Here is a 49900-nt window from a genome sequence, read left to right as displayed (position 1 = left end):
ATGTAATACATTAAAGATACATATTAAGAGGAGACACGATGATGAAACCACAAAAGCTTACTATCGTCGGGGGTGGAAGCACCTACACACTCGGCATGATTAATAGCTTGATCGCTGAGAAAGAGGCATTTCCACTACGCAAAATCACCTTCTATGACATTGACGAACAAAGACAGGCTTCAAACGCAAAAGCAACAGAAATCTTACTGCGCGAAGCTTATCCTGAGGTCGAGGAGTTCGTTTACACCACGGATAAAGAAACCGCATTTTCTGATGCTGATTTTTTCTTTATTCAGATCCGCACGGGTGGATTACCGATGCGTGAGCGTGATGAGCAGGTTCCACTTTCTTATGGTTGTGTCGGTCAAGAAACCTGTGGCGCGGGTGGAATGGCTTATGGGCTGCGTTCTATCGGTGACATGATTTCCTTGGTCAATGAAATCCGCGCGTTTGCTCCTGACGCGTGGATTCTAAACTACACCAATCCTGCTGCCATTGTAGCTGAAGCGCTACAGCGCCAGTTTCCTGATGACAACCGCATTCTAAACATCTGCGATATGCCTGCCGCCATTATGGTGAGTTATGCACAATTACTTGGTTGCGAGATCTGGGATTTGGTGCCGGAATACTTTGGGCTGAACCACTTTGGATGGTTTACCAAGGTACGAAATCGAGAAGGTGTCGACCTTACCGCTGAGATTAAACGCATCATTCTGGAAGAGGGGATCAGTGCTGTCGATCCAGAAATTGCTGATGACCCTTCATGGCAGGCAACGTTCAAAAACATGCAAACGATGCTACGGGATAATCCAGAGTACTTACCGAATACTTACCTACAGTACTACTTATATCCAGAAAAAATGGTGGAAAAAGAGGATATTGCTAATACGCGAGCGCGCCAAGTGATCAATGGGCGAGAAAAACGGGTGTTTAGCCTAAATGAGCGCATCATTGCCGCGGGCACCACCGCTAATGAGCACCTTCACGCAGACATTCATGGACGCTATATGGTTCGCGTGGCGGCCTCGTTGGCATATAACCGTGGTGAGACGTATCTGGTTATTGTGCCGAATGATGGCGCGATCCCAAATATTCAGAATGATGCCATGGTGGAAGTACCGGCAGCGTTAACCAATGACGGCCCGAAACGCTTTGCGGTCGGAACCATCCCTACGTTCCAAAAAGCACTGATCGAAGGCCAACTCGGCTACGAAAAGCTGGTCGTTGATGCCTGGTTTAGCGGAGATCGACAAACACTGGTCAACGCGCTCACGCTCAATCGAACCGTTGTGGATGTGCCAAAAGCGCAACAGATCGTCGATGAGCTTTTACGTGTTAACGCCGACTATCTACCGCAATTTCATTAATAATACGATGCCCCAGAGACCATCTGGGGCCAAAATCTGGGAGCGATCATCATGAAAGATATGATCCAGCGCTTTGGCGCAGCAATGTTTGTCCCTGTACTCCTCTTTCCTGCCGCCGGTATGTTATTAGGCTTATCGGTGATGTTGCTCAACCAAGATCTCTTTCCTTGGGCGGTGGAAGGTAGTGCATGGGTAAAAGTGTCAACGATCCTTCTCCAAGCCTCGTTGGCGGTGTTTAAAAATATGGCCCTGGTGTTTGCGGTAGGGTTACCGATAGCACTAGCAAAATCTGCATCCGGGCGTGCAGTACTTGCCACACTTGTGTCATACATCACCTTTAATTATGTGATTGGTGGCATTTTACAGTTCTGGGGACCTGAGCTTGGGGTGAATTATGTGGAGGGTGAGCGTGGACTGACTGATGTTGGCGGTATATTGACTTTGGATACTAACCTATTGGGCGCCATCGTCATTGCTAGCCTCTCTGTTTGGGTTCACAATCGTTTCTTCGACAAAAAACTGCCAAACTGGGCGGCAGTGTTTGGTGGCACCCCCTTGGTGGTTATTGTGAGTTTCCCGATCATGGTACTCATGGCGATCATCACCTGTTTTACTTGGCCAAGTATTCAGCACGGCATTAATAATCTACAAACCTTTTTGGTCGGTGCTGGTTCATTCGGGGTTTGGATGTTCACCTTCCTTGAGCGGATTATGATCCCAACGGGTCTGCATCATTTTGTCTATGGCCCCGTATTCTATGGACCCGTTGCGGTGGATGGCGGCACAGTGGCCCATTGGATTCAAAATATCCAAAACTTTGCCAGCAACCCTGCACCTTTAACCGAGCAATTTCCTCAAGGTGGCTTAATGTTGACCGGGATGGGGAAAGTCTTTGGCTGTACCGGTATTGCTATGGCACTTTACGCGACTGCGAAGCCAGAGAACAAAAAAATGGTGCTCGGTTTAGTACTCGGTGCGGCATTGACGGCTATTCTAACTGGGATTACCGAGCCGATTGAGTTTACCTTCTTGTTTATCGCGCCAGCATTGTTTGCACTCCACGCGGTATTGGCAGCGACCATGGCAACTATTGCCTATTGGTTTGGTGTCTCAGGTAACTTCCAGACTGGGATCATCGACTTTATTTTTCAAAATTGGTTACCGCTAGGCAGCTTGCATGGCGATACATATATAGTGCAAGTGCTCATCGGCCTGAGTTTCACCGCTATTTACTTTGTGGTATTCCGCGCGCTGATTTTGAAATTTGATATCCCCACGCCCGGCCGGGGCAGCGCAGAGGCGAAGCTTTATACCAAAGCCGACTATAAGGGTGCGCAGCAAAGCGATTCATCGAGCGGTGTGATTGATGGCGGGCAAGCGAGTGCGTTTATTGAAGGGCTAGGTGGCAAAGACAACATAGCCTTGCTCACCAATTGTGCAACACGGTTGCGTATCAAGGTGCATGAGCCAGAAAAAGTAGCGGAAACGCAATATTTTCAGGCGCATGGTGCAGTCAACATGGTACGTAATGGTGACAGCTTTCAAATTATTGTCGGCTTAACCGTACCTCAGGTTCGCGAAGAAATGACGCAATTGACACGGGCGTAATAGGCGTATGAAGTAAAACACAGGACGGCAACCCCAAGGGGTTGCCGTGTTGCGATCTAAGGGCAGGGGTTAGGGTAGCGGTTAGCGATCTCATCAATACCGGCAAGCACATCATCACTCAGTGTCAGATCCAAGCTGTCGAGATTGCTCTCTAGCTGTTTGAGTGTGGTGGCGCCAATAATGTTAGAGGCGACAAAGGGACGCGTATTCACAAACGCCAGCGCCATTTGCGCCGGATCAAGACCATGACGCTGAGCCAGATCGACGTATTCTTGTGTGGCCTTTTGCCCTGATTCAGTAAAATAACGGGCGAAGCGTTGATGCAGTGTACAGCGTGCGCCTTTTGGACGTGCACCTTGCAAATATTTACCGCTCAGTGCGCCAAAGGCAAGCGGTGAGTAAGCCAATAACTCCACCCCTTCTTGGTGGCTGATCTCAGAGAGCCCCACCTCAAACGTCCGGTTAAGCAGGTTATACGGATTCTGAATAGAGACAATACGTGTGAGGCTGTGCTTCTCTGCCAGATGCAAATAGCGCATCACGCCCCAAGGGGTTTCATTAGAAACGCCGATATAACGGATTTTTCCCGCTTGTACTAGCTCGTTCAGTGCATCCAAGGTATCCAAAATCGTCACCCCAGAATGCTCGTCTTGATAAGGATAATTGAGCTTACCAAAACAGTTATTATGCCGTTGCGGCCAATGGACTTGATACAAATCGATATAGTCGGTTTTCAGTCGCGTCAGACTATCTTCAACGGCTTGATGCACATGACGTCGGTTGAGCGACATGTTGTCACGGATGTAAGGAACATTGCGCGGGCCAGCCACTTTAGTGGCGAGAATCACTCGATCGCGCTTTCCCGACTTTTCCAGCCAGTTACCGATATATTGCTCGGTTAAACCTTGTGTCGGTTGGCTTGGGGGGACGGGGTACATCTCTGCGGTGTCGATAAAATTAACACCGCGCTCAAAAGCAAGATCGAGCTGAGCATGCGCGTCGGCTTCACTATTTTGCTCACCAAATGTCATTGTGCCAAGACACACTTTACTCACGTCTAGCGAGGAATGGGGCAAACGGTGGTATTGCATCCTGTCTCCTTGTCTGCAATCGACCTATGGCAGTCCATAGTAGAGAATTTTGCCTTTAATCGAAAGCGGTTTAACCGCACCGCTCGGCTTGACAGGTGTGCAAACTTTAACCATTACTTGTATGGGTGACGCCATGAATTGCCGGGCGATGGGGTGTATTGGGTCAGGTAGCAACAGGCGCCAAAGAAAGCGACAAGAGGAAAGTCAAATGAACTATGCACAACTCAAGGCGTGGATGCGCGCGGATCCCCAGTCATGTCCGCAATGCTACATCATGGCTCATGCGGGAGGCGCCAAGTATTCGGTAGAAGTCGAAATCAAGAAGCAGCTCGAGCCTTTACGTTCCGATCAAACCGGCGAGGTGATGCAGTTTGATCATGTGGGACAAGTGGGGGATAAGCTCAAGGCGCTTGGCATTGAACAGGGCGTGTTACGCTTAATGGATCCCTATGATGAGTTCGCGACCGGTGGGGAGCCTGGGTGTCGCGAAGACATGCCGATTCGATTTTAAGGCGCTATTATTGTGGATCGAGGAAGTAACGGGTCAGGATCTGGTGGGTAAATTGTGTCCGTAAATAAAACCCACGTGGTAGCGTTCGAATTGGCTCGCCATGAGGCCCAAAGGCGTCGGTGAGTACGCTGCCATTAGCAGCCTTGGGCCGCAATTGTAAGTATTGGCCTTGACGTGCCGTGATTTCGGTCACGCGTCCCAATGCCACCCAATCCATTAATTCTTCCCAGTCGGCGCGTAAGCATGCGTCTTCTTCTGAGCTAGGAGACCACAGCAGGGGAGTCCCTATCCGTCGCTTCGCCACGGGAATATCACGCTCGCCTTCCACGGGGACCCATAACACGCGTGATAGTTTTTGTCTTACATGGCTGGTTTCCCAACGCACCCCCGCAATCCCAGTGAGTGGTGCGACACAGACAAAGGTTGTTTCTAGAGGCTTACCGTTTTGGTTGACGGGAATGGTTTTTAGCTCAATCCCCAAATGTGCGAAGTCTTGTTCAGGCTTACTCCCCGCATTGGCACCTAAACAGGTCTCGAGTAACATACCGATCCAGCCTTTTTCCCGAGAGAGTGTTTCCGGACAGCTTATCGCTAGTGATTGGCTCACTTCACCCAGCGTCAGACCTGCAAGCTCTAGTGCTCGGTCCATCAGTATCTGTTCAGACTCAGGAGGATGTATCACAGTGGCTCGATCCTGTTTATGGGCATAACGGTCGTGCATTATCGAGAACTGTCATCAGTGCTGCAAGTGGATCCTTGGGGAGAGAATGTCATGACTGTCCTTTAGTTATCCACATGGGTATCATTTTATGCGTGTAAAATAAGGCGCATGATCATATATACAGTAATAAAAATCAGAGAAAAATGGATAAAAGAGCTGATCTGTCGTTTTTTTGAGCTATCGATGTGGATAATTCACTAACTGGTGGATCTTTGAGCGATCTGTGCGTATTTAATGATCGTCGGATCTTATCAAGGATCCTCTCTTAACGAATTACTTTTAAGTTTATGAATTTAAGGTCTTATTTTATTTGTATGACAATATTTCCTTCCGTTAGATGATCGATACCTGAAGCTTTAATGCACTTTTTCTAGGCTTCTTCACAAATCTATCCACAGAAAGCGTGAATAAATGTGCGCAAACTCTCATTGCTATGTTTATAACTTCCTGTTAGAGGGTGAGTTATCCTCAGATGACGACGAGAGCGCAAAAAAGAAGGTCAATCCACAATGTTTGTTTACCCTCAGCCGCTTTTTGTGAAAAAATCAGGTTCAGTAGAGATTTATCATTGAGGTTGTCCAGTGATTGATGGCGATGGCTATCGTCCCAATGTGGGGATAGTAATTTGTAACGGCCACGGTCAAGTACTCTGGGCTCGTCGATATGGTCAGCATTCATGGCAGTTTCCACAAGGTGGTATTGATGAAGGAGAAAGTCCTGAGCAAGCCATGTATCGTGAGTTGTATGAAGAAGTTGGGCTGACCAAAAAAGATGTGCGCATCTTGGGGACTAGTCGACATTGGTTACGTTATAAATTACCGAAACGCTTGGTGCGGTGGGATTCTAAACCCGTATGTATTGGGCAAAAGCAAAAATGGTTTTTGCTTAAGCTTGAGTGTGATGAGTCACACGTGAACGTTTTGCGTGGCGGGACACCGGAATTTGATGGCTGGCGTTGGGTCAGTTATTGGTATCCTGTGCGTCAAGTCGTGGCATTTAAGCGTGAAGTCTATCGGCGTGCAATGAAAGAGTTTGCGCCGCTTGCGATGCCTTTTAAAGAACGCAAACCTCGACGTAAAAATAAGCGAGGGTAAAGGAGAAACTCGGTGCTCACGCAGTTAAGGAATATTGTGCAAAGCGTTGCAGTGTCAGCCGATCTCGATCAGGCGCTGCATACGTTGGTGCAACAAACCTGCTTGGCAATGCGTACCGAGTGCTGCTCTGTCTATCTCGCCAACCTTGAGCAACAAAGCTTTGATTTGATGGCAACGCAGGGGCTCGATCCGTCGGCGCAAGTGTCGATGTCGTTTGGTGACGGGTTAGTTGGCGTGGTTGGTCAACGGGCTGAGCCTTTAAACCTCGCTTATGCACGACGACATCCTGCGTTTAAACCTTTTCCAGCGACCGGAGAAGATGCGTTTCAATCTTTTTTGGGTACGCCCATTATTTATCGCAAAAAGGTGCTGGGCGTATTAGTCGTTCAGCAACACCAACCGCGTCAATTTGATGAAAGTGAAGAGTCGTTTCTTGTCACCTTAGCCGCGCAGTTGGCGGTGGTATTTGCCCATGCGGATGCGCAAGGGGGGTGGCAAGGTACCCGATCGCCTATTTTACTTGAAGGGATGCCGGCGTCACCGGGGATCGGTATTGCTCAAGCTTGGTGCGACGAGTCGCAACCAAGGTTAGAAGACGTTGCTCCGGCAAGCAGTCTCGATGTGTCGCGAGAGCTCGACCGCTTGGACGCCGCGATTGATGAGGCAAGTACCGAGTTCCGGCGTTTGCGTAAGCGCTTTGATAAGGAGCTACAAAAAGACGCATTAGCGATTTTTGATCTGTTTGTACATCTGCTCAATGATCCCATGTTGCGAGAAGACATAACGGTCAGGATCCAGCAAGGCGATGAAGCGACGTGGGCCGTGCGACAAACTGTGGAGGCCTTTTCCGCACGCTTTTCCCTAATGGACGATCCTTATCTCAAAGCGCGCGCAGACGATGTAAAAGAACTGGGTCAGCGATTACTCTATTTTTTGATGGCCCCGGCAGGCAGTGCTCCAGCGATTTCATCACCGGTTGTGTTACTGGCTCACGAGCTGACAGCCGGTATGCTGGCTTCGATTCCTCGTACCTTACTGGCAGGCGTTGTCGCCGAACAGGGAGCGGCTAATTCTCATGCTGCCATTCTCGCGCGGGCATTGGGGATCCCTGCGATCATGGGAGTCAGCTTTTCTCCCTCACGCTTGCACCACAAAACCGTTATCCTCGATGGACACAAAGGGATATTAATGATCGAGCCTGCCGAGGCCTTGATCAACGAATACCAGCAATTGGTTCAAGAAGAAGCCAGCTTACAATCGACCTTTGAGACAGCACTGGCCAGCCCGGGACAAACCCAAGACGGCACCCGGGTTGAGGTCCATTTAAATGCCGGTCTTAGTGCCGATAGTCAAATTGCGATTAATCAAGGGGTGGATGGGGTAGGACTTTTTCGCACTGAAGTCCCTTTTTTAATGTTACGCCGGTTCCCCTCTGAAGACGAACAAGTGAAACAGTATCGCGCCATTCTTGCCAGTTACCCTGATAAGCCTGTGGTGATGCGTACGTTGGATATCGGTGGAGATAAGCCGCTTCCTTACCTAAGTGTGGAAGAAGATAATCCTTTTCTGGGGTGGCGCGGTATTCGCTTCAGCTTGGATCATCCGGATATCTTTTTGATCCAAGTCCGTGCCATGTTACGCGCGAGCATAGGTTTAAATAACCTTAAGTTACTACTGCCAATGATCTCTGGCCGCAATGAGTTATTGGAAGCGAAAACCTTGGTCAGCCGCGCGTATCAAGAGGTCAGCCAAGAGGCCGAGAGCACGGGTGAGAGCGTTAATATCCCTATGCTCGGGATCATGGTCGAAGTTCCCTCTATTTTGTATCAGTTGGATAATATCGCGCGTGATATCGATTTTTTATCGGTAGGGACCAATGACTTGACCCAATATTTACTCGCCGTTGATCGCAATAATGCGCGGGTCGCAGATATTTTTGATGCCCTGCATCCTTCAGTACTCCATGCCTTATCATCCATTGCAACCATGGGTGCGCGCCATCAATTACCGGTAAGTGTCTGCGGTGAGTTGGCCGGCGATCCTGTGGGTGCAGCATTATTAGTGGGATTGGGTTACCAGCAACTGAGTATGAATACTCGGAATGTCGCCAAAATCAAATATCTGTTAAGTCGATTACCGCATGAGGCGCTAGTGGTGCAGGCGAATACTATGCTGACATTAGACGACCCTGATGCGATTCGGGCATCGACCGAAGCCTTTCTGGCCGAACATGGGCTTGATGCGCTAGTCAAAATCGGACAAATGCGATGATCACTGGCCTAACACTGTTGTTGTTTGTGGTCTGCATGCTAGTCGGTGCGTGCGTAGGTACCTTATCAGGGCTGCTTGGCATTGGCGGTGGACTGGTGGTGGTACCCGCTTTAACGTTTCTATTGCCGGTTTTTGGCATTTCACCGACGGTGGTGATGCCCATTGCTCTGGCGACGTCGTTAGCAACGATCGTTTTGACCTCAAGTGCGTCGGCATGGCGGCATTTTCGCTTAGGTAATGTGCATGTCGAGGCGGTCAAAGCGCTTGTTCCTGGCATGCTGTTAGGCGGTAGTCTTGGGGCCGGATTTGCTGACTTGCTGCCTCCTGATTGGCTACCCCGTTTATTTGGTGTGATTGTGCTTGCGATGGCACTGCAAATGTTACTTAATCGCCGCGTCTATCAAGCGCGCCCATTGCCGCATTGGTGGCGGCTTTCTGCGGCTGGAACCTTGATTGGGACACTTTCTAGCTTGGCAGGCATTGGTGGCGGATCCTTTACTGTTCCATATTTACACTGGCGTGGGGTCAGCATGCATCAAGCGATCGGTAGTGCCTCAGCGGGGGGAGCGGTATTAGCGTTCGGTGGCATGATTAGCTTTGTGTGGTTGGGCTGGCGACAGACGGAACCCTTACCGCCACTCAGTGTCGGATACTTGTATTTACCCGCGTTGCTCGGGGTGGTTTCCACGTCTGTGTGGATGACACGGGTAGGCGCGCAGCTTGCGGTGAAGTTACCTACTGAGCAAATAAAACGTATTTTTGCCGTCTTTCTTGTTATTGTCGGCGCTAGCATGTTGTTGAAATAAAGGATCAAATTCATGGCTGAAGGTTATTTCACCTTTCCGTCAATCGACCCGGTATTAATCGAGTTAGGCCCCATAGCGGTACGCTGGTACGGGTTAATGTATTTGTTAGGGTTTGTGTTTGCTCTTTGGCTGGCAAACCATCGTGCGACAAAACCCAACAGTGGTTGGAACAAAGAAGAAGTCAGCGATCTGCTGTTTGCCGGCTTTCTTGGCGTGGTATTGGGTGGACGCATTGGCTATGTGCTTTTTTACCAATTGGATGCTTTTATCGCCGACCCCTTGTTTTTGTTCAAAGTATGGACAGGAGGCATGTCCTTCCATGGTGGTCTGTTGGGTGTGATCACCGCCATGGCATGGTATGCACGTAAAACGCAGCGTCACTTTTTTACCGTGGCTGACTTTATTGCGCCGTTAGTACCATTTGGCCTTGGCGCTGGCCGGTTGGGCAACTTTATGAACGGTGAGCTATGGGGGCGCGTCACGGATGTGCCTTGGGCAATGGTCTTTCCAACCGGGGGCCCGTGGCCACGCCATCCCTCGCAGCTTTATGAGTTTGCATTAGAAGGCGTCGCGTTATTTGTGATCCTCAATATGTACATTAAAAAGCCACGCCCAATGGGGGCGGTCTCGGGGCTTTTCTTGGCCGGTTACGGCACATTCCGCTTTACCGTGGAGTATTTCCGCGAGCCAGATGCACATCTTGGACTGTTTGGTGATTTGTTAAGCATGGGGCAGCTACTCTCGTTGCCAATGATTGTGGCAGGCGCATTGATGATTCTATGGGCTTACAAGCGCAGGCCTGCACCATGATTAATGTCGCGTAATCAGATATACTGTTTATCACACCAAGGCACCCTATGCGGTGCCTTTTGTTTGTTCGGTCAATGATAGGAAACACTATGAAGCAGTATCAGGCGTTGATGCAGGATATTCTCGATAATGGGACAGATAGGGGAGATCGCACTGGTGTCGGAACGCGATCGATATTTGGACGCCAACTACGGTTCGACCTTGCTGAAGGCTTTCCACTGTTAACGACCAAAAAACTCTATACCCGAGCGATTATCCACGAGCTTTTGTGGTTTCTTAACGGCGAGACTAACATCCAGTACTTACAAGACAACAAGGTACGTATTTGGGATGAATGGGCCACCGAGCAAGGTGATCTCGGTCCCGTCTATGGCGCTCAGTGGCGCTCTTGGGCGTGTCCAGATGGCTCAACCGTGGATCAGATTGCGCAATTGATCGAGCAAATTAAAACCAAACCCAATTCGCGTCGCCATATTATCACTGCGTGGAACCCTGCCGATTTGCCGGATGAGTCCATCAGCCCATCAGAGAACGCGGAGCAAGGCAAAATGGCCTTGGCCCCTTGCCATTGTTTGTTTCAGTTCTACGTGGCGGATGGCAAGCTCTCATGCCAGCTTTATCAGCGTAGTGCAGACTACTTCTTGGGTGTGCCGTTTAATATTGCCAGCTATGCGCTGTTCACCCATATGATGGCGCAACAGTGCGACCTAGCGGTCGGTGATTTTGTCCATACTTTCGGTGATGTTCACCTTTATCATAACCATCTGACCGATGATATTGTCCATGAACAGCTAAAGCGTGAACCGCGTGCGTTGCCGACATTGACCATTAAACGCAAGCCTGCCTCTATCTTTGAATATAAAATCGATGACTTTGAAATTGCAGGCTACGATCCGCATCCGACCATTAAAGCGCCGATTGCGGTTTAACACATAGCTGTTTAATAGGCAGTAACGTTAACGAGGCGATACGACTTGGTCGTCATCTTGAGCCAATTTTCAATAAAAAAACGCAGCCAGCTGGCTGCGTTTTTTGTGTGTGACCTAAATCTCAGGCTTATTGGGATAAGAAGACAATGCTGCCTGGAATCACAACAAAGACTAAACTGATATAAACGAGGACGGCCATTTTTGATTTGGCGGCCATTTTGCCCAACAAGTCTGCACCTTTAAGCGGTAATTCGCGTAAAAACGGCACACCAAAGATAAGCGCGGTGGCTAGGATATTAAAGCTAAGGTGTACTAATGCAATTTGCAGCGCAAAGACGGCGAACTCGCCCGTGACGGCTGTGGCGGCAAGTAACGCGGTAATGCAGGTACCAATGTTTGCGCCCAATGTGAATGGATAAATATCACGCACCTTTAACACGCCTGAGCCGACCAATGGCACCATCAAGCTAGTGGTCGTTGATGAAGATTGCACCAACACAGTGACGATTGAGCCTGAGAAAATACCGTGCAATGGACCGCGACCGATAGCATTTTTAAGCATGTCTTTTGCCCGACCCACCATCAGTTTTTTCATCACGCGACCCATCACGGTGATGGCAATGACAATAGTAACAATCCCCATGGCAATCATCACGAAGCCACCAATGTTACCCGGGAAGATGGCATCCAAGGGCGATTGCACAGCATTAACGACGGGTTTGGTCAATGGCTTAATAAAGTTTAACCCCTTGATACTCATATCGTTCGCTTGTGCCAGTGGCGACACCAACCAGCCAGAAATTTTATTCAGTATTCCAAATGCCATTTCGAGTGGGAGAAAAATAGCCACGGCAAAGAGATTAAAGAAGTCATGAACAGTGGCACAACTAAAGGCACGACTAAACTCTACTTTACAGCGGGCATGGCCTAAACTGACGATAGTATTAGTCACTGAGGTACCCACGTTGGCTCCCATTACCATGGGAATCGCCGCTTCAACCGGCAAGCCACCCGCGACCAGGCCGACGATGATAGACGTCACGGTACTTGAAGACTGAATCAATGCAGTGGCAACAATACCAATCATTAAGCCAGCTACGGGATGAGACGCAAACGCAAAGAGCGTCTTCGCTTCGTCGCCTATGGCCCATTTGAAGCCGCTTCCTACCATGGCAACGGCCACGAGCAGGAGGTAAAGCATGACGGCAAGCTTGGTCCAACGGAACCAATTTGAGGAGCTCTGAGTTGCCTCTACTGCTGTAGCATGGGGAGTCATAAGATATCTCCGTGACAATTCGATGTCAGTTTAGTGTCAAAGCAAAATCTGAGGCGATAGTAAAAAGGGAATATTTCAGAAATATGACATAAATACTGCAGTGAGTTGAAAATACGATCTTGGCACGGATATGCCGCAGCAAAAGCGCTGTTAGCCCCCTGATTCCTAGTGTTATTTGTCCCTAAAGACACGGCTGGAAAAAAACAGAGATAAAAATGTAACAACAAGGTTGAAATCGACACTATGCTAGAGAGAAAGCGTTAAGCTATAAATCGGTAAACAGGATATAAAAGCGTTAGACTACGAATAAATCAATGGTAAGTTAGTTTTAACATCGGTTTTCCCGATGTTTACTATCAGAACAAACGATTTTTCTAAAAGTGGTCTGACTGTCTAGACTACTGAAATCCACTTTTATTGTATGGAGTGCTCTAAATGACTGATGTCATTCGTCAGTTTCTGAAAATGGAATCCGCAGGAGGTATTGTGCTGATTGTAGCGGCGGTATTAGCGATGTTCGTAGCGAACTCGGATTTACAGCCTTTATATGACAGCACGCTTCATACCTATGTAGCAGGCTTATCCGTTGGTCATTGGATCAACGATGGTCTGATGGTGATTTTTTTCCTGCTGATTGGTTTGGAAGTCAAACGTGAGTTGGTTCAAGGTGCCCTAAACTCAAAAGACAAAGCCACATTCCCTGCGGTTGCAGCGATCGGAGGTATGCTTGCTCCCGCACTGGTTTACTTGGCGTTCAACTGGGGCGACCCACTGGCCGTGTCTGGTTGGGCTATCCCAGCTGCTACGGATATCGCGTTTGCGCTCGGTGTGTTGGCGTTGTTGGGTAATCGTGTCCCGCTTGCGTTAAAAGTATTCTTACTGGCATTGGCGATCATTGATGATCTTGGGGTGATTGTGATCATTGCCCTGTTTTACAGTAGCGATCTATCGCTGGTTGCCCTAGCGTCAGCCTTTATAGCCACTGTGGTACTAGTGGCGATGAATATGCGCAAAGTGACCAGTATTCCTGCGTACGTCGTGGTTGGACTGATTTTATGGTTCAGCGTGTTGCAATCGGGCGTTCATGCGACGCTTGCCGGTGTGGTGCTTGGTTTTGCCATCCCGCTTAAAGGTAAAACGGATGATGCACCCTCGCCATTGAAAAAAATGGAACATGCGCTGCATCCATACGTGTCGTATCTGATTCTGCCGATTTTTGCGTTCGCGAACGCTGGGGTATCGCTTGACGGGGTATCACTGGCTAACTTGACGGAAATGTTGCCGCTAGGTATTGCCTTAGGCTTGCTTCTGGGTAAACCACTTGGGATCTTTACCTTTAGTTGGGCCGCAGTGAAATTAGGTATTGCCAAACTGCCAGCACGCGTGAATTTCACCCATATCTTTGCCGTGTCAGTGCTCTGTGGTATTGGTTTCACCATGTCTATCTTTATCTCATCACTGGCCTTTGTTGGTGTGAATGGCGAGTTCGTCACACTCTCTCGTCTTGGTATCTTGATAGGATCGACCTTGGCGGCCGTGATTGGCTACGTAGTGTTGCACTTTGCACTGCCACCAGCCAGCGCGCTTGCAGATGAACAAGGAGACGAGTATGAAGAAGGTAATACTGGCGTTGATTACTAGCCTGGTTACCGTCTCTGGCTCTGCCATGGCGGTAAACCAAGATATGTATTGCAACGGAAAGCAAGACCAAAGCGATGTTTGCCAAGCCTATCGCGCAGGTGTCGCGGCCGGAAAGGCGATGGTGACATCGAACGTTGATAAGGTTGATAGAGAAGAACAGGATAAATCCTCAAGCTTCTCAGAGCGTGCTTTAGAGCATCGAGCGGGTGAGCGGGTAAGAAAGCCGCTTGATAAAGACGATGTGAAAAACTAAAACGCGTATGCCACTTGAAGGCGCCAGAGAGGCAGCGTAAGCTGCTTCGTCTGGCGTTTTTTTATCTATCAGCATGGCTCACCTAAATTACAACCACCTGTACTACTTCTGGATGGTCTGCAAGCAAGGTTCAATCACCCAAGGGGCGGATAAGCTTTGTTTAACACCACAAACCGTTACTGGGCAAATTCGGGCTCTGGAACAGCGCTTAAATGGTAAGCTCACTAAACGCAATGGGCGCTACGTGGAGCCCACTGAGCTCGGCCAGCTGGTTTTTAAATATGCTGATCGTATGTTTGGTCTGAGCTACGAAATGCTAGATATTGTCAATTATAGCCAGCAAGAGAATATCTTATTCGATGTTGGGGTTGCTGATGCATTATCGAAGCGGCTGATTAGCCAAATTCTCTTGCATGCGATACCTCACGATAACGCCATCCACCTGCGCTGTTTTGAATCCACGCATGAAATGCTACTTGAGCAACTCGCAGAGCATAAATTAGATATGATCCTTTCAGACTGCCCGATAGATTCGACCCAACAGGCCGGCTTATTTAGCGTCAAGTTAGGTGAAAGTAGCATGAGCTTATATTCCTCAAACCCTGCAGAAGACCCCGATGTGCCGTTACCCATACGTTTAGCGACACAGAAAGTCTTAATTCCTAGCAAATCGACCGCAATGGGACGTAAGTTAACGCAGTGGTTTGATCAACAAGGCATCGTACCTAATATTCTGGGAGAATTTGACGATTCCGCCTTAATGAAAGCGTTTGGGATTAGTCATCAAGCGTTATTTATTGCACCTACGACCTATGCTGAGGAAGTCACCCGTTTGGGTCAAGCGATACAAATTGCTGAGCTGAGTGTGGTAAAAGAGGAATATTTCGTTATCTTTGCGGAACGTATGATTCAGCACCCAGCGGTCAAAAGGATTTGTGAAGCAGATTACAGTCACTTGTTTGTTTAGTTACAAGCTAGCATAAAGATCGTGCTAGACTCGTGCCATTGAGTATTAACTGATGATGGAAGTTGAATGGATTTAGCCCGCATGCAGCAGAATGGGCCTAAGGCAGTGAGCCTGCTAAAAGCCATGGCCAATGAAAAACGCCTTTTTATTCTGTGTTATTTACTACAAGGTGAATTGTCGGTGGGGCAGTTAGTGGAGCGGGTTCCTCTGAGCCAGTCAGCCTTATCGCAGCATCTCGCTTGGTTACGAAAAGACGGTCTGGTGACAACGCGCAAAGAGGCGCAGACGGTATATTATTCGCTAAAAAGTGATGAAGTCGTCGCTGTCATTCAGCTTTTACATGATCTCTACTGCAGCGAAACCGTGAGTTAGCACCTGGGTAAGCAACAAGTGATAAGCAAAAAAAAACCGGCCAAGGCCGGTTTTTTTTATCTCTATGCAAAGAGCAATCTTACAGCGCTTTAATTTGTGCTGAGAATGCTGCTTTGTAACGAGCTGCTTTATTCTTGTGGATCAGGCCTTTAGTGGCTGAACGATCAAGAATAGGCTGAACTTGTGCAAAAGCAGCAGTTGCCGCTTCTTTGTCGCCTGCAGCAATTGCTGAAGCAGTTTTCTTCATATAGGTGCGCATCATAGAGCGACGGCTTGCGTTGTGCTGGCGACGCTTTTCAGACTGGATCGCACGCTTCTTAGCAGATTTGATATTCGCCAAGGGTCTAACTCCCAAATCTTTTTGTTCGGTGACATTTCAAGGCGGAGGACTATGCCTCTTTTTGCCTCTATTGTCAATTCATTTGTGCAAAGATCCGCCGCTCCAAGGTAGTATTGGCGCTGCGGGGTTATCACAGTTAATATGGCGGCTGATTCTATCAGCATTTCAGCCCCGACGTCACCTATATTTCGATTTGTTCTCCCTTTCGGCGTATCGCCAGGGGCGAAAAAGTAGAAGCAACGCGCGCATCGGGTACGTGTTTTCAAGAGGTAACCGTGAGTAAGCGACTTTTACGCTCTGGGCTCATCGTGAGCACCATGACATTAGTGTCCCGTGTTTTAGGATTGGTGCGCGATGTTGTCATTGCCAACTTAATGGGCGCGGGTGCGGCCGCCGATGTCTTTTTCTTTGCCAATAAAATCCCTAATTTTTTGCGTCGTCTATTTGCCGAAGGGGCATTTTCACAAGCGTTTGTGCCGGTATTAACCGAATACCAGGCGCTTGATAAAGATGATACCACCCGAGCCCACTCACGTGAGTTGGTGGCTAATGTGGTCGGCACGCTTGGCGGGTTGGTCACTGTTGTGACATTGCTAGGTGTGGTCGGTTCGCCCGTTTTAGCCGCGTTGTTTGGTACCGGTTGGTTTGTCGATTGGCTAGACGGCGGGCCTGATGGTGCAAAATTTGAGTTGGCCAGCTTGATGTTGAAAATCACTTTCCCCTATTTGTGGTTTATTACCTTTGTTGCGCTATCGGGGGCTATCCTTAACACGCTGAATAAATTTGCAGTTTCCAGCTTTACGCCGGTGTTTTTAAACGTAGCGATTATTGCTGCGGCGATCGGTCTATCCCCGCATTTGGCACAACCTGAAATAGGCCTTGCGATCGGTGTGTTTGCAGGCGGTGTGATTCAACTTTTGTTCCAACTGCCTTTTTTAGCGCAAGAGGGGATGCTCGTGCGGCCTAAATGGGGATGGCATCATCCCGGCGTTGTCAAAATTCGACAGTTAATGATCCCAGCATTGTTTGGGGTATCCGTCAGTCAGATTAATCTGTTATTCGATACCTTTATTGCTAGCTTCTTAATGACGGGTTCTATCAGTTGGCTGTATTACTCCGATCGTTTATTAGAGTTCCCACTGGGGTTATTTGGCATTGCGATTGCGACGGTGATCTTGCCCGCGTTATCCAAAAAACATGTCGATAAATCGGCGGATCAGTTTGCTGCGACCATGGATTGGGGCGTACGTATGGTTCTGCTACTCGGGATCCCCGCCATGGCTGGATTAATTGTGCTCGCCAAGCCCATGTTGATGGTGTTGTTTATGCGGGGTGAATTTGGTGTACCTGACGTGGAGGCGGCCAGTCTATCTCTGGTGGCTTATGCCTGTGGTTTGGTCAATTTTATGGTGATCAAAGTCCTGGCGCCTGGTTATTATGCTCGCCAAGATACTAAAACACCGGTCAAATATGGTGTCATCGCAATGGTCAGCAATATGGTCTTTAACGCGATTTTTGCCTATTTCTTCAGCTACGTGGGGTTAGCAATGGCCACGGCCTTATCGGCGCTGATTAATGCAGGCCTGTTGTATCAAGGGCTACACCGTCGTCATATTTATCGCCTTTCTCGAGAAACAGTGATGTTTATTGTTAAGTTACTGGTGGCTGTTTGTGCCATGGTTATTGGGCTTTATGTTTTAATGCCAAGTTTGTCACAATGGGTGGCTATGCCATTATTCTCTCGCAGCATTAGCTTGGCTGGTTGTATTCTTGGCGGGGGGAGTCTCTATCTGATCACGGCAGTGATGTTTGGTGTGAGATTAGGCGATATCCGCCACCGAGGATGATGGTAAGCGCGGAATATCAATCCAGGGCTGATTGCCAGCGCTGACTAGTATATAATCCGCCAGTTTTTATAGTTCAAATAGTCAGCAGGCGATGGAATTAATTCGAGGCATTCACAATATCCGGGCCAAACACCGAGGCTGTGTACTCACCATCGGTAACTTTGATGGTGTCCACCTTGGGCACCAAGCGGTCTTGCGCCAAGTGGTCGAGAAGGCCAGGGCCCTCGATTTGCCTGCGACTGTCATGCTGTTTGAGCCTCAACCGCTCGAATTGTTTCAAGGCGATCAGGCTCCTGCACGTTTATCCCGGCTGCGCGACAAATATAGTCAACTGGCTAAGTTAGGCGTGGATAGGCTTTTGTGTGTCAGCTTTACACCAGCATTTGCCGCCATGAGCCCGGATGCCTTTGTTGATCGCTTGTTGGTCAATCAATTGGGTGTTAAGTTTCTTGTAGTGGGTGACGACTTTCGCTTTGGCCTCAAGCGTGCCGGTGACTTCGCTCGATTAGAGCAAGCCGGGAAAGAGCATCACTTTGCGGTGGTGAGTACCGAAAGCTTTTGTGTCAGCGACCGACGGGTGAGTAGCACCGCTATCCGAGATGCGCTTCTCGCGGGCCAGTTAGAGGCGGCAGCCGATATGTTGGGGCGACCCTACAGTATTTGCGGGCGGGTCGCGCATGGGCGAAAGCTTGGACGCACGATCGGCTTTCCTACCGCGAATGTGCTGCTTAAGCGGCGAGTCTCTCCTGTATCGGGTGTGTACGCGGTAACCGTGTCCGGTGCGCGTGCAGGGCAATCTTTGCCGGGCGTTGCCAACGTGGGTAATCGACCGACGGTCAATGGCACCCATCAGCAGTTAGAAGTGCATCTATTCGATCAAACGCTCGATTTATACGGCAAACAATTAGAAGTTAGCCTACTGCACAAATTGCGTGATGAAACCAAGTTCGCGTCAGTAGACGCATTAAAAATGCAAATTCAACGAGATGCATCGGCAGCGCGTGCGTGGCTGGCTGATGGCAATAATGTCTAGAGTAACCTCCATACGGAATCAATAATCAATGAGTGACTACAAAGATACCTTAAACCTGCCGGAAACTGCGTTTCCGATGCGAGGTAATCTTGCTAAGCGCGAGCCTGATATGCTCAAGCGTTGGTATGATGAAGATCTTTACGGTGCAATCCGTCAAGCGAAGCACGGCAAAAAAACATTTATTTTGCACGACGGCCCTCCGTACGCGAACGGCAATATTCATATTGGTCACTCTGTTAATAAAATTCTCAAAGACATTATTATTAAATCGAAAACGCTGGCGGACTATGACGCACCGTATGTCCCTGGCTGGGACTGCCACGGCCTACCTATCGAATTGATGGTAGAGAAAAAAGTGGGCAAGCCGGGTCAGAAAATCTCCACCGCCGAGTTCCGTGAAAAATGTCGTGAATACGCGGCCAAGCAAGTGGAAGGTCAAAAAGCCGACTTTAAACGTCTTGGCGTGTTAGGTGAGTGGGATAAACCCTATCTCACCATGGACTTTAAGACTGAGGCCAGCATCATTCGTGCCTTGGGTAAGATTGCTGGGAATGGCCACTTGCACAAAGGGTTTAAACCGGTTCACTGGTGTACGGATTGTGGTTCAGCCCTTGCCGAAGCCGAAGTCGAGTATCAAGACAAGACGTCCCCATCGATTGACGTCATGTTCCGTGCGGTCGATGAGCAGGCGCTCGTGAACACCTTTACCCTTGCTGGTGAGCATCAAGGCGAAGGGCCTGTTTCGGCGGTGATCTGGACGACGACGCCTTGGACTCTGCCGGCTAACCGCGCCGTTGCTGTGTCCGCGGATCTGGAATATGTGCTGGTGCAAGTCGAAGGCGAGCAGCCACAGCGCTTAATTCTGGCGGCAGAGTTGGCCAAAGACGTCATGGATCGTGCTGGTATCGAGCACTATCACAACCTTGGTTTTTGTAAAGGTGAAGCGTTAGAGCTGCAACGTGTTCAACACCCATTTTATGATTTTGACGTGCCGGTGATCCTTGGCGATCACGTGACAACTGAGTCCGGTACGGGGGTTGTCCACACTGCGCCTGGACACGGCCAAGAAGACTTCGTGGTGGGGAAAAAATACGACCTAGAAGTGGCCAATCCTGTGGGGAGCAATGGTGTGTATTTACCTGATACACCACTGTTTGCCGGTCAGCACGTGTTTAAAGCCAATGATAATGTCATTGAGACGCTTAAAACGCATGGCGCGCTGCTGCATCATCATGCCTATGAACACAGCTATCCGCACTGCTGGCGCCACAAAACGCCGATTATTTTCCGAGCGACGCCACAGTGGTTTATCGGCATGGATAAAGCCGGTCTGCGAGATAAAGCCTTACAAGAGATCAAAAACGTTGAATGGATCCCTGACTGGGGGCAAAGCCGCATTGAATCCATGGTTGAAGGCCGTCCAGACTGGTGTATTTCTCGTCAGCGTACCTGGGGCGTACCCATTGCCTTGTTCGTTCACAAAGAAACGTCAGAGCTTCACCCCGATACGATTAACCTGATTGAGCAGGTTGCACAGCGGGTAGAGCAATCGGGCATTCAAGCGTGGTGGGATTTGGATCTTAACGAACTGCTTGGCGATGAAGCAGATCAGTACGAGAAAGTGCTGGATACGCTCGATGTATGGTTTGATTCAGGTGCGACGCACTATGCGGTGGTTAACCAGCGTGACGAGTTCAACGGCCAAGAAGCTGACATGTACCTCGAAGGGTCGGATCAGCACCGTGGTTGGTTCCAATCATCGTTAATGACCTCGGTCGCCATCAAAGAGAAAGCCCCGTATCGAAAAGTGCTGACTCATGGTTTCACCGTTGACGGCAAAGGCCGCAAGATGTCGAAATCTTTGGGGAACACCATCGCGCCGCAAGACGTGATGAACAAGCTGGGTGCCGATATTTTGCGTTTATGGGTGGCATCAACCGATTACACCGGTGAGATCACCGTTTCGGATGAGATCCTAAAACGCAGCGCCGATGCGTATCGTCGTATCCGCAACACCTCGCGTTTCTTGCTGGCGAACCTACATGGCTTTGATCCTAAAACCGACTTGGTTGCCCCAGACGATTTGGTCGCGGTTGATCGTTGGGCGGTGGGACGTGCGTTGGCGGCACAGCAAGAAATTACAGAAGCATTTGAAGCCTGTAATTTCCACCAAGTCACGCAACGCTTGATGCAGTTCTGCTCGATTGAGATGGGCTCTTTTTATCTCGATATTATTAAAGATCGCCAATACACCGCGAAAGCCGGCAGCCATGCGCACCGAAGCTGCCAAACGGCACTGTTCCACATTGTCGAAGCCTTGGTCCGTTGGATGGCTCCTATTATGTCGTTCACGGCGGATGAAATTTGGAATGAAATGCCGGGTGAGCGTAGCAAGTTTGTCTTTACCGATGTCTGGTATGACGGCCTGTTTGATCTTGAAGACAGTGCTGCCCTTAATCAGGCGTTCTGGGCGAAATTGTTAAACGTACGCGATGCGGTCAATAAAACGCTTGAACAGGCCCGTAACGAAAAAGTCATTGGTGGCTCACTAGAAGCCGAAGTGACCCTGTATGCGCCCGCCGATTTTGCCGAAAAACTGCGCTTAATGGGCGATGAACTTCGCTTTGTGCTGTTAACGTCAAAAGCAACTGTGGTCGCCGGTGAAGCCCCAATATCTGCGACGAAAACGGATGTTGAAGGCCTTGCTGTTGAGGTGACGGCTTCAAGTGCGGCGAAGTGCGAACGCTGCTGGCATCACGTCGCCGACGTGGGCACCATTGCTGGCCATGAAGAGATCTGTGGCCGTTGTGTGACCAACATTGCAGGAGAAGGCGAAACTCGCCAATTTGCGTGATGCAGACTCTTTCCCTCTCGCAATCAGGATGGCGCTGGCTTTGGCTGGCGCCTCTGGTGTTTGCGCTTGATATTGGTAGTAAGTGGCTAGTGATGCAAACCATGGAATACGGGTTTGCTAACCGCATTGAACTGTTGCCTTTTTTTAATCTTACCTACGTGCACAACCATGGCGCAGCCTTTAGTTTTTTGAGTGATGCTGGAGGCTGGCAGCGTTGGCTATTTAGCGTGATTGCACTAGGAGTCAGTGGCTTACTGGCTTATTGGATGCGGACCACCCCGGCAAGCCAACGGCTGATCAATATTGCCTATGCGATGATCATCGGCGGCGCATTGGGTAATTTATTTGATCGGCTTGTCCATGGCTATGTCATCGACTTTTTAGATTTTTACATTGGCACGTCGCATTGGCCGGCGTTTAACTTGGCGGATTCCGCGATTTGTTTGGGGGCGGCGTTGGTGATTCTGGAAAGTTTTCGTCAGGACGCGTCATCGACCAAGCAGGGATAATGCGTATCTATCTGCACACTCCGACTTTCAAAAAGGATGAATCATGAAAGCGATCAGCGCCGCTAGCGAAGTGATTATGCATTTTACCATCAAGCTTGAAGATGGCTCGGTGGCCGATACCACCCATAATGCGGGGAAGCCTGCGAAATTGGTGATGGGAGACGGCAGTCTGACCGAAAACTTTGAAAACTGCTTACTGGGCTTAAAAGAAGGCGCCTCGAGTAGCTTTACCTTAGCGCCTGAAGATGCCTTTGGGCAGCCAAACCCTGATAATATTCATCATATGGATCGCCGCCATTTCGGAGGAGAAACACCCGCCGAAGAAGGTGCGATCATTGCGTTTAGTGGTCCTCAAGGGCAAGAAATTCCGGGGATTATTACCGCGGTCTCTGGCGACTCAGTCACCGTTGACTTTAATCATCCTTTGGCGGGTAAAACCGTCATTTTTGACGTTGAAATTATAAGTGTGCAATAAGGCGTAGTCATGAAGATCCTACTTGCCAATCCCCGTGGCTTTTGTGCGGGCGTCGATCGTGCAATCAGTATTGTTGAACGAGCGTTAGAAATCTATCAACCGCCGATTTATGTGCGTCATGAAGTGGTGCACAACCGCTTCGTCGTGGAAGGGTTGAAGCAGCGTGGGGCGATTTTTGTTGAGCAGATCAGCGAAGTGCCTGACGACAGTATTGTGATCTTCTCTGCACACGGTGTATCACAAGCGGTGCGGAACGAGGCGAAATCGCGTCAATTGACCGTGTTTGATGCCACCTGTCCATTGGTGACCAAGGTCCATATGGAAGTGGCGCGCGCAAGCCGCAAAAACATGGAAGTGGTGCTGATAGGCCATGCGGGCCACCCAGAAGTGGAAGGCACCATGGGTCAATACGCCAGCGAAACGGGTGGCATGTATTTGGTCGAAACCCCAGACGATGTCTATACCCTCAAGGTCAACGATCCAGATAACCTACACTATGTCAGTCAAACTACACTGTCTGTGGATGAAACGGCAGATGTGATTGATACCTTGCGGCAGGTATTTCCCAATATCCAAGGCCCGCGCAAAGATGATATTTGTTATGCTACACAGAACCGCCAAGATGCAGTACGCGATCTTGCGCAAAGCTGTGATGTGATGATTGTCGTTGGATCGAAAAATAGCTCAAATTCAAATCGTCTCCGTGAGCTTTCTGAAAAGCTAGGTACGCCTGGGTATTTGGTCGATACAGCACAAGACATCGCCCCCGCTTGGTTAGACGGCAAGCATACCGTTGGGATCACGGCAGGAGCATCGGCACCTGAAGAGCTGGTGAATCATATTATCGAGCGCATCAAGCAGCTTGGTGCCACAGAGGTTGAAAATCTCTCTGGACGAGAAGAAAACATGTTCTTTGAAGTGCCGAAGGAATTACAAATTCGTGAGGTCACTTAACCGTGATGATCCAGACCAAAAAGGGAAGCGAAAGCTTCCCTTTTTTTCGCCAATATACAAGTGCCAGGGAACGCGCTAGAGTGGTCAGTTACGATCAAGGAGCCAATTTGCTGGCAAAGTGACAAAGGGGAAAATCATGGTACGTATTGCCATTGCAGGCGCGGCTGGACGAATGGGCCGCAACCTTATTCAAGCGGTTGCACAATACTCGGGCGCAACATTGGGCGCGGCGAGTGAGCGCCCTGAATCTAGCCTAGTAGGCACAGATGCGGGTGAGTTGGCAGGAATTGGCCGTTTAGGGGTTAACGTGGTAGACGACCTTGCTAATGTCAGTGATGACTTCGACGTGATTATCGACTTTACCGCACCATCGGCCACGATGGCGCATTTGGCGTTATGCCAACAACAAGGTAAACAATTAGTCATTGGCACCACCGGGTTTGACGAGGCGCAAAAACAAGTCATTCATGAGGCTGCTGAGTCAACTGCCTTAGTCATGGCGCCCAACTACAGTGTGGGGGTGAACCTAGTGTTTAAGTTGCTCGAGCAAGCCGCCAAAGTGATGGGGGAGGAATGCGATATTGAAATTGTTGAAGCCCACCACCGCCATAAAGTGGATGCCCCTTCAGGCACAGCGCTAGGTATGGGCGAAGCGATTGCGGGGGCAATGGGTAACAACCTCAGCGATGTGGCTGTCTATGCGCGAGAAGGGAATACGGGCGAGCGCAGCAAAGACGAGATTGGTTTTGCCACCCTTCGTGCCGGTGACATTGTTGGCGAACATACTGCGATGTTTGCCGATATCGGTGAGCGTGTTGAGATCACGCACAAGGCCTCAAACCGTAATACCTTTGCCAAAGGCGCGGTCCGTGCAGCGGTTTGGCTCAATCAGCACCCGTCGGGTTTTTATACCATGCAAGATGTCCTCGATTTAAAATAACTATTCATCGCGCTTCGGCGCGATGTTTTTTGCTTATACGTAAAACGCCCTCTCTGTTTGTGTTAATCCTCCAGCTTTATCTATTTTTTACTGAGCTCATATCGCCATTTTTGCACGAGACTGTATTTATCAGGTATTAAAAGCACAGGTAAACGTTTGCTAATGAGCTTTTATTTTTTTAGACAGATATTGTGTCTTACGTAATGATGCTGGCAGTGATTTGGGTGTTTTTTGTACCGTAAAGTCGATTTAAGCTGTGTTTTATGGCGGTTTAGATGAAGAAAGCTATTGAGTGGTGAATAAAGAAAACAAAAAAATGCGGGTTTGATTGACAGCTTCTCCATGCATCCCTAGAATGCGCGCAATTTGTCAAAATTCAGCTTGACGCGGGTTTTGATCTTAGATGGAATACGTGAATGCAACGTTAGTCGTTAAAAGTGCATTTTTATATAAACTGGAGGTTGTCTTGAGCAAGTTTGCGCTCTTAGTCCTAGAAGATGGGACAGTGTTCCACGGTACCCCGATCGGCGCGGATGGCTCCGCGGTGGGAGAAGTGGTTTTCAATACCTCGATGACGGGGTATCAAGAAATTGTCACCGACCCCTCTTATTCCCGTCAAATAGTCACTCTTACTTATCCCCACATTGGCAACACCGGCACCAATACCGAAGACGAAGAATCCTCCCAAGTTCACGCTCAAGGCCTCGTGATTCGTGATCTCCCTCTCTTAGCTAGCAACTTCCGCAATCAACAATCCCTTTCTGATTACCTCAAGCAACACAACGTTGTTGGCATTGCCGACATTGATACGCGCAAGCTCACCCGTTTGTTGCGTGAAAAAGGGGCGCAAAATGGTTGCATTGTCGCTGGCGACAGCGTGGATGAAGCATTGGCTTTGGCTAACGCGCAAGATTTTCCTGGCCTCAAGGGCATGGATCTCGCCAAAGAAGTGACCACTCAGGAAAGCTATAGCTGGACACAAGGCTCTTGGCAACTTCATCAAGGCTTACCCGATGCTTTACCTGATAGTGAATTGCCTTATCACGTAGTGGCGTATGACTTTGGTGCCAAACGTAACATTTTACGTATGCTGGTTGACCGTGGCTGTCGTTTGACGGTGGTGCCTGCCACCACACCCGCAGACGAGGTGCTGGCGATGAATCCGGATGGAGTTTTCCTATCCAACGGTCCTGGCGATCCAGCCCCGTGTGACTACGCGATTGCGGCGACGCAAACCTTCTTAGCGAAAGGCGTGCCTTTATTTGGTATTTGCTTGGGCCACCAAATTTTAGCACTGGCGAGCGGTGCTAAGACGGTGAAAATGAAATTTGGCCATCATGGTGCCAATCACCCGGTGAAAGATTTAGACCGAGACGTGGTGATGATCACCAGCCAAAACCATGGCTTTGCGGCCGATAAAGATAGCTTGCCAGACACATTGCGGGCGACCCATGTGTCTTTGTTCGATGGCAGCTTACAAGGCATTCATCATATTGAAAAACCCGCCTTTAGCTTCCAAGGCCACCCAGAGGCAAGTCCAGGACCGCATGATGCGGCGCCTCTTTTTGACCATTTTATCGACCTTATCAAACAACATCGCGCCTAATCGGAGTCGTTGAGCATGCCAAAACGCACAGACATAAAAAGCATTCTAATCCTGGGCGCAGGCCCGATTGTCATCGGCCAAGCCTGTGAATTTGACTACTCAGGGGCACAAGCGTGTAAAGCGCTACGCGAAGAGGGGTACCGGGTTATTCTCGTGAACTCGAACCCAGCGACCATCATGACTGATCCCGAAATGGCCGATGCGACCTATATCGAGCCGATTCAGTGGCAGGTAGTGAAACATATTATTGAGAAAGAGCGCCCCGATGCGGTGTTACCGACCATGGGCGGTCAAACGGGATTAAACTGTGCACTTGATCTCGAGCGTCATGGCGTACTGGCGGAATTTGGCGTAGAGATGATTGGTGCAACAGCCGACGCCATTGATAAAGCGGAAGACCGACACCGTTTTGATGAAGCGATGCGCAGCATTAACCTTGAGTGTCCGCGTGCGGGCATTGCCCACAGCATGGATGAGGCTCACAAGGTACTCGACGAAGTGGGTTTCCCTTGTATTATCCGTCCTTCATTTACCATGGGCGGCACCGGTGGCGGTATTGCCTACAACCAAGAAGAATTTAAAGACATTTGCGAGCGGGGCTTGGATTTGTCGCCAACCAACGAGCTGTTGATTGATGAATCCTTGATTGGTTGGAAAGAGTACGAAATGGAAGTGGTGCGGGATAAAAACGATAACTGCATCATTGTCTGCTCGATTGAAAACGTCGATGCGATGGGTGTCCACACTGGTGATTCGATCACCGTCGCGCCCGCTCAAACATTGACCGATAAAGAATACCAACTGATGCGCAATGCCTCTGTGGCTGTGCTGCGTGAAATCGGTGTCGAAACCGGTGGGTCAAACGTTCAGTTTGGGATCAACCCTAATAATGGGCGCATGGTGATCATTGAAATGAACCCGCGTGTCTCCCGTTCATCAGCCTTAGCATCAAAAGCAACCGGTTTCCCGATTGCCAAAGTAGCGGCCAAATTAGCGGTTGGCTTTACCCTTGATGAGCTGATGAATGATATTACCGGCGGCGCCACACCGGCTTCATTTGAGCCGACCATTGATTACGTGGTCACGAAAATCCCACGCTTTAATTTTGAAAAATTTGCTGGCGCCAATGATCGACTGACGACCCAGATGAAATCCGTGGGCGAGGTGATGGCCATTGGCCGTAACCAACAAGAATCGTTACAGAAAGCATTACGCGGTCTAGAAACCGGCGCGTCTGGTTTTGATGAGATGGTCAACCTGGATGATGATACCGCATTGACGCGTATTCGCCATGAGCTGAAAGAGCCGGGCGCCGAGCGGATTTGGTATGTCGCGGATGCCTTCCGTGCAGGCATGTCGGTCGATGGGGTTTTCAACCTCACCAATATTGATCGCTGGTTCTTGGTGCAAATCGAAGACATCGTCAAACATGAACAACAAGTCCGAGATAATGGGTTTGCTGGTCTTAATGCGGTCGCGCTGCGCCAATTAAAACGTAAAGGTTTTTCCGATGTGCGCTTGGCGAATCTTCTCGGGGTGTCTGAAATTGAAGTGCGCAAACTACGGGATAAATTCAACATCCATCCGGTCTACAAACGCGTTGATACGTGCGCAGCTGAGTTTTCCTCTGATACCGCGTACATGTACTCAAGCTATGATGATGAATGTGAATCGCAACCAACCGATAAAAAGAAAATCATGGTTATCGGTGGTGGGCCGAACCGTATCGGACAGGGCATCGAGTTTGATTATTGCTGCGTCCATGCTTCGTTAGCGCTGCGCGAAGACGGCTATGAGACCATCATGGTGAACTGTAACCCTGAAACCGTCTCTACCGACTATGATACTTCCGATCGCCTCTACTTTGAGCCGGTGACCTTGGAAGATGTGTTGGCGATTGTTCGGGTCGAAAACCCTGAAGGGGTAATTGTTCAGTATGGTGGCCAAACCCCACTTAAACTGGCTCGAGCGCTAGAAGCGGCTGGGGTGCCGATCATTGGTACCAGTCCTGATGCAATTGACCGCGCGGAAGACCGTGAACGTTTCCAAGATGCGGTAGAGCGCCTAGGGCTGAAACAACCTGCCAACGCCACCGTGACGGCATTAGAGCAGGCGGTGGAAAAAGCGAAAGAGATTGGCTACCCGCTAGTGGTGCGTCCGTCTTATGTGCTTGGGGGACGGGCGATGGAAATCGTGTATGACGAAACGGATTTGCGTCGCTACTTTAATGAGGCCGTGAGTGTGTCGCATGAATCTCCCGTCTTGCTCGATCACTTCCTTGATGACGCGACCGAAGTAGATATTGATGCCGTGTGTGACGGTGACATCGTTGTCATTGGTGGCATTATGGAGCACATTGAGCAAGCGGGAGTGCACTCGGGCGATTCGGCGTGTTCACTACCAGCGTATACGTTGAGCGATGACGTTCAAGACCGGATGCGTGAACAAGTACGTAAATTAGCCTTAGAGCTTGGTGTACGCGGCTTGGTGAATACCCAGTTTGCGGTGAAAGATGATGAAATTTATCTGATTGAAGTAAACCCGCGGGCTGCACGAACGGTTCCATTTGTGTCTAAAGCGACAGGGGTGCCGCTGGCGAAAATTGCTGCTCGCGTCATGGCAGGACAATCACTTGCCGAGCAAGGGTTCGTGAACGAAGTGATTCCACCTTACTATTCCGTGAAAGAGGTGGTACTCCCGTTTAATAAGTTCCCAGGTGTGGATCCTTTGCTTGGGCCAGAAATGCGCTCAACCGGTGAAGTGATGGGCGTGGGCGATACCTTTGCTGAAGCGTTTGCTAAAGCGGATTTAGCCTGTGGCAAAGCCTATAGCGAAAGCGGGCGAGCCTTGTTGTCGGTTCGCAATAATGATAAGCAGCGCGTGGTCGACCTGGCCGCGAAGTTGCTGAAACTTGGCTTTGAGCTTGATGCCACCCACGGCACTGCCGTTATTCTGGGAGAAGCGGGGATCAATCCGCGCCTTGTCAACAAAGTGCACGAAGGACGCCCGCACATTCTTGACCGCATCAAAAACGGTGAGTATAGCTATATTGTCAATACCACCGAGGGGCGCCAAGCGATTGAAGATTCAAAAGTCTTACGTCGTGGTGCACTGGCCGCCAAGGTCAATTATACCACCACACTGAATGCGGCCTTCGCCACGTGCATGGCGTTAACGGCGGCCGATACCACCAAAGTGAATCCGGTGCAATCGCTGCACGCACGAGTACTGACCAAGTCTTAACCCCGATGAGACGTCAATGAGCAGCCATCAGACCCGCCTTTTTGGCGGGTCTTTCTTATCGCGCGTTTATGGCTGAGCGCGAGCGAAAGCAGGTACGAGCTGGCCACGGATCAATGCGTGATAAAACTCACGTTCAAATTGGGTGATCGGTGCGGGGACATTGTCAGGTAACGCGTCTTCATCCGGGTGATAATGACTGACTAACTGCACCACAATATGCGCCTGCCCGGTGTCATCCTCTAGTAAACCGGCCAAGTTATAACTGCCATAAAGCGAGCCACTCTTGGCTTTTAATCGCCCTTTAATCGGTGCGTGTCGGACACTTTGCCGATACTTAAGTGTGCCATCCATGCCTGCCGTGGGGAGCATATCAATCAGTCCCAGCTTAGGATGCGTCGAGATATAGTGAAGAACACTGGCCAACTGGCGCGCGCTTAAACGGTTGTTTCGGGATAAACCAGATCCGTCCACTAAGATCGCGCGGGATAGATCGATCCCTGCCTTTTGCAAGATGGCTTTAACTGCCGCGACGCCATTGCGGTAAGATCCCGGCTGCTGAAAATAGCGCCGCCCGAGCGCTTTCAAAAGGTTATCCGCAATCAAGTTGTCTGAGTCTCGCAACATGGTGGTCAGCAGTGACGGTAACGGGACAGAGTGATGGCGGGCAAGTTCACGATGTTGGCTGGGAGCCGGTGCGACCAGAATTTGACCGTTGAGGTGCACATTCAATCGTGCGAGCTCATCGGCAACAATGGCTTTCACATAGGCGGAAGGGGTTTGAACCGCAAAATTTAATGGCAGCGGCCTGTCCCGGTGGGCAAGACAGCCAGAAAAGTGATACTGATTATCCGCGGTGGCGGTTAAATCAAGCCCGCAGTGACGCGCTGTTTGCTGTTCTTCTGTCACCGTAAGGGCGTCGCTAGTCACTGAAATTGGCTGATGACGAGGAACATGAACGCGTGTTTGTACTTGATCGGGCTGGCTGTATATTGCCCCCTGCACACAATTATGATCCAGTGTTATTGCGGTTGAGGGAGCGCTGTAACAGACGGCGAGAATATCCCAAGGCCATCCGGGGGCACGAGAGCGACCGGCGAAGGCTTGGCCGTCCAGGTAAAGATGATTGATATTATCCAGCCCTCGACGAGGCAGTTGACTAAGTAGCTGACGAATATCTTTGCGAGTTAATAAGGGATCGCCATTAAAAATAAGCGCGATATCATCGCCAGCTTGTACCAGCCGTGTCGAAAAACGGAAGGTACTCGGTAAATAAAGGCGAGCGGCGAGCCCGGTGAGTAGCTTTTGTGTACTCGCTGGGGGAAGCAATGCATCCACTTGCTGACTAAGCTGCGGTTGTGTGTGTTGGGGATCGCTGACCCACAAGGCGGCCTGACTGCCTTTGGGCAATAAAGGGGTCAGCTGTTCAATCGTCAGCTGATTCGATGCATAAGCTAGTGATGTTGTGAACAATACGCTAAGTGCGAGGCAGAAAATAACCGCTAGGCAACGTATCGGTGCTAGGCAGCGAAAAAGAGCGCGAATCATGAGTGAGAGCCTTTGTGTTATTGCATCGTGTTTATCCTACCCTGTCCAGCCTTGAAGACAAGCCGCACGCATGGCCTGATACACCTCATCTGCTGGACAATCACCGGTTGGTCGGTCACGCTATTGCCGGATCAGAGATGATTTTGCGCCAATTCTTGTTTACAATCGAAAAAAAGCGTTGAATTCCGCCGCGCCCAAATTTTTGTTTGGGCGTGGCTTTGTTTTGCCAAAATCCCTTTGCTGTGGATTGAAAGAGGTAATGTCATTTATGGATAAAGTGCCAATGACCGTACGCGGCGAGCAGCTGCTACGAGAAGAGCTGGACAAGTTGACCAAACGTCGCCCAGAGATCTCTAACGCCATTGCAGAGGCGCGTGAGCTGGGTGATTTAAAAGAAAACGCGGAATATCATGCTGCGCGAGAAGAGCAGGGGATTTGTGAAGCGCAAATCCGCGATATTGAATACAAACTATCGGTCGCTCAAGTGATTGATGTCACCAAAATGCCGAATAATGGCAAAGTGATTTTTGGTGCTACCGTGACTGTGATTGACATCAATACCGACGAAGAACTGACCTATCGTATCGTGGGTGATGATGAGGCGGACATTAAAGCCAACCTTATTTCAGTGAACTCACCGATTGCCCGAGGCTTAATTGGTAAAGAAGAAGGCGAAGAAGTGAGTATCACCACACCGGGTGGTGTGAAAGAATTTGAGATTGGTAGCGTCGATTACGTCTAAGTAAAGTGTTACGAGATGTAACTTTTCGCTGAGTTTTCAACAGTAAAAAGGCCGCGACGCGGCCTTTTTTGTTATGCTTCAGCGCAAGTGCGGCAAACCACTAAGGCCACCCAAACTATTTGCGTGGTAATGTGATTTTACGCTCTTCGCTTTGACGGTAAATCACCAGTGTTTTGCCGATAACCTGGACTTTTTCGGCGCCAGTTTCACGAATGATAGCGTCGACAATCAGGTTTTTGGTCTCGCGGTCTTCTGATGCGACTTTCACTTTGATCAATTCATGGTGGTCAAGCGCAAGCTCAATTTCAGCGACCACGGCTTCGGTTAAGCCATTGGCGCCCATTAAGACTACAGGCTTAAGCTGGTGAGCCAGTCCTTTGAGATACTGTTTTTGTTTGGTGCTGAGTTTCATGTTGGCTCGATTTCTATTTGCTAGGGGTTGAAAACATGCCATTCTAACGCCATCTCATCACAAACTGAAACAGTATAAAGACGCTCCATGGCAACCGAATTATCTAGATAGCCGCTTTTGAGCTACCTTTAATAATAACATTCAGTGCGCAATCGATTGAATTTTATGATAATGCGTTGCCAACAATAGGGTTTGGTTAGGAACAACATGGCGAACAAAAAGCATTCAGCTAGCTCAGGACGTTGGTTGAAAGAACACTTTGACGATAAGTATGTGCACGAAGCGCAAAAAAAAGGTTATCGCTCACGCGCTATCTTTAAACTGGAAGAAATCCAGCAAAAAGATCGCATCTTAAAACCCGGTATGACAGTGGTCGATTTAGGGGCCGCGCCTGGCGGATGGTCGCAGTATGCGGCGACGCAAGTGGGCGATGAAGGCCAAGTGATTGCGTGCGACATCTTACCGATGGATTCGATGCCAGGCGTCAGCTTTCTCCAAGGCGATTTTCGTGAACAAACTGTTCTTGATGCCCTTCTTGATCGTATACAACCTGACACGGTTGACGTGGTGATGTCTGACATGGCGCCGAACATGAGTGGCAACCAGGCGGCAGACCAACCGCGTGCGATGTATTTGGTGGAGCTGGCGTTGGATATGTGCCGGGAAGTGTTAGGCCCCAAAGGCTGCTTCGTGGTAAAAGTATTTCAAGGAGAAGGCTTTGATCATTATCTGGCCGAAGTCCGTAAAATGTTTACAGCGGTCAAAATTCGTAAACCCGACTCATCCCGCGCACGGTCGCGAGAGGTCTACATTGTGGCTACAGGTTATAAACTGTAGTACCCTTACATTTATCTATCTCAGTTATGCGAGGCTAACACCTTGAGTGACATGGCAAAAAACTTGATTCTGTGGCTGGTTATCGCCGTTGTCTTAATGTCTGTGTTCCAAAGTTTTGGACCAGGTGACAACGCCGGTCGTCAAGTCGACTATACCTCTTTCGTACGCGAAATCGGCAACGATCAAATACAGGAAGTAAAATTTGACGATCGCGAGCTGAGTGTCACCCGACGTGACGGCTCGAATTATGTCACCTACATGCCTGTTATGAACGATCCAAAGTTGTTAGATGACTTGCTTAACAAAAATGTCAGTGTAAAAGGGACACCACCAGAAGAGCCAAGCATGTTGGCGTCTATCTTCATCTCGTGGTTCCCGATGCTGTTGCTTATCGGGGTATGGATATTCTTCATGCGTCAGATGCAAGGCGGGGGCGGCAAAGGCGCTATGTCATTTGGTAAATCAAAAGCCAAAATGATGAGCGAAGAGCAGGTCAAAACATCGTTCACCGATGTCGCTGGTTGTGACGAAGCAAAAGAAGACGTCAAAGAGCTGGTAGATTACCTGCGTGATCCAAGCCGTTTCCAAAAACTGGGCGGTAAAATTCCAACCGGTGTATTGATGGTGGGGCCTCCGGGTACGGGTAAAACCTTGCTGGCGAAAGCCATTGCAGGTGAAGCGAAAGTGCCTTTCTTCACCATTTCCGGCTCTGATTTCGTCGAAATGTTCGTGGGTGTGGGTGCATCACGTGTCCGTGATATGTTTGAGCAAGCCAAGAAAGCGGCACCGTGTATTATCTTTATCGATGAGATCGATGCAGTGGGTCGTCAACGTGGCGCTGGCTTAGGCGGCGGTCACGATGAGCGTGAACAAACCCTTAACCAAATGCTGGTCGAAATGGACGGCTTTGAAGGGAACGAAGGGGTGATTGTTATCGCCGCGACGAACCGTCCTGATGTCTTGGATCCTGCGTTATTACGTCCGGGGCGTTTTGACCGCCAAGTCGTGGTGAGCTTGCCTGATGTCCGCGGCCGTGAGCATATTCTAAAAGTGCACATGCGCAAAGTCCCCCTCGGCAATGATGTCGATGCATCGCTTATTGCACGTGGTACCCCAGGGTTCTCAGGGGCCGATTTAGCTAACTTGGTCAACGAGGCAGCATTGTTCTCGGCTCGCGGTAACAAGCGTGTGGTCTCCATGGTCGAGTTTGAACTGGCTAAAGACAAAATCATGATGGGTGCAGAGCGCCGTTCGATGGTGATGTCAGAAGAAATCAAAGAGTCGACTGCCTATCACGAAGCAGGCCATGCCATTGTTGGACGTTTAGTGCCGGAACATGATCCTGTCTACAAAGTCTCGATCATCCCACGTGGACGCGCATTGGGTGTGACCATGTACCTGCCTGAGCAGGACCGCATCAGCATGTCGCGTCAGCACCTGAACTCGATGATCTCAAGCCTTTATGGCGGTCGTTTAGCCGAAGAGCTGATTTACGGAAAAGACAAAGTCTCGACCGGGGCATCCAATGACATTGAACGTGCAACAGAAATTGCTCGCAAAATGGTCACGCAATGGGGCTTTTCAGAGAAACTAGGTCCATTGCTCTATGCGGAAGAGGAAGGCGAAGTTTTCCTTGGCCGTTCAATGGCACAGACCAAACATATTTCGGACGAAACGGCGCGCTTGATTGATGGAGAAATCCGTCAAATCATTGACAGTAATTACGACCGTGCAAAACAAATCTTGGCAGACAATCTCGATATCATGCATTCCATGAAAGATGCGTTGATGAAATACGAGACCATCGATGCGGCACAAATCGATGACTTGATGGCCCGTCGTGATGTTCGCGAGCCTGCAGGTTGGGAAGGCGGTGACGGGGGGTCTTCATCGGATGACACGCCCAAAAAACCGGATGAATCAGCGACGAAAGCATCTGATGAACAATCAGATGATAAAAAACAAAAGCCGTTAGATTCAGAAAACCAATCTGAAGCGTAAACCAACAGTAATACAAACCCCGATACGTCGGGGTTTTTTTGATCGTGCTTGGAAGTAAACGCATGGAAATAACACACCAGAATAAAACCCTGTCTCTTGATAGCCCCGTCGTTATGGGGATCCTCAATGTCACGCCGGACTCTTTCTCTGATGGCGGATTGTTTCAACAACAAAGCAAAGCCGTTGAGCGGGCACGACAGATGCTGGCTGATGGCGCGACGATTATCGATATTGGGGGCGAGTCGACCCGTCCTGGTGCCGCTGATGTGGCAGAGCAAGACGAAATTAATCGTGTTGTACCAGTGATAAAAGCTATCCGCGAGCGATCGGATTGCTGGATCTCGATTGATACCAGCAAAGCTGCGGTCATGCGCGCCGCTGTCGAAGCTGGCGCGAACCTGATCAATGATGTTCGCGCGCTCAGAGAGCCTGGCGCATTGACTGCCGCTGCCGATCTCCAGGTACCCGTGTGCATCATGCACATGCAGGGTCAGCCAAGAACCATGCAAGCGGCACCCGACTACACGGATGTTATCCAAGACGTAATGCAGTTTCTAAACCAGCGAATAGATGCTTGCCTAGATGCTGGCGTTATCAGGCAAAATATCATTTTGGATCCGGGCTATGGGTTTGGTAAAACCCTGGCACACAACTATCAGTTGCTCGCACAATTAGATCATTTCCATCACTTTGGTCTGCCGATCTTGGCGGGGATGTCGCGCAAATCTATGATTTACAAAGCGCTAGATAAAACACCTCACGACGTGCTAGGTGGCAGCATCGCTTGTGCCACGTTAGCGGCAGTGAAAGGCGCACAGATTATCCGTGTTCACGATGTTAAAGAGACGGCCGATGCGCTCAAGGTCGTGGCGTTGACGATGCAAGAAAATGAAGCACCAGGAGAATAAAAACAATGGCAGAACGTAAATACTTTGGCACAGATGGTGTGCGCGGTAAGGTGGGTGAATTTCCGATCACCCCAGAGTTTATGCTCAAACTAGGTTGGGCCGCCGGGCGCGTCTTGTCGCAACAAGGCACCCGCAAAGTGCTGATTGGTAAAGATACGCGAATATCGGGCTACATGCTTGAGTCTGCACTCGAATCAGGCTTATCCGCAGCAGGCTTAGAAGCTGCCTTCACTGGCCCTATGCCAACGCCGGCGATTGCGTATCTGACTCAAACGTTTCGCGCTGAAGCAGGGATCGTTATTTCTGCCTCACATAACCCGCATTACGACAACGGCATTAAATTCTTCTCCTCAGAGGGCACCAAACTTCCCGATGATGTTGAGCTAGCGATCGAAGCGGAACTCGAAAAAACACTCACTTGTGTCGAATCTGCCGAATTGGGCAAAGCAAGCCGCATCAACGATGCGGCCGGACGTTACATCGAATTCTGTAAAGGTACCTTCCCCAGTGCGTTAAGCCTGAGTGGCTTAAAAATTGTCCTTGATTGCGCCCATGGTGCGACGTATCACATTGCCCCCTCTGTTTTTCGTGAATTAGGGGCAGACGTGCTGACCATTGGCTGTGCGCCAAACGGGACCAATATCAATGATGAAGTGGGAGCTACCGATGTACGCGCGCTGCAGCAACGCGTGTTGGAAGAAAAAGCAGACCTTGGGGTAGCCTTTGATGGTGACGGTGATCGTGTGATCATGGTTGATCATCTTGGCAATAAAATTGATGGCGACCAAATTGCCTACATCATCGCGCGCGAAAGTTTGCGCCGTGGTGAGCTGAAAGGCGGCGTGGTTGGCACTTTGATGACCAACATGGGCATGGAGTTGGCATTACAATCGCTCGGGATCCCATTCGCACGTGCCAAAGTCGGTGATCGCTATGTGATGGAGCTACTCCAAGAAAAAGGCTGGCGAATTGGTGCGGAAAATTCAGGCCATGTGATTGTCTTGGATAAAGTCACCACCGGAGACGGCATTGTGGCGGCATTGCAGGTACTGGCCAGTGTTGCCGCCACGGGAATGGATTTAAAAGCGTTAAGCGATGGTATGACGTTATTGCCACAAGTACTAGAAAACGTGCGCTTTAGTGGCAGTGTCGACCCACTCCAAAGTGAGCCCGTACTGGCTGCCAAAGCCGCAGTGGAAAATAAACTGGGTGAGCAGGGGCGCGTGTTGCTGCGCAAATCAGGCACTGAGCCTTTGATTCGGGTGATGGTCGAAGGACCGGATGCCGATAACGTGAACGCCTACGCACTCGAAATCGCAGAGGCGGTGAAGGCGAACTGTTAATAATAAAGGGCGGGTGGTCATAGATTGCGCAAACGACGTCGAAATCAAGGTTTTTTGTAAATTTCTCTTGTTTCATCACCGCGCTTTCGCTAGTATTCACCCGCTCCCAACAAAGGGGGCTGCGCTGGCTGAGAAGTAACACTGCCGGCTCAACAACCTGGAGCATAGGTGGAACCATGTACGAAATTCTACTTGTGATTTATCTGTTGGCCGCAATCGGTGTAATTGGCCTGGTTCTGGTTCAGCAAGGTAAAGGCGCAGATATGGGAGCCTCATTCGGGGCTGGGGCATCAAACACCGTGTTTGGCTCTGGCGGCTCTGGAAACTTTTTAACCCGAATGACAACCGGTTTTGCAATCGCGTTCTTCGCACTGAGTCTTGTGCTCGGTAACTTGACAGCGCATGACCCTAAAGCAAAAAGCGGTTTTGAAGATTTAAGCGAGCCTGCTACACAACAGCAAGCTGCGCCAAAAGAGGATGAAATCCCTGTTGATAACAGTGAGATCCCTCAGTAAAAATTGAGCCGAGGTGGTGGAATTGGTAGACACGCTATCTTGAGGGGGTAGTGCCTTTATAGGCGTGCGGGTTCAAGTCCCGCTCTCGGCACCAAGTTCACAAAGGGCAATCACTTGCACCTTTGTTGTAAAAAGCGATATAATTATCGCGAATCGGACGCGGGATGGAGCAGTTTGGTAGCTCGTCGGGCTCATAACCCGAAGGTCGGCGGTTCAAATCCGTCTCCCGCAACCAATTTTAAGTTTGTTGTTTAAATAACGGCTAAACTGAATAACGCGTCAGCGTTTGTTGTCAAAGCCACGCTGACCGGGCTAGCCACGTGCTAGCCTTTTTGCCCTCGGGGCAGCACGAAGCGGACCAATAAGCCTTTGTGTAGAGAGTTACTCTCTCGTTATTGTTGCGATGATTCCGACACCAGCAATAACGGCTATGCTAACGACTTATGTTGATGGCATAGCATCAGGGTCCAGTTACATTAAACCCCGATTTTCGGGGTTTTTTGTTATCTGAAGAAGACCATTCGGATAGTAACTGGGCTTTTAAGCCCTTTTTTTATTTCTGGGGTTTGGAATGACAGGATTAGAGAAACAACTGGCTGAACTTTTAACCGCGCCTGTTGAGGCGTTGGATTATGAGTTGGTTGGGCTTGAATTTGTTCGAGCTGGCCAGCATTCAACACTGCGTATCTTTATTGACCATGAAAATGGTATCACGGTGGACGATTGTGCCGATGTGAGCCGTCAAGTGAGCGCGGTAATGGATGTGGAAGACCCAATCACAGTGGCGTACAACCTAGAGGTGTCATCTCCAGGTGTTGATCGTCCACTGTTCACCGCTGATCACTATCAGCAATTCATCGGGCATGAAGTGAACATCGTGCTGAAAATGGCTATGCAAAACCGCCGTAAGTGGAAAGGCGAAATCCTTTCTGTCGATGGCGATACCATCACGGTTCGCGTGGACGGCCAAGATGAGGCGTTTGCCTTGAGTAACATCGCCAAAGCAAACCTGGTTCCTTCATTTTAAGAGTAAATGAGGCATTAGTAGATGAATAAAGAAATCTTGGCTGTTGTCGAAGCGGTCTCAAACGAAAAAGCCGTTCCACGAGAGCGTATTTTCGAAGCACTGGAAACCGCGCTGGCAACGGCAACCAAAAAGAAGTACGAGGCCGAAATCGATGTGCGTGTCGCCATTGATCGCAAATCCGGTGAATTCGACACCTTCCGTCGTTGGCTTGTCGTCGATGAAGTCACCCAGCCAACGCGTGAAATCACGTTGGAAGCGGCCCAATATGATGATGAAACCCTCGAACTAGGCGGGTTTGTAGAAGATCAAATTGAATCGGTTGTTTTCGACCGCATTACCACCCAAACCGCTAAGCAAGTGATCGTACAAAAAGTGCGTGAAGCTGAGCGTGCACAAGTGGTTGAGCAGTTCATGGACAACGAAGGTGAGCTTGTCACCGGTGTGGTCAAAAAAGTCAATCGCGATGTTATCATTGTCGACTTAGGAAACAACGCGGAAGCGGTTATCCAACGTGATGATCAACTCCCTCGTGAAAACTTCCGTCCTGGCGACCGAGTACGTGGTCTGTTGTATGCTGTGCGTCCTGAAGCGCGAGGCTTCCAATTGTTCATGACGCGCTCCAAGCCAGAAATGCTCAGTGAGCTATTCCGCATCGAAGTGCCAGAAATTGGCGAAGAGATGATTGAGCTGATGGGCGCTGCCCGCGATCCTGCTTCACGCGCTAAAATTGCCGTGAAAACCAACGACAAACGTATCGATCCCGTCGGTGCGTGTGTGGGGATGCGTGGTGCACGTGTACAAGCGGTATCAACTGAACTGGGTGGCGAGCGTATTGACATCGTGCTTTGGGACGATAATCCTGCCCAATTTGTGATCAATGCCATGGCGCCTGCAGACGTCGCCTCTATCATCGTCGATGAAGATACTCACTCCATGGATATTGCCGTAGAGGCTGATAACCTGGCGCAAGCGATTGGGCGTAACGGACAAAACGTGCGTTTGGCCTCTCAACTGACCGGTTGGGAACTGAACGTGATGACGGTTGAAGACCTCCAGAAAAAACACCAAGAAGAAGCACAAGCTTCGTTAGAGCTGTTTGTTAAATATCTTGATATTGACGAAGACTTTGCACAAACCTTGGTGGAAGAAGGTTTCACCACCCTTGAAGAAGTGGCCTATGTGCCAACCAGCGAAATGCTCGAAATTGACGGCTTAGACGAAGATACTGTCGACATTTTGCGCGCACGTGCGAAAGAAGCGTTGACCACCATCGCGCTCGCACAAGAAGAATCGCTGGGAGACGCTGAACCTGCCGAAGATCTGCTGGCATTAGACAGCCTTTCTCGTGAGATGGCCTTTAAACTGGCCGCGAAAGGCGTGAAGACGCTAGAAGATCTTGCTGATCAAGGCACTGACGATCTGTTAGATGTTGATGGATTGGACGAAACCAGTGCAGGCGAGCTTATTATGGCAGCGCGTAATATCTGCTGGTTCAGCGACGAAGCGTAAAGACGGCAAAGGAGGAGCAGAATGTCAGAGGTTACAGTACATACACTGGCGAAGGAAATTGATACGCCGGTTGATCGTCTGCTGAAGCAGTTTAAAGAAGCTGGTATGCAAAAATCGGCGGACGATCAGGTAAGCCAAGATGAAAAACAAGCTTTGTTGACGCATTTAAAGCGTGAGCATGGTGACAACGGCAATGCTCCGACGCGTCTGACGCTTCAGCGCAAGAAACGTAGCACACTGAGCGTGTCAGGGGCTGGCGGAAAAAACAAAGATGTCCAAGTTGAAGTGCGTAAAAAGCGCACTTATGTGAAGCGTAGCGAGCTTGAAGACCAAAAGTCAGCGCAAGAAGCGGAAGAGCAAGCCCAACGCGAAGCCGAAGAAAAAGCGCGTCTAGAAGCTGAAGAGCAAGCAAAACGCGAAGCAGAAGAGAAAGCGAAACGTGAGGCCGAAGAAAAAGCCAAGCGTGAAGCACAAGAGAAAGCCAAACGCGAAGCTGAAGAAAAAGCTAAGCGTGAAGCCAAGCCGCAAGCGCAACCAAAATCTGAGCAGCCTGAAGACGACGCAGCGGATACTGCTGCCACTCGTGCTGCTGATGCGCAAGCGAAGAAAGAAGCTGATGAACTTAAGCGTCGCCAGGAAGAGGAAGCCAAGCGTAAAGCTGAAGAAGAAAGTCAGCGGCAGTTAGAAGAGGCACGCAAAATGGCAGAAGCAAATCAAGAGCGCTGGTCAGATCAAGACAAAGCGCTAAGTACCATGGAGGCGGCTGACCACCATACGGTTACCTCCGAATATGCCCGCGAAGCGGAAGACGAAGCGGATCGCCGCGAAGAAACGGCCGCGCCGCGTCGTAAGAAAAAGAAAAAAGCCACTGCAACAGAAGACAAAAACCCCCGAGGCCGTCGTGGCAAAGGTGGTAAAGGCAAAGGCCGTATGGCTAAGCCGTCTTCGATGCAGCATGGCTTTAAAAAACCTGCCCAGAAAGTAAACCGCGAAGTCGAGATCGGTGAAACCATTACGGTTGCTGAGCTCGCGAATAAAATGGCGGTGAAAGGTGCAGAAGTCATTAAAACCATGATGAAAATGGGTGCAATGGCGACCATTAATCAGGTGATTGACCAAGAAACCGCACAGCTTGTCGCGGAAGAAATGGGTCACAAAGTTATCCTGCGCAGAGAGAATGAGCTGGAAGAGGCCGTACTCTCTGATCGTGATAATGATGCACCTATGGCACCGCGTGCACCGGTTGTTACTATCATGGGTCACGTTGACCACGGTAAGACATCCTTGCTCGACTACATCCGTAAAGCACACGTTGCAACGGGTGAAGCTGGCGGTATTACTCAGCATATCGGTGCGTACCATGTACAAACTGATAACGGCATGATCACCTTCCTGGATACGCCAGGACACGCAGCGTTTACCGCGATGCGTGCACGTGGTGCGGGTGCGACGGATATCGTTGTGTTGGTGGTTGCGGCCGATGATGGTGTGATGCCACAAACCAAAGAAGCGATTCAACACGCCAAAGCCGCGGGTGTACCTTTGATTGTTGCCGTCAACAAGATGGACAAAGAAGGTGCTAACCCTGACAGCGTCAAGAATGAGCTCGCGCAGTATGATGTTATCCCAGAAGAGTGGGGCGGTGAGAACATCTTTGTTCACGTCTCTGCGAAACAGGGTGAAAACATTGATACCTTGCTCGAGTCCATCTTGTTGCAATCAGAAGTCCTTGAGCTGAAAGCGGTTGAGAAAGGCATGGCGCGTGGCGTTGTGGTTGAATCTCGTCTGGATAAAGGCCGTGGTCCTGTTGCGACTGTCTTGGTTCAAGAAGGTACCTTGAATAAAGGCGATATTGTACTTTGTGGCCTTGAATACGGTCGTGTTCGTGCGATGCGTGATGAGAACGGTCAAGACATCGAACATGCTGGTCCATCCATTCCGGTTGAGATCTTAGGTCTGTCAGGTGTCCCTGCCGCCGGTGATGAAGCTACGGTTGTACGTGACGAGAAGAAAGCCCGTGAAGTGGCACTTTATCGTCAAGGTAAATTCCGTGATGTGAAACTGGCGCGTCAGCAAAAAGCCAAACTGGAAAACATGTTCTCGAACATGGAAGAAGGTGAAGTCTCTGAGCTCAACATCGTTCTGAAAGCCGATGTACAAGGTTCGATTGAGGCAATTGCCGATTCACTGGTTAAACTGTCAACTGACGAAGTCAAAGTGAAGATTGTTGGTTCCGGCGTGGGCGGTATTACTGAAACCGACGCGGTACTGGCAGCGGCATCGAACGCGATCATTTGTGGCTTTAACGTGCGTGCCGATGCGACCGCACGTAAGACTATCGAGAATGAAAGCTTAGATCTTCGCTACTATTCTGTTATCTACACCATGATTGATGAAGTGAAACAAGCGATGAGCGGTATGCTTGCGCCTGAGTTCAAACAAGAAATCATTGGTTTGGCAGAAGTTCGCGATGTCTTTAAGTCACCAAAACTGGGCGCAATTGCCGGGTGTCAGGTGTCTGAAGGCTTGATTAAGCGTAACAACCCAATTCGTGTTCTGCGTGATAACGTGGTTATCTACGAAGGGGAGCTGGAATCACTGCGTCGCTTTAAAGATGATGTGAACGAAGTGAAGAAAGGCTACGAGTGTGGTATTGGCGTGAAGAACTACAATGATGTTCGCGTTGGTGACCAAATCGAAGTCTTTGAAACGGTTGAAATTCAGCGCTCAATTGACTAATTAAGCGTTTAAAAACAGCCAGGTCGTTTGGATACACCGTGGGGGGAGGCGCATGCGCTTACCCCCATTTTGTTGAGAGAAAAGAAAATGGGTAAAGATTTTAGCCGGACGGACCGCGTCGCCCATCAGTTGCAAAAAGAAATTGCACTGATCCTGCAGCGTGAAGTGAAAGATCCACGTATCGGTATGGTGACCGTCTCTGACGTCCAAATCTCGCGTGACCTTGCTTACGCCAAAGTCTTCGTCACCTTTTTAACCGTTGACGAACAAGCACCAACCGAGAGCCTAAAGGCACTCAATGAAGCGAGCGGATACATTCGCTCATTGGTCGGTAAGGCAATTCGTTTACGTATCACGCCGGAACTGACTTTTGTATTTGATGAGTCGCTGACTGAAGGTATTCGTATCTCGAACCTGGTGAGCAAAGCGGTGCGCAGTGATAATGAGCGCCGTGATGATGATGACAAAGGTGAGGAATAAAAGATGGCGCGTCGTCAACGTCGTCGAGGTCGCCCCGTTGATGGGATTATCCTACTCGATAAACCCACGGGCATAACCTCTAATGATGCTCTGCAGAAAGTAAAACGTATCTTTTTTGCCGAGAAAGCAGGACACACTGGAGCCTTGGATCCGCTTGCAACGGGCATGTTGCCAATTTGCCTAGGTGAAGCGACCAAGTTCTCTCAGTTTTTGCTGGATGCCGACAAACGTTATCGGGTGGTGGCAAAATTGGGTCAGCGCACCAATACCTCAGACGCCGATGGTGAAGTGGTAGAAACCCGCGATGTAAAAGTCAATTTAGGATTGCTGGAGCGCTGTATTGCTAAGTTCCGCGGTGAAACCCAGCAGATCCCATCGATGTTCTCCGCGCTCAAATATCAAGGTAAGCCTTTGTATGAATATGCGCGTCAAGGCATTGAAGTACCGCGTGAAGCGCGTACGATTCATGTTCATCAAATTGAATTGTTGCGCTTTGAAGGTGATGAGATTGAGATGGAAGTCCACTGTTCTAAAGGCACTTACATTCGAACCATCGTCGATGATCTTGGGGAAATGCTAGGCTGTGGTGCCCACGTCACCGCACTGCGTCGCACGGGTGTTTCTGGCTATCCGACGCGCCAGATGGTGACATTAGAGCAGCTCGAAAGCTTGTTGAATGAAGCCAGAGAACAAGAGAACCAACCTAAGCAGTTGCTGGATCCTTTGTTACTCCCACTTGATACCGCGGTACAAGACTTGCGAGAAATCAACTTGTTGCCGGTAATGGCCAGCTATGCCTTACAAGGCCAAGCGGTACAGGTGCCGAATGCACCTACCAGTGGCTTTGTTCGCTTAACCGCGGGCGAGGAACGTCACTTTATTGGTGTTGGTGAAATTGACGCCGATGGCTTGGTGGCGCCACGTCGTTTAGTGGCCAGTCGCCAGCCGGAAGCAGGCTAAAAAACACGCTGCCATTTGCGCGTGTTTAACGGAAAAAGCGGCGTGGATAGATTGCTACCTTAGACGAAAGTCAGTAGAATACGCGCCTTCGGGCACCGGCTGAATCAGAGATTGGCTGGTGCATGATAATCACACACTCTTATTAGGAGAGCATTATGTCTCTGACTGCAGAAGCAAAAGCACAAATCGTTGCTGATTTTGGCAAAACCGAGAACGACACGGGTTCACCGGAAGTTCAAATCGCCCTTTTGACCGCATCAATCAACGATCTGCAATCGCACTTCGCTGAGCACAAAGGTGACCACCACAGCCGCCGTGGCCTGCTACGCATGGTTTCACGTCGTCGTAAGCTGCTGGACTACCTGAAAAAGAACAGTGTTGACCGTTACTTGGACGTTATCAAGCGTCTAGGCATCCGTCGCTAAGATTCTGGAGAAAAGGGAGCTCAGGCTCCCTTTTCTTTATATAAAAAACGCGCCACCGGAGTAATCCGGGGCGCGTTTTTTTGTTTGACGATGTTTTGATCTTCGCGCTACTGACGCAGCGTCACTGACGAAGCGCTTTCGCCGCTGCAACCATGTTTTCTAATGCCGGGATAACCTCATCCCATTGGCGGGTTTTTAGGCCGCAATCTGGGTTCACCCACAATCTTTCTGCAGGAATACGGGCGGCGGCTTTTTCCATTAACCCAACAATTTGCGCTTGGCTTGGCGTATTGGGGGAGTGAATGTCATACACGCCAGGGCCAATGTCATTGGGATAGTCAAAGTGATCAAATGCGTCCAACAGTTCCATATCCGAGCGAGAGGTCTCTATGGTGATCACGTCGGCGTCCATATCCGCGATGGATGCGATGATATCGTTAAACTCGGAATAACACATATGGGTATGGATTTGCGTCTCGTCACTCACGCCGTTGGCGGCAATTTTAAACGCGTTGATTGCCCAATCGAGGTAATTTTGCCACTCACTGCGACGCAAAGGTAAACCTTCACGCAGCGCCGCTTCATCTATTTGAATGATTTGGGTGCCAGCTTTCTCAAGATCCTGCACTTCTTGGCGGATCGCCAGCGCCAGTTGGTTACAGGTCTGTGATCGAGGCTGATCATCACGCACAAATGACCAGTTAAGAATAGTCACCGGTCCGGTGAGCATGCCTTTGAGTGGCTTATCAGTGAGAGACTGCGCGTATTGCGTCCACTCGACGGTCATTGCTTTAGGGCGTTCAATATCACCAAACAAAATCGGCGGTTTTACGCAGCGAGAGCCATACGATTGCACCCAGCCAAACTGACTGAACACATACCCATCTAGCTGTTCGCCAAAGTACTCCACCATATCATTACGCTCAGCCTCGCCATGTACTAACACATCGAGCCCTAACGCTTCTTGCTTTTCCACCGCATGGGCAATCTCTTTGCGCATAATGTCTTGATAGGTGGCGGCATCAATGTCGCCCTTCTTGTATTGCAAGCGCGTTTGGCGAATGGCACTGGTTTGTGGAAATGACCCTATGGTGGTGGTCGGGAAGCGTGGCAGGTTGAGCTGCTCGTGTTGCAAGCGAATGCGCTCTGCAAACGGACGCTGCCGTGTCCCTAATTGTGGTGTAATCGCTGCTAATGCGGCTTGCACCTTAGGGTTGTGTACACGTGGTGATTGCTGACGGCTTTCGATTGCCTCACGGTTATTGTCCAGCGCGGGCTGAACGGTTTGACGGCCGTGATTAAGGGCGCGCGCGAGTACATCCAGCTCCTCGAGTTTTTGATACGCAAAGGCGAGCCAGTTTTTTACTTCAGGATCGAGCTTTTGTTCGCTCGCCAAATCGACTGGCACATGAAGTAAAGAGCAAGAAGGCGCGAGCCAGAGGCGATCCCCCAAAGATTGATGAATCGGTTCGAGCCATTCTAACGTGGCATCAAGGTTAGTTTTCCAAACATTACGACCGTTGATTATACCCAGAGACAGGACGTGCTGATCGCTAAGCGTTTCACGGTATGCATCCACATCCCCTCGGCCACGAATCGCATCTAGGTGCCAGCCGTCAACGGGCAACGATTGCGCCAATGGACGATTTTCAGCTTGCTCGCCGAAGTAGCTCGCCAGCAATAACTTGACCTTGGTTTGGCTTAATGCACGATACGCGGTTTTCAGCGCCGTCTGCCATTCAGGCGCGAGCTCCGTGACCAAGATCGGTTCGTCGATTTGGACCCACTCAATGCCTTTTTCTGCCAGTTTGCTCAGCAGTGTTTGATACACGGGTAAGAGCCTATCGAGCAGATCCAGTTTGTTCGATGCATCTTTTTCTTTGCCCAGCCAAAGGTAAGTCACGGGGCCGACTAAAACTGGCTTGGTGTTTATACCGGTTATTTTGGCTTCTTCTATTTGCGTCAATAGATTTTCAGCATGAAGACTAAACGTTGTTTGCGCGGTAAATTCTGGCACGATGTAGTGATAATTGGTATCGAACCATTTGGTCATCTCACCGGCATGCACGCACTGGCAAGCACTATCGTTTGCCGAGCGGCCACGAGCGACGCGGAAGTAGTTATCCAGGGTGTTATCTTGATGGTCAGCCACACGGTCAGGGACATTGCCGACTAAAAAGCTGGTGTCGAGTACATGGTCATAAAATGAAAAGTCGCCGACGGGAGCGATGTCGAGTTCACTTTGTTGTTGCCAGTGACTGCGGCGCAGATCTTTCGCAAGATCGGTTAAGTTTTGTTGGGATGATTCGCCACGCCAGTAACGCTCGAGTGCAAATTTAAGTTCGCGCTGGGCGCCGATACGTGGAAAGCCGAGATTATGAGTTTTAGCCATCTATACGTCCTCCTTTTTGATTGAATTCAGCATAGGGCTTTCTCGTTATGAACTAAAATGGCATTATTTCATCAATCAATGAATTTTAGTCATGGAATAGACATGTTAGAACGTCACCACCTTCATATTTTGCGTGCGATCAAAGAGCAAGGGTCGCTTACCGCAGCCGCAGAGACGCTTTATCTCACCCAGTCCGCGATTAGCCATGCGATGAAAAAGCTAGAAAGCCAGCTCGGGATTAGCTTGTGGCAAAAATCCGGACGGCAGCTTCATTTCACGCGAGCGGGTGAGTACTTGCTTACGCTGTCTGAGCGTATGCTTCCTCAGTTCGAGCACGCTGAACAGCAGCTTAAACAATTTGCTCAAGGCCAGCGCGGTACATTGCGCATCGGCATGGAGTGTCACCCTTGTTATCAGTGGTTGCTTAAGGTGGTTGAGCCTTTCTTACATCAATGGCCGGATGTGGATGTTGACGTCAAACAAAAGTTCCAATTCGGTGGTTTGGGCGCATTGTTTGGCCATGAGATTGATGTACTCGTCACGCCCGATCCCTTACTTAAACCAGGCATAGAATACGTATCCGTGTTTGATTACGAACAGGTGCTGGTGGCGAGCGGACGAAGTGCACTCGCGGCGTTTGACTATGTTGATCCTCAGCAAGTAACACAGGAAGTGCTGATTACCTACCCTGTTGATCAATCGCGTTTAGATGTCTTTACCCAGTTTTTGGCGCCGGCGCACTGTGCACCGCGCAAACACAAAACCATAGAAACAACCGATATCATGCTGCAAATGGTTGCCGCTGAGCGCGGGATCGCGGCACTCCCCAAATGGCTGGCTTTAGAATATCAACAGCGTTTAAACCTACATATTCTTCGCATGGGCAAAACAGGCATTCATAAATCGATCCATTTGGGTGTACGCGAGGGACAAAGAGATGATTACATCCAAGACTTCATCGAAAAAGCCAGTTCAACCGTCATGCAGCGATATGACTAAGAGATAAAACACTCAATCCCGTTAATAGCGATATTTAAGCGCATACTTTAAGGGCATGGTTTGAGAGCATAGTTTCGCGCCGTTTCAAACACCCACCTATACTTACGTATTGTCTCAATTTTGAGCCGTACAAAGTGCACATTTCGGCGTAAAATTACTTTCGAAGAAGTCTAATTCCTTAGATAATGCAAGTGATAGACTTTGAATGCACCTCACATTTTTTATGGATAAAGAGTCCCGGCTATGAAATCAATCTCGCTCTCTCGCAATGTAAACGTCGAAAGTATCCTGGGAAATGGTGTACTGCTTGTCAATGGCACGCCAATGACAGTGACCGAAGGCACGTCCTTTCCGTCTGGAACCGAGCTGGTTCTGCCAGATAACAGTGAGGCTGTTATTGTACTTAGCGACGGAACATTACTCGCCGTTGAGGCTCAGGGAGAGCAGTCCGGCGCCGTGCTCGATGGATTGCCGCAAGATGTTCAAGATGAAATAGCCGAAATTCAGCAACAAATCCTTGATGGTGAAGGCGAGATCACCATTGAAGATGACCAAGCGACCGCCGCTGGTGGTGACGCTGCAGCCGGCAGTGGCTCATGGAGTTATGTCAATGTTGAGCGTGATGGAAGCGAGACCATTGCAAGCTCAGGATTTGATACTGATTCGCTTGCAACCAACGACGGGGCGATTGGTAGCGATGCAGAAGGAGGAGCGGGGCTTGCGATTGACACCACCGCTCCCGGAATCCCTGGCGTGACCATTGTTAATGATGCTAACAACGATGGCATTATTAGTGGGCAAGAGCTTGGTGATGGGATCCAGGTATTGATCAATCTGTCCGATACCGGTGCTAATCCGGGTGATGTATTAACCGTAAATGGTCAAACCTCGACGATTACCGAGCAAAATATCATAGACGGCACCGTTACCATCACACTGCCAGACACTCCTGCAGACGGAGAAACGTTAACCGTACAAGCCACCATTACCGACACCTCCGGCAACACCTCCGCGCCGGGGAGTGATCAAGCAGACATTGATACTAGCGCCGAGGCCGGCACGGTCAGCGTGAACAACATCACCAGCGATGACGTGATCAACGCGCAAGAAGCGGGCGAGACCATCACGGTCACCGGCAGCGCGAGCGGCGGCGACATCGCCGAAGGCGATACCGTTGCGATGACCATCAACGGCGAAGACTACACCACCACCGTGGATGAAAACGGCGAGTGGAGCGTGGACGTGGCCGGCAGCGACCTGGCGGCGGACACCGAGTTCGAGGTGGTCGTGAGCTCGTCGGATGACGCGGGCAATACGGTAGACAGCACCGCGACCTCCACGCACACGGTTGACACCCAGGCGGGTGAGGACAACAGCGCGCCGACGGTCACCATCACCGAAGACGCCAACAATGATGGCGTGATCAGCAGTGACGAGCTCGATGGCCAGGTCGACGTCAACGTCGACTTGCCAGCGGGTGCCGTGGCCGGTGACACCATCAGCGTCAGCGATGGCACCACCACCAACGACATCGTGTTGGCCGACACC

42 protein-coding genes and 2 tRNA genes are annotated in these 49900 nt (G+C 49.8%); 37 read left to right on the top strand and 7 right to left on the bottom strand.

Features of this window, described 5'->3' with window-relative positions; all coding sequences use genetic code 11:
- Nucleotides 1-38 precede the first annotated feature (38 nt).
- Both BZG78_RS12110 and BZG78_RS12105 read left to right on the top strand, forming a co-directional pair.
- The gene (locus BZG78_RS12110) at nt 39-1367 is read left to right on the top strand and encodes a 6-phospho-alpha-glucosidase (protein WP_242413019.1); all 1329 of its coding nucleotides are present in this window, start codon (nt 39-41) and stop codon (nt 1365-1367) included.
- 51 nt (nt 1368-1418) lie between these two features.
- The gene (locus tag BZG78_RS12105; RefSeq protein ID WP_077661343.1) at nt 1419-2975 is read left to right on the top strand and encodes an alpha-glucoside-specific PTS transporter subunit IIBC; all 1557 of its coding nucleotides are present in this window, start codon (nt 1419-1421) and stop codon (nt 2973-2975) included.
- 56 nt (nt 2976-3031) lie between these two features.
- On the opposite strand, the gene BZG78_RS12100 is transcribed toward BZG78_RS12105, so the two are convergent.
- Nucleotides 3032-4066 carry an NADP(H)-dependent aldo-keto reductase gene (locus BZG78_RS12100; protein ID WP_077646817.1) on the bottom strand — a complete coding sequence of 345 codons (1035 nt, stop codon included), beginning with the start codon at nt 4064-4066 and terminating at the stop codon, nt 3032-3034.
- 208 nt (nt 4067-4274) lie between these two features.
- Here BZG78_RS12100 and BZG78_RS12095 point away from each other — a divergent pair, with 208 nt between their 5' ends.
- A complete protein-coding gene (locus tag BZG78_RS12095) occupies nt 4275-4577 on the top strand; it encodes a DUF6482 family protein (protein ID WP_077461734.1) in 303 nt (100 codons plus the stop codon).
- A gap of 7 nt (nt 4578-4584) precedes the next feature.
- Here BZG78_RS12095 and mutH read toward each other — a convergent pair whose 3' ends face one another.
- Nucleotides 4585-5256, bottom strand: a complete 672-nt coding sequence (gene mutH, locus BZG78_RS12090) for a DNA mismatch repair endonuclease MutH (protein ID WP_330359240.1) — start codon at nt 5254-5256, stop codon at nt 4585-4587.
- Nucleotides 5257-5879: 623 nt separating this feature from the next.
- Between mutH and rppH the strand changes: the two genes are divergently transcribed.
- The 5 genes from rppH to BZG78_RS12065 all read left to right on the top strand — a co-directional run bounded on the left by rppH (nt 5880) and on the right by BZG78_RS12065 (nt 11208).
- Nucleotides 5880-6392, top strand: coding sequence for an RNA pyrophosphohydrolase (gene rppH, locus BZG78_RS12085; protein ID WP_021023314.1), 513 nt, complete (start codon nt 5880-5882; stop codon nt 6390-6392).
- Nucleotides 6393-6404: 12 nt separating this feature from the next.
- Complete coding sequence (ptsP, locus tag BZG78_RS12080) at nt 6405-8663, top strand: phosphoenolpyruvate--protein phosphotransferase (RefSeq protein ID WP_077661342.1); 2259 nt, start codon at nt 6405-6407, stop codon at nt 8661-8663.
- Nucleotides 8663-9469, top strand: a complete 807-nt coding sequence (locus BZG78_RS12075; RefSeq protein WP_101494559.1) for a sulfite exporter TauE/SafE family protein — start codon at nt 8663-8665, stop codon at nt 9467-9469. The genes ptsP and BZG78_RS12075 overlap by 1 nt, the downstream gene beginning before the upstream one ends.
- Before the next feature lie 12 nt (nt 9470-9481).
- Nucleotides 9482-10279 (top strand): prolipoprotein diacylglyceryl transferase, encoded by a 798-nt coding sequence (lgt, locus tag BZG78_RS12070; protein ID WP_021023311.1) that lies wholly within the window; start codon nt 9482-9484, stop codon nt 10277-10279.
- An 89-nt stretch (nt 10280-10368) separates the two neighbouring features.
- A complete protein-coding gene (locus tag BZG78_RS12065) occupies nt 10369-11208 on the top strand; it encodes a thymidylate synthase (protein WP_077661341.1) in 840 nt (279 codons plus the stop codon).
- Nucleotides 11209-11335: 127 nt separating this feature from the next.
- Here the strand turns inward: BZG78_RS12065 and BZG78_RS12060 are convergent, their stop codons facing one another.
- The gene (locus BZG78_RS12060; RefSeq protein ID WP_077661340.1) at nt 11336-12484 is read right to left on the bottom strand and encodes a Na/Pi symporter; all 1149 of its coding nucleotides are present in this window, start codon (nt 12482-12484) and stop codon (nt 11336-11338) included.
- Between the two features lie 435 nt (nt 12485-12919).
- Between BZG78_RS12060 and nhaA the strand changes: the two genes are divergently transcribed.
- The 4 genes from nhaA (at nt 12920) to BZG78_RS12040 (ending at nt 15717) form a co-directional block, all read left to right on the top strand.
- Nucleotides 12920-14125: a Na+/H+ antiporter NhaA gene (gene nhaA / locus BZG78_RS12055; protein ID WP_077461730.1), complete on the top strand. Its 1206-nt coding sequence runs from the start codon at nt 12920-12922 to the stop codon at nt 14123-14125.
- The gene (locus BZG78_RS12050; protein WP_021023307.1) at nt 14094-14378 is read left to right on the top strand and encodes a hypothetical protein; all 285 of its coding nucleotides are present in this window, start codon (nt 14094-14096) and stop codon (nt 14376-14378) included. The genes nhaA and BZG78_RS12050 overlap by 32 nt, the downstream gene beginning before the upstream one ends.
- Nucleotides 14379-14451: 73 nt before the next feature.
- Nucleotides 14452-15345, top strand: coding sequence for a transcriptional activator NhaR (nhaR, locus tag BZG78_RS12045; RefSeq protein ID WP_077661339.1), 894 nt, complete (start codon nt 14452-14454; stop codon nt 15343-15345).
- A 66-nt stretch (nt 15346-15411) separates the two neighbouring features.
- Nucleotides 15412-15717: a metalloregulator ArsR/SmtB family transcription factor gene (locus BZG78_RS12040; RefSeq protein WP_021023305.1), complete on the top strand. Its 306-nt coding sequence runs from the start codon at nt 15412-15414 to the stop codon at nt 15715-15717.
- A 79-nt stretch (nt 15718-15796) separates the two neighbouring features.
- On the opposite strand, the gene rpsT is transcribed toward BZG78_RS12040, so the two are convergent.
- Nucleotides 15797-16057 carry a 30S ribosomal protein S20 gene (rpsT, locus tag BZG78_RS12035; RefSeq protein WP_077646827.1) on the bottom strand — a complete coding sequence of 87 codons (261 nt, stop codon included), beginning with the start codon at nt 16055-16057 and terminating at the stop codon, nt 15797-15799.
- A gap of 275 nt (nt 16058-16332) precedes the next feature.
- Here rpsT and murJ point away from each other — a divergent pair, with 275 nt between their 5' ends.
- The 9 genes from murJ (at nt 16333) to carB (ending at nt 29518) form a co-directional block, all read left to right on the top strand.
- The gene (gene murJ, locus BZG78_RS12030) at nt 16333-17904 is read left to right on the top strand and encodes a murein biosynthesis integral membrane protein MurJ (RefSeq protein ID WP_077661338.1); all 1572 of its coding nucleotides are present in this window, start codon (nt 16333-16335) and stop codon (nt 17902-17904) included.
- Between the two features lie 91 nt (nt 17905-17995).
- Nucleotides 17996-18937, top strand: coding sequence for a bifunctional riboflavin kinase/FAD synthetase (gene ribF / locus BZG78_RS12025; RefSeq protein WP_077661337.1), 942 nt, complete (start codon nt 17996-17998; stop codon nt 18935-18937).
- A gap of 28 nt (nt 18938-18965) precedes the next feature.
- On the top strand, nt 18966-21791 hold the full coding sequence (ileS, locus tag BZG78_RS12020; protein ID WP_077661336.1) for an isoleucine--tRNA ligase: 2826 nt from the start codon (nt 18966-18968) through the stop codon (nt 21789-21791).
- Nucleotides 21791-22300, top strand: coding sequence for a signal peptidase II (gene lspA / locus BZG78_RS12015; RefSeq protein ID WP_021023300.1), 510 nt, complete (start codon nt 21791-21793; stop codon nt 22298-22300). Before ileS ends, lspA begins: the two co-directional genes overlap by 1 nt.
- Before the next feature lie 43 nt (nt 22301-22343).
- A complete protein-coding gene (fkpB, locus tag BZG78_RS12010; RefSeq protein WP_021023299.1) occupies nt 22344-22775 on the top strand; it encodes an FKBP-type peptidyl-prolyl cis-trans isomerase in 432 nt (143 codons plus the stop codon).
- Nucleotides 22776-22784: 9 nt separating this feature from the next.
- Complete coding sequence (gene ispH / locus BZG78_RS12005; RefSeq protein ID WP_077461723.1) at nt 22785-23729, top strand: 4-hydroxy-3-methylbut-2-enyl diphosphate reductase; 945 nt, start codon at nt 22785-22787, stop codon at nt 23727-23729.
- 136 nt (nt 23730-23865) lie between these two features.
- A complete protein-coding gene (gene dapB, locus BZG78_RS12000; protein ID WP_021023297.1) occupies nt 23866-24669 on the top strand; it encodes a 4-hydroxy-tetrahydrodipicolinate reductase in 804 nt (267 codons plus the stop codon).
- 466 nt (nt 24670-25135) lie between these two features.
- A complete protein-coding gene (carA, locus tag BZG78_RS11995; RefSeq protein ID WP_077661345.1) occupies nt 25136-26275 on the top strand; it encodes a glutamine-hydrolyzing carbamoyl-phosphate synthase small subunit in 1140 nt (379 codons plus the stop codon).
- Between the two features lie 15 nt (nt 26276-26290).
- Nucleotides 26291-29518, top strand: coding sequence for a carbamoyl-phosphate synthase large subunit (gene carB / locus BZG78_RS11990; protein WP_021023295.1), 3228 nt, complete (start codon nt 26291-26293; stop codon nt 29516-29518).
- A 66-nt stretch (nt 29519-29584) separates the two neighbouring features.
- On the opposite strand, the gene dacB is transcribed toward carB, so the two are convergent.
- The gene (gene dacB / locus BZG78_RS11985) at nt 29585-31063 is read right to left on the bottom strand and encodes a serine-type D-Ala-D-Ala carboxypeptidase (RefSeq protein ID WP_077661335.1); all 1479 of its coding nucleotides are present in this window, start codon (nt 31061-31063) and stop codon (nt 29585-29587) included.
- Between the two features lie 268 nt (nt 31064-31331).
- Here dacB and greA point away from each other — a divergent pair, with 268 nt between their 5' ends.
- Nucleotides 31332-31805, top strand: a complete 474-nt coding sequence (gene greA / locus BZG78_RS11975; RefSeq protein WP_021023293.1) for a transcription elongation factor GreA — start codon at nt 31332-31334, stop codon at nt 31803-31805.
- A gap of 115 nt (nt 31806-31920) precedes the next feature.
- On the opposite strand, the gene yhbY is transcribed toward greA, so the two are convergent.
- Nucleotides 31921-32217 carry a ribosome assembly RNA-binding protein YhbY gene (gene yhbY / locus BZG78_RS11970; protein WP_021023292.1) on the bottom strand — a complete coding sequence of 99 codons (297 nt, stop codon included), beginning with the start codon at nt 32215-32217 and terminating at the stop codon, nt 31921-31923.
- Between the two features lie 207 nt (nt 32218-32424).
- Between yhbY and rlmE the strand changes: the two genes are divergently transcribed.
- From rlmE to rpsO, 13 genes are all read left to right on the top strand, one after another.
- Nucleotides 32425-33054: a 23S rRNA (uridine(2552)-2'-O)-methyltransferase RlmE gene (rlmE, locus tag BZG78_RS11965; protein ID WP_077661333.1), complete on the top strand. Its 630-nt coding sequence runs from the start codon at nt 32425-32427 to the stop codon at nt 33052-33054.
- A gap of 51 nt (nt 33055-33105) precedes the next feature.
- Nucleotides 33106-35055: an ATP-dependent zinc metalloprotease FtsH gene (ftsH, locus tag BZG78_RS11960; protein ID WP_077661332.1), complete on the top strand. Its 1950-nt coding sequence runs from the start codon at nt 33106-33108 to the stop codon at nt 35053-35055.
- 62 nt (nt 35056-35117) lie between these two features.
- Entirely contained in the window at nt 35118-35963 is an 846-nt protein-coding gene (gene folP, locus BZG78_RS11955; RefSeq protein WP_077576769.1) for a dihydropteroate synthase, read from the top strand.
- A gap of 5 nt (nt 35964-35968) precedes the next feature.
- A complete protein-coding gene (glmM, locus tag BZG78_RS11950; RefSeq protein ID WP_077461716.1) occupies nt 35969-37306 on the top strand; it encodes a phosphoglucosamine mutase in 1338 nt (445 codons plus the stop codon).
- Between the two features lie 176 nt (nt 37307-37482).
- Entirely contained in the window at nt 37483-37821 is a 339-nt protein-coding gene (secG, locus tag BZG78_RS11945; protein ID WP_021023287.1) for a preprotein translocase subunit SecG, read from the top strand.
- 7 nt (nt 37822-37828) lie between these two features.
- Nucleotides 37829-37915 (top strand) — tRNA-Leu (locus BZG78_RS11940).
- 64 nt (nt 37916-37979) lie between these two features.
- Nucleotides 37980-38056 (top strand) — tRNA-Met (locus tag BZG78_RS11935).
- Between the two features lie 336 nt (nt 38057-38392).
- Nucleotides 38393-38848 (top strand): ribosome maturation factor RimP, encoded by a 456-nt coding sequence (gene rimP, locus BZG78_RS11930; RefSeq protein WP_021023286.1) that lies wholly within the window; start codon nt 38393-38395, stop codon nt 38846-38848.
- A gap of 21 nt (nt 38849-38869) precedes the next feature.
- Entirely contained in the window at nt 38870-40357 is a 1488-nt protein-coding gene (gene nusA / locus BZG78_RS11925) for a transcription termination factor NusA (protein WP_077661331.1), read from the top strand.
- Between the two features lie 21 nt (nt 40358-40378).
- Nucleotides 40379-43096 (top strand): translation initiation factor IF-2, encoded by a 2718-nt coding sequence (gene infB, locus BZG78_RS11920; RefSeq protein WP_077661330.1) that lies wholly within the window; start codon nt 40379-40381, stop codon nt 43094-43096.
- A gap of 87 nt (nt 43097-43183) precedes the next feature.
- Nucleotides 43184-43576 carry a 30S ribosome-binding factor RbfA gene (gene rbfA, locus BZG78_RS11915; RefSeq protein WP_077461713.1) on the top strand — a complete coding sequence of 131 codons (393 nt, stop codon included), beginning with the start codon at nt 43184-43186 and terminating at the stop codon, nt 43574-43576.
- 3 nt (nt 43577-43579) lie between these two features.
- Complete coding sequence (gene truB / locus BZG78_RS11910; protein WP_077661329.1) at nt 43580-44536, top strand: tRNA pseudouridine(55) synthase TruB; 957 nt, start codon at nt 43580-43582, stop codon at nt 44534-44536.
- Between the two features lie 155 nt (nt 44537-44691).
- On the top strand, nt 44692-44961 hold the full coding sequence (gene rpsO, locus BZG78_RS11905; protein WP_025673889.1) for a 30S ribosomal protein S15: 270 nt from the start codon (nt 44692-44694) through the stop codon (nt 44959-44961).
- 121 nt (nt 44962-45082) lie between these two features.
- Here the strand turns inward: rpsO and metE are convergent, their stop codons facing one another.
- Nucleotides 45083-47353: a 5-methyltetrahydropteroyltriglutamate--homocysteine S-methyltransferase gene (gene metE, locus BZG78_RS11900; protein WP_077661328.1), complete on the bottom strand. Its 2271-nt coding sequence runs from the start codon at nt 47351-47353 to the stop codon at nt 45083-45085.
- A 102-nt stretch (nt 47354-47455) separates the two neighbouring features.
- Between metE and BZG78_RS11895 the strand changes: the two genes are divergently transcribed.
- Together BZG78_RS11895 and BZG78_RS11890 are read left to right on the top strand one after the other, a co-directional pair.
- Nucleotides 47456-48352 carry a LysR family transcriptional regulator gene (locus BZG78_RS11895; RefSeq protein ID WP_199877197.1) on the top strand — a complete coding sequence of 299 codons (897 nt, stop codon included), beginning with the start codon at nt 47456-47458 and terminating at the stop codon, nt 48350-48352.
- Nucleotides 48353-48595: 243 nt separating this feature from the next.
- Nucleotides 48596-49900: Ig-like domain-containing protein (locus BZG78_RS11890; protein WP_131826083.1), on the top strand; the 1305-nt coding region annotated here is incomplete at its 3' end.

The sequence above is a fragment of the Salinivibrio sp. MA351 genome, from assembly GCF_001996065.1.
GTDB lineage: Bacteria > Pseudomonadota > Gammaproteobacteria > Enterobacterales > Vibrionaceae > Salinivibrio > Salinivibrio costicola.
The sequence above is the reverse complement of the archived record's forward strand: the minus strand, read 5'-3'. Positions and strand labels throughout refer to the sequence as shown.

What these genes read in the sequence shown, in the direction of transcription:
- BZG78_RS12110 (WP_242413019.1), top strand. Translation starts at nt 39, where the DNA reads ATGATGAAACCACAAAAGCTTACTATCGTCGGGGGTGGAAGCACCTAC.
- BZG78_RS12105 (WP_077661343.1), top strand. Translation starts at nt 1,419, where the DNA reads ATGAAAGATATGATCCAGCGCTTTGGCGCAGCAATGTTTGTCCCTGTA.
- BZG78_RS12100 (WP_077646817.1), bottom strand. Translation starts at nt 4,066, where the DNA reads ATGCAATACCACCGTTTGCCCCATTCCTCGCTAGACGTGAGTAAAGTG.
- BZG78_RS12095 (WP_077461734.1), top strand. Translation starts at nt 4,275, where the DNA reads ATGAACTATGCACAACTCAAGGCGTGGATGCGCGCGGATCCCCAGTCA.
- lgt (WP_021023311.1), top strand. Translation starts at nt 9,482, where the DNA reads ATGGCTGAAGGTTATTTCACCTTTCCGTCAATCGACCCGGTATTAATC.
- BZG78_RS12065 (WP_077661341.1), top strand. Translation starts at nt 10,369, where the DNA reads ATGAAGCAGTATCAGGCGTTGATGCAGGATATTCTCGATAATGGGACA.
- BZG78_RS12060 (WP_077661340.1), bottom strand. Translation starts at nt 12,484, where the DNA reads ATGACTCCCCATGCTACAGCAGTAGAGGCAACTCAGAGCTCCTCAAAT.
- nhaA (WP_077461730.1), top strand. Translation starts at nt 12,920, where the DNA reads ATGACTGATGTCATTCGTCAGTTTCTGAAAATGGAATCCGCAGGAGGT.
- BZG78_RS12050 (WP_021023307.1), top strand. Translation starts at nt 14,094, where the DNA reads ATGAAGAAGGTAATACTGGCGTTGATTACTAGCCTGGTTACCGTCTCT.
- nhaR (WP_077661339.1), top strand. Translation starts at nt 14,452, where the DNA reads ATGGCTCACCTAAATTACAACCACCTGTACTACTTCTGGATGGTCTGC.
- BZG78_RS12040 (WP_021023305.1), top strand. Translation starts at nt 15,412, where the DNA reads ATGGATTTAGCCCGCATGCAGCAGAATGGGCCTAAGGCAGTGAGCCTG.
- ribF (WP_077661337.1), top strand. Translation starts at nt 17,996, where the DNA reads ATGGAATTAATTCGAGGCATTCACAATATCCGGGCCAAACACCGAGGC.
- ileS (WP_077661336.1), top strand. Translation starts at nt 18,966, where the DNA reads ATGAGTGACTACAAAGATACCTTAAACCTGCCGGAAACTGCGTTTCCG.
- lspA (WP_021023300.1), top strand. Translation starts at nt 21,791, where the DNA reads ATGCAGACTCTTTCCCTCTCGCAATCAGGATGGCGCTGGCTTTGGCTG.
- fkpB (WP_021023299.1), top strand. Translation starts at nt 22,344, where the DNA reads ATGAAAGCGATCAGCGCCGCTAGCGAAGTGATTATGCATTTTACCATC.
- ispH (WP_077461723.1), top strand. Translation starts at nt 22,785, where the DNA reads ATGAAGATCCTACTTGCCAATCCCCGTGGCTTTTGTGCGGGCGTCGAT.
- dapB (WP_021023297.1), top strand. Translation starts at nt 23,866, where the DNA reads ATGGTACGTATTGCCATTGCAGGCGCGGCTGGACGAATGGGCCGCAAC.
- carB (WP_021023295.1), top strand. Translation starts at nt 26,291, where the DNA reads ATGCCAAAACGCACAGACATAAAAAGCATTCTAATCCTGGGCGCAGGC.
- dacB (WP_077661335.1), bottom strand. Translation starts at nt 31,063, where the DNA reads ATGATTCGCGCTCTTTTTCGCTGCCTAGCACCGATACGTTGCCTAGCG.
- greA (WP_021023293.1), top strand. Translation starts at nt 31,332, where the DNA reads ATGGATAAAGTGCCAATGACCGTACGCGGCGAGCAGCTGCTACGAGAA.
- yhbY (WP_021023292.1), bottom strand. Translation starts at nt 32,217, where the DNA reads ATGAAACTCAGCACCAAACAAAAACAGTATCTCAAAGGACTGGCTCAC.
- rlmE (WP_077661333.1), top strand. Translation starts at nt 32,425, where the DNA reads ATGGCGAACAAAAAGCATTCAGCTAGCTCAGGACGTTGGTTGAAAGAA.
- ftsH (WP_077661332.1), top strand. Translation starts at nt 33,106, where the DNA reads ATGGCAAAAAACTTGATTCTGTGGCTGGTTATCGCCGTTGTCTTAATG.
- folP (WP_077576769.1), top strand. Translation starts at nt 35,118, where the DNA reads ATGGAAATAACACACCAGAATAAAACCCTGTCTCTTGATAGCCCCGTC.
- glmM (WP_077461716.1), top strand. Translation starts at nt 35,969, where the DNA reads ATGGCAGAACGTAAATACTTTGGCACAGATGGTGTGCGCGGTAAGGTG.
- secG (WP_021023287.1), top strand. Translation starts at nt 37,483, where the DNA reads ATGTACGAAATTCTACTTGTGATTTATCTGTTGGCCGCAATCGGTGTA.
- rimP (WP_021023286.1), top strand. Translation starts at nt 38,393, where the DNA reads ATGACAGGATTAGAGAAACAACTGGCTGAACTTTTAACCGCGCCTGTT.
- nusA (WP_077661331.1), top strand. Translation starts at nt 38,870, where the DNA reads ATGAATAAAGAAATCTTGGCTGTTGTCGAAGCGGTCTCAAACGAAAAA.
- infB (WP_077661330.1), top strand. Translation starts at nt 40,379, where the DNA reads ATGTCAGAGGTTACAGTACATACACTGGCGAAGGAAATTGATACGCCG.
- rbfA (WP_077461713.1), top strand. Translation starts at nt 43,184, where the DNA reads ATGGGTAAAGATTTTAGCCGGACGGACCGCGTCGCCCATCAGTTGCAA.
- truB (WP_077661329.1), top strand. Translation starts at nt 43,580, where the DNA reads ATGGCGCGTCGTCAACGTCGTCGAGGTCGCCCCGTTGATGGGATTATC.
- rpsO (WP_025673889.1), top strand. Translation starts at nt 44,692, where the DNA reads ATGTCTCTGACTGCAGAAGCAAAAGCACAAATCGTTGCTGATTTTGGC.
- metE (WP_077661328.1), bottom strand. Translation starts at nt 47,353, where the DNA reads ATGGCTAAAACTCATAATCTCGGCTTTCCACGTATCGGCGCCCAGCGC.
- BZG78_RS11895 (WP_199877197.1), top strand. Translation starts at nt 47,456, where the DNA reads ATGTTAGAACGTCACCACCTTCATATTTTGCGTGCGATCAAAGAGCAA.